The sequence below is a fragment of the Streptomyces sp. NPDC050439 genome (assembly GCF_040655335.1).
Classification (GTDB): domain Bacteria; phylum Actinomycetota; class Actinomycetes; order Streptomycetales; family Streptomycetaceae; genus Streptomyces.
In genome coordinates this window covers 293,778-334,694 of sequence record NZ_JBFAJT010000002.1, presented here as the reverse complement: position 1 = coordinate 334,694, position 40,917 = coordinate 293,778, and the positions used below count along the sequence as shown (strand labels likewise).

Annotated in this window: 32 protein-coding genes and 1 pseudogene; 10 read left to right on the top strand and 23 right to left on the bottom strand. The window is 69.7% G+C overall.

Annotated features, from left to right (window positions below; translation table 11 throughout):
- Nucleotides 1-255: 255 nt before the first annotated feature.
- Nucleotides 256-1,098 (bottom strand): SigB/SigF/SigG family RNA polymerase sigma factor, encoded by an 843-nt coding sequence (locus tag AB0I66_RS08565; protein WP_363207012.1) that lies wholly within the window; start codon nucleotides 1,096-1,098, stop codon nucleotides 256-258.
- A 376-nt stretch (nucleotides 1,099-1,474) separates the two neighbouring features.
- On the opposite strand from AB0I66_RS08565, the gene AB0I66_RS08560 reads away from it, so the two are divergent.
- Entirely contained in the window at nucleotides 1,475-1,681 is a 207-nt protein-coding gene (locus tag AB0I66_RS08560) for a hypothetical protein (protein ID WP_363207011.1), read from the top strand.
- A gap of 42 nt (nucleotides 1,682-1,723) precedes the next feature.
- Here the strand turns inward: AB0I66_RS08560 and AB0I66_RS08555 are convergent, their stop codons facing one another.
- Together AB0I66_RS08555 and AB0I66_RS08550 are read right to left on the bottom strand one after the other, a co-directional pair.
- The gene (locus tag AB0I66_RS08555; RefSeq protein ID WP_363207010.1) at nucleotides 1,724-1,963 is read right to left on the bottom strand and encodes a DUF5133 domain-containing protein; all 240 of its coding nucleotides are present in this window, start codon (nucleotides 1,961-1,963) and stop codon (nucleotides 1,724-1,726) included.
- Nucleotides 1,964-2,413: 450 nt separating this feature from the next.
- A complete protein-coding gene (locus AB0I66_RS08550; protein WP_363207009.1) occupies nucleotides 2,414-3,322 on the bottom strand; it encodes an RNA polymerase sigma factor SigF in 909 nt (302 codons plus the stop codon).
- A gap of 307 nt (nucleotides 3,323-3,629) precedes the next feature.
- On the opposite strand from AB0I66_RS08550, the gene AB0I66_RS08545 reads away from it, so the two are divergent.
- Nucleotides 3,630-4,796, top strand: coding sequence for a PP2C family protein-serine/threonine phosphatase (locus tag AB0I66_RS08545; protein WP_363207008.1), 1,167 nt, complete (start codon nucleotides 3,630-3,632; stop codon nucleotides 4,794-4,796).
- 41 nt (nucleotides 4,797-4,837) lie between these two features.
- On the opposite strand, the gene AB0I66_RS08540 is transcribed toward AB0I66_RS08545, so the two are convergent.
- The 13 genes from AB0I66_RS08540 to AB0I66_RS08480 all read right to left on the bottom strand — a co-directional run bounded on the left by AB0I66_RS08540 (nucleotide 4,838) and on the right by AB0I66_RS08480 (nucleotide 25,514).
- Nucleotides 4,838-5,335: a MarR family transcriptional regulator gene (locus AB0I66_RS08540; protein WP_363207007.1), complete on the bottom strand. Its 498-nt coding sequence runs from the start codon at nucleotides 5,333-5,335 to the stop codon at nucleotides 4,838-4,840.
- Between the two features lie 253 nt (nucleotides 5,336-5,588).
- Nucleotides 5,589-6,476 (bottom strand): lysophospholipid acyltransferase family protein, encoded by an 888-nt coding sequence (locus AB0I66_RS08535; RefSeq protein WP_363207006.1) that lies wholly within the window; start codon nucleotides 6,474-6,476, stop codon nucleotides 5,589-5,591.
- A 77-nt stretch (nucleotides 6,477-6,553) separates the two neighbouring features.
- Entirely contained in the window at nucleotides 6,554-7,234 is a 681-nt protein-coding gene (locus AB0I66_RS08530; protein WP_363207005.1) for a DUF1295 domain-containing protein, read from the bottom strand.
- A 28-nt stretch (nucleotides 7,235-7,262) separates the two neighbouring features.
- Nucleotides 7,263-8,396 carry an aromatic ring-hydroxylating dioxygenase subunit alpha gene (locus AB0I66_RS08525; RefSeq protein ID WP_363207004.1) on the bottom strand — a complete coding sequence of 378 codons (1,134 nt, stop codon included), beginning with the start codon at nucleotides 8,394-8,396 and terminating at the stop codon, nucleotides 7,263-7,265.
- A 13-nt stretch (nucleotides 8,397-8,409) separates the two neighbouring features.
- A complete protein-coding gene (locus AB0I66_RS08520; RefSeq protein ID WP_363207003.1) occupies nucleotides 8,410-11,103 on the bottom strand; it encodes a PEP/pyruvate-binding domain-containing protein in 2,694 nt (897 codons plus the stop codon).
- A 23-nt stretch (nucleotides 11,104-11,126) separates the two neighbouring features.
- Entirely contained in the window at nucleotides 11,127-12,215 is a 1,089-nt protein-coding gene (locus tag AB0I66_RS08515; protein WP_363207002.1) for a class I SAM-dependent methyltransferase, read from the bottom strand.
- An 11-nt stretch (nucleotides 12,216-12,226) separates the two neighbouring features.
- Nucleotides 12,227-13,054, bottom strand: a complete 828-nt coding sequence (locus AB0I66_RS08510) for an alpha/beta fold hydrolase (protein ID WP_363207001.1) — start codon at nucleotides 13,052-13,054, stop codon at nucleotides 12,227-12,229.
- A complete protein-coding gene (locus tag AB0I66_RS08505; protein ID WP_363207000.1) occupies nucleotides 13,041-14,111 on the bottom strand; it encodes an NAD-dependent epimerase/dehydratase family protein in 1,071 nt (356 codons plus the stop codon). The genes AB0I66_RS08510 and AB0I66_RS08505 overlap by 14 nt, the downstream gene beginning before the upstream one ends.
- 3 nt (nucleotides 14,112-14,114) lie before the next feature.
- Entirely contained in the window at nucleotides 14,115-20,669 is a 6,555-nt protein-coding gene (locus AB0I66_RS08500) for an aminotransferase class I/II-fold pyridoxal phosphate-dependent enzyme (protein WP_363206999.1), read from the bottom strand.
- A gap of 16 nt (nucleotides 20,670-20,685) precedes the next feature.
- Nucleotides 20,686-22,320, bottom strand: a complete 1,635-nt coding sequence (locus AB0I66_RS08495; RefSeq protein WP_363206998.1) for an amino acid adenylation domain-containing protein — start codon at nucleotides 22,318-22,320, stop codon at nucleotides 20,686-20,688.
- Nucleotides 22,317-24,203: an aminotransferase class I/II-fold pyridoxal phosphate-dependent enzyme gene (locus tag AB0I66_RS08490; protein WP_363206997.1), complete on the bottom strand. Its 1,887-nt coding sequence runs from the start codon at nucleotides 24,201-24,203 to the stop codon at nucleotides 22,317-22,319. Before AB0I66_RS08490 ends, AB0I66_RS08495 begins: the two co-directional genes overlap by 4 nt.
- Nucleotides 24,200-24,463, bottom strand: a complete 264-nt coding sequence (locus tag AB0I66_RS08485) for an acyl carrier protein (RefSeq protein WP_363206996.1) — start codon at nucleotides 24,461-24,463, stop codon at nucleotides 24,200-24,202. Before AB0I66_RS08485 ends, AB0I66_RS08490 begins: the two co-directional genes overlap by 4 nt.
- Before the next feature lie 67 nt (nucleotides 24,464-24,530).
- Nucleotides 24,531-25,514 carry a beta-ketoacyl-ACP synthase III gene (locus tag AB0I66_RS08480; RefSeq protein WP_363206995.1) on the bottom strand — a complete coding sequence of 328 codons (984 nt, stop codon included), beginning with the start codon at nucleotides 25,512-25,514 and terminating at the stop codon, nucleotides 24,531-24,533.
- A 335-nt stretch (nucleotides 25,515-25,849) separates the two neighbouring features.
- Between AB0I66_RS08480 and AB0I66_RS08475 the strand changes: the two genes are divergently transcribed.
- The 7 genes from AB0I66_RS08475 to AB0I66_RS08445 all read left to right on the top strand — a co-directional run bounded on the left by AB0I66_RS08475 (nucleotide 25,850) and on the right by AB0I66_RS08445 (nucleotide 31,582).
- Nucleotides 25,850-26,095, top strand: a complete 246-nt coding sequence (locus AB0I66_RS08475; protein ID WP_363206994.1) for a phosphopantetheine-binding protein — start codon at nucleotides 25,850-25,852, stop codon at nucleotides 26,093-26,095.
- On the top strand, nucleotides 26,092-27,318 hold the full coding sequence (locus tag AB0I66_RS08470) for a beta-ketoacyl-[acyl-carrier-protein] synthase family protein (protein WP_363206993.1): 1,227 nt from the start codon (nucleotides 26,092-26,094) through the stop codon (nucleotides 27,316-27,318). The genes AB0I66_RS08475 and AB0I66_RS08470 overlap by 4 nt, the downstream gene beginning before the upstream one ends.
- A 70-nt stretch (nucleotides 27,319-27,388) precedes the next feature.
- Entirely contained in the window at nucleotides 27,389-27,817 is a 429-nt protein-coding gene (locus AB0I66_RS08465; protein WP_363206992.1) for a DUF6041 domain-containing protein, read from the top strand.
- Between the two features lie 25 nt (nucleotides 27,818-27,842).
- Nucleotides 27,843-28,733 (top strand): DUF6206 family protein, encoded by an 891-nt coding sequence (locus AB0I66_RS08460; RefSeq protein ID WP_363206991.1) that lies wholly within the window; start codon nucleotides 27,843-27,845, stop codon nucleotides 28,731-28,733.
- 41 nt (nucleotides 28,734-28,774) lie between these two features.
- Entirely contained in the window at nucleotides 28,775-29,509 is a 735-nt protein-coding gene (locus AB0I66_RS08455; RefSeq protein WP_363206990.1) for a 4'-phosphopantetheinyl transferase superfamily protein, read from the top strand.
- Between the two features lie 12 nt (nucleotides 29,510-29,521).
- Nucleotides 29,522-30,688 carry a RedV protein gene (locus tag AB0I66_RS08450; RefSeq protein WP_363206989.1) on the top strand — a complete coding sequence of 389 codons (1,167 nt, stop codon included), beginning with the start codon at nucleotides 29,522-29,524 and terminating at the stop codon, nucleotides 30,686-30,688.
- A gap of 270 nt (nucleotides 30,689-30,958) precedes the next feature.
- Nucleotides 30,959-31,582 carry a response regulator transcription factor gene (locus tag AB0I66_RS08445; RefSeq protein ID WP_363206988.1) on the top strand — a complete coding sequence of 208 codons (624 nt, stop codon included), beginning with the start codon at nucleotides 30,959-30,961 and terminating at the stop codon, nucleotides 31,580-31,582.
- Here the strand turns inward: AB0I66_RS08445 and AB0I66_RS08440 are convergent.
- From AB0I66_RS08440 to AB0I66_RS08420, 5 genes are all read right to left on the bottom strand, one after another.
- Entirely contained in the window at nucleotides 31,538-31,915 is a 378-nt protein-coding gene (locus tag AB0I66_RS08440) for a RedY protein (RefSeq protein ID WP_363206987.1), read from the bottom strand. The two genes, AB0I66_RS08445 and AB0I66_RS08440, sit on opposite strands and share 45 nt — an antisense overlap.
- A 33-nt stretch (nucleotides 31,916-31,948) precedes the next feature.
- Complete coding sequence (redW, locus tag AB0I66_RS08435; RefSeq protein WP_363206986.1) at nucleotides 31,949-33,106, bottom strand: L-prolyl-[peptidyl-carrier protein] dehydrogenase; 1,158 nt, start codon at nucleotides 33,104-33,106, stop codon at nucleotides 31,949-31,951.
- Nucleotides 33,103-35,955, bottom strand: a complete 2,853-nt coding sequence (locus AB0I66_RS08430; protein WP_363206985.1) for a polyketide synthase — start codon at nucleotides 35,953-35,955, stop codon at nucleotides 33,103-33,105. The genes redW and AB0I66_RS08430 overlap by 4 nt, the downstream gene beginning before the upstream one ends.
- Nucleotides 35,955-36,692, bottom strand: coding sequence for an AfsR/SARP family transcriptional regulator (locus AB0I66_RS08425; protein ID WP_363206984.1), 738 nt, complete (start codon nucleotides 36,690-36,692; stop codon nucleotides 35,955-35,957). The genes AB0I66_RS08430 and AB0I66_RS08425 overlap by 1 nt, the downstream gene beginning before the upstream one ends.
- Before the next feature lie 296 nt (nucleotides 36,693-36,988).
- A complete protein-coding gene (locus tag AB0I66_RS08420; protein ID WP_363206983.1) occupies nucleotides 36,989-38,299 on the bottom strand; it encodes a histidine kinase in 1,311 nt (436 codons plus the stop codon).
- Nucleotides 38,300-38,744: 445 nt separating this feature from the next.
- Here AB0I66_RS08420 and AB0I66_RS08415 point away from each other — a divergent pair, with 445 nt between their 5' ends.
- The gene (locus tag AB0I66_RS08415) at nucleotides 38,745-39,146 is read left to right on the top strand and encodes a hypothetical protein (protein WP_363206982.1); all 402 of its coding nucleotides are present in this window, start codon (nucleotides 38,745-38,747) and stop codon (nucleotides 39,144-39,146) included.
- 5 nt (nucleotides 39,147-39,151) lie between these two features.
- Here the strand turns inward: AB0I66_RS08415 and AB0I66_RS08410 are convergent, their stop codons facing one another.
- A complete protein-coding gene (locus tag AB0I66_RS08410) occupies nucleotides 39,152-40,771 on the bottom strand; it encodes a VWA domain-containing protein (RefSeq protein ID WP_363206981.1) in 1,620 nt (539 codons plus the stop codon).
- 17 nt (nucleotides 40,772-40,788) lie between these two features.
- Nucleotides 40,789-40,917, bottom strand: a pseudogene (locus AB0I66_RS08405) (ATPase); the annotation flags it as partial.

Genomic DNA, 40,917 nt, shown 5'->3' with positions numbered 1-40,917 from the left:
GCTGGGCTCGGTCGGGGGGCGGGGTGGTCTGGGGCAGGTTGCCGCTGAGTTTGTCGGTGGCAGGTCTCGGTCCGATTGGCCGGGACGGGGCCTGCCGCTTGGTCTCGGGTGGTTCCGGACGGGGTGTCCTTGAAGGAGGGGCGGGCGGGGTGTCCGTGAAGGCGGGCTTGGCCTCAGCCGGGTTGCTGAGGCCCTGGGGCGGCCCTGGCGCCCCAGGGGCTCGGCGCGGGCAGCGTGTGGTGCACGCGCCCGCGGTCAGGCGGCCTGAGCGTGTCCGGCGCCGTTTTCTCCACGGACGGCTTCCGCGCGCACACGGGCGCAGCTGGTGGTGATGAGGCGGGAGACGTGCATCTGGGAGATGCCGAGCTCCTCGGCGATTTTGCTCTGCGTCATGTCCTCGAAGAACCGCAGGTACAAGATGGTCCGTTCACGCTCCGGCAGCCGGCGCAGGCCCGTCTTGGCGGCCTCCCGGTCGGTGATGCAGTCGTAGGCCGGATCGGTGGCCCCGAGGGTGTCCGCCAGGCTGAAGCCATCGGGGTCGAAGGACATCTCGGCGTCCAGCGACAGGGCGCTGTAACTCGTCATGGCCTCCATCCCCTCACGGACCTCACCCTCGGTCAGCCCCGCCTGCGCGGCGACGTCCGCAGAGTTGGGCTCGGTGTCACTGCCGGGCCGGTCCATGAGGTCACGGCGCGCGACCCGGACCTTGTTGCGCAACTCCTGGACGCGACGGGGCACCCGTACGTCCCACATGCGGTCGCGGAAGTGCCGACGCAGCTCACCGGTGATGGTGGGCACGGCATAGCTCTCGAAGGCGCCGCGCTCCGGCTCGTACCGGTTCACCGCCTTGATCAGGCCCATCGCGGCGACCTGCCGCAGATCTTCGAGGTTCTCCCCCTTGTTGCGGAAGCGGCTGGCCAGCCGGTGCGCCATCGGCAGCCAGGCCGTCACGATCTCCTCGCAGAGCAGGTCGTACTCGGGTCCGCCGTCGAGAGTGGCGAGATGCGCGAAGGCCGCCGCGGTGTCGGGAGCGTCCTCGTGGAGGTGCCGGGGACCTTGACGGCGACGGGCGGCGGGTGCGTTGAGATCGGTAAGCATCGTGGATCGCTCCTAAGCGGCGTGCGGGCAGGTGACCGCGGAGGAACGGAGTGGCCCGGAGTCGGGGCATCCGACGGGAGAAGACATACCGCTCCCCGCGAATGCGCCTCCGGTCCGAAGCACGAAGTCCGCCTGCCCCTGGACTTGGAGGGGAAACAAATCGCAGCTGAGGACATGCGCACAGAAGCATCCGTGAACGGCCGACGAGCCAGGTGGGGGAGCGCGCGTGCGCAGATGTGCAGATCTTGCGACCGGCCTTCGGTCGGGTATCGACACGGTGGGCGCCGGGGACGCCGGGGCGAGAAACTCATGGTGCAGGAGGCCGAGTTCGCCTCGTGCTACGGAAGGCCGGTCATCAAGGCGCCGTCCTGCCGACGTGGCGACGGTGCGGGCGGCCGAGGAGCGGCTCGGCATGGTCGCCGAGACCTACCGGCAGGGCTGTGCGGGGCAGTTGATGCGGTGTGCCCGGTGGCTCACGGTGGCGGGGGCCACCGGGGCGGTGGTGTGGGGCGGTCGCAGCGTCGCCTCGGCGCAGGACCCGAAGTACACGGTGGTCCCGCAGCGGTCGCGCGAGGCTGCGTGACAGGGGTGCCGACCGCCGGGTGGGCGGCACCCCTGTCACGCGTCACAGAAGGGCTTCGCCCGACAGGAGGGAGTCGTCGGTGAGGCGGGCGCCGGGCAGTTGATGGCTGGCGGCCACCAGCGCGGCGTCGATGTCGCTGGTGCCGGTGGCCAGGCACAGGCTGTAGGCGACGTCTGCGTACTCCTGGCGGCTTTCGGGGCTTCCATGGTCGGCCCGCAGTACGGCGAGGGCCTTGTAACGTTCCACCAGATCCGCCAAAACCACGGGGTGTGCCAGCAGCATGAGCATCCTCTCTCGGGGGCGCGGCGCGGCGCGTCCGTCGCCTCGCCCGTGTGCCCGTCGAAGATCGGATCAATCTGAGTGCAGGTGAGGCGAGGCTCACTTCGCGGAGGGGTCTGTTGACGCGCCTGAGTGGGCGGCGGCCGCCTCATCCAGAGCGTGCAGCGCGGCCGTCAGCAGAGGGTGGGAAGCGCTGCCGCGTCGTACGGCTGTCAAAAAGCGCCGCGCGGGAACGGGCGTGCCCAGCAACGGGACCCGAGTGACCGCTTACCACTCCTGGACCTGATGCGCCGGCGAGCGCGGGCACAGCAAGGGCCCCGGAGCGCTGATGGCGCCCCGAGGCCCGCAGGTGGTGCCGTGTCGTGTCAGTAAGTCTGTCTGTGATGAGGGGTGTCTGACGACGGTGTTTTGTGAGGGGTGTCTGGCGAAAAAGAGTGCTGATCGGCGGTGGCGTCAGGCCAGCATGCCCCTGCGGAGCTTGTTGAGGGTGCCGGTCAGCAGGCGGGAGATGTGCATCTGGGAGACGCCGAGCTCGGAGCCGATCTGCGACTGCGTCATCTCCTGGCCGAAGCGCAGTTCGAGGATGCGGCGCTCCCGCTCGTCCAGCTCGTCGAGGAGCGGTGCCAGGGTGTGCAGATTCTCCACCGCTTCCATGGCCGGGTCGGGCCCGCCCATCACATCCGCCAGGGTGCGCGTCGGCGTGGCCGCGCTCTCACCGCCGTCGGTGGGCGCCTCCAGGGAGCCCGCGGTGTAGCCGTTCGAGGCGACGAGGCCGTCGATGACCTCCTGTTCGGTCAGGTCCAGGTATTCGGCGAGCTCCTTGACGGTGGGGTCGTGGTCAAGATGCGCGGAGAGTTCCTCCTTGGCCTTGGCGAGCTCCACCCGCAACTCCTGGAGGCGGCGCGGCACATGCACGGCCCAGGTGGTGTCGCGGAAGAACCGCTTGATCTCGCCGAGGATGTAGGGCACGGCGAACGTGGCGAACTCGACCTCACGGCTGAGGTCGAACCGGTCGATCGCCTTGATCAGGCCGATGGTGCCGACCTGGATGATCTCCTCCATGTCGCCGTTGCCGCGATTGCGGAACCGGCGGGCCGCGAACTGCACCAGCGTCAGGTTCATCTCGATAAGGGTGTTGCGTGCGTACTGGTACTCGTGCGTGCCTTCTTCCAAGGTCTGCAGCCGGTCGAAGAACATCTTCGACAGCGCCCGGGCGTCCTTGGGGGCGACCTTGTCCGTGTCCTCGATCCACGGCAGATCACCCTCGATGGCGGACGCCTCGTTCGAGGCATGCGTATCGAGCGCGGCTGACGCCTCGTCCGCACGTGCGGTCTCGGCGGCCTGTTCAGAGATCAGTGACATGTCTCTACCTCCCTTGGTCTACGAAGCTTCCTCGTACCGCCCCTGCCCCGGCTTAAGGCAGGCATGTGCGTTGACCCAAATTTTCTTGCTGTGAGGAAATAGTTGTCTCCGTGCATCGTACGATGTGGGAGGTTGCCCGGCTTCGGCCTGGCATTCGCCCACACCTGACAGACCCAGCCACCGGAGTGACTCTTCGGGCGGGCCGTGTTGCACTGAGTGCATGTCCCCAAACGTCGAAGGCCGACGGAGCGGGGGTGCTGTCGGCCGGGCCCCCAATTCGGCTTGGCTAAACGAGAAGCAGGATCACGTGGACAGATTCGCTGCCGTCGAGCGGGCGCTGCGCAGCGCGGCGCCCCATTTGCTGCTCGATGTCGTGACGGGGGCGTTGCGCGAGGAGTACGGCGCCGACAGGGTGGAACTTCGGCTCGCCGACTACGGCTTGACCACCCTCCAGATGGTGGAGGAAGTGCCCTACGCCACTGAGCCGGTGCCGATCCATGACAGTCCGCAGGGCAGGGCCTTCGGTGCCCAGGAGCCTCGCGTCGAGTCAAAGGGCGGCGAGGGCGCGGCGACGATACATCTGCCGGTGACGGTCCGAGGGGACCGCATGGGCGTATTGACGGTCACCATTCCCGAGACGCGCTTCGAGCTGGCGCACCTGCCGGAGATCCAGCGCATCTGTGAGGCGCTGGGCCACGAGATCCTGGTCGCCGGGCGCGACACCGACCTGTACCTCCTCGCGCGCAGGGCCGTCCGCCTCACGCTCGCCGCCGAGATGCAGTGGCATCTGCTGCCCGGCCACTCGGTGTCGCGTCCGGAGTTCCAGCTGGGCGCCCACCTCGAGCCCGCGTACGCGATCTTCGGCGACAACTTCGACTGGTCGGTCTCCGCGCACCACCTGACGCTCACCGTGACCAACGGCATGGGTCAGGGGATGGAGGCGGCGCTCCTCACCAACCTCGTGGTGAGCGCGCTGCGCAATGCCCGCCGCGCGGGACTCGACCTCGCCGGTCAGGCCAGCCTCGCCGACCAGGCCGTCTACGCGCAGTACCGTGGCGAGCTGCACGCCTCCGTCCTGCTGCTGCGCTTCGACCTCGCCACCGGCGAGGTGGAGGTCGTCGACGCCGGATCGCCCCGCATGTGGAGGTACCGCGACCGGACCGTCGAGGCCGTCGACTTCGACGCGCAGCTCCCCCTCGGCATGTTCGAGGAGACGGCCTACGTCGCGCAGCGTCTGCGGCTGGAGCCGGGTGACCGCATTCTGGTGAGCAGTGACGGGGTCTACGAGAGCGTCTCGCAGGCGGGGGAGCGGTACGGGGAGCGGGCGCTGGCGCGGTCCCTGTCGGCGCACCGCCTGCTGCCCGCGGCGCAGGTGCCGCAGGCGGTGCTGCGTGATCTCGGGGAGTACCGGGGCACGCTGCCCCTGGAGGACGACGCTCTGGTGGTCTGCCTCGACTGGTTCGGGCGGCAGTAGGGGGTCGAGGACGAGCCGGCCTGAGCGCTCAGCGGTGTGGTCTACCCGACCGAGCGCCAGGTTCTGGCCCCCTCGTCGTCCTTGTCGGATGCCGTCGCCACCTCACGGAAACCCCTGAGTCCTTCGAGCAGGGCGCGGCGCGCCTTGGCCGGCATGGCCTCGATGGTGGCCATCAGGATGCTCTCGCGCCGCTTTCGCAGGTCGGTGAGGTAGGCCCTGCCGTGGCCGGTGAGGCGAAGCTCCAGTTCCCGTCTGCTGACCGGACTGGGCGTGCGCTCGATCAGTCCCGTGGCCTGCAGGCGGTCGCACAGGCGGCTCACCGAGGGGGGAGCCGAGCCAAGGGCCTCGGAAAGCATCCGCAGGTTGATGCCCTCCTCGCGGTCCAGTGCGTACAGCACGCGCAACTGGGACGGAGACACCGGTCCCGTCGGGACGGCCTCACGTCCCTGTTCCCACATGACTTCGAGCAGTTCGATGAACTCGGAACCCGCTTGGGCCGCATCCCGGGACCAGCGATCGGGTTCGGGACTCAGACCCATGTCCATGACACTCCGATCGGCGTTGTCTCACTTGTACTAGTTGCCACCGGGGCACGTTCCACACCCCGGAACCGAATAGGCCTACAAGGACACGCAGGTCGCGGAGCTTCTCTCGGGCATTGGAGCACCGGATCGCATCTCGGCGCGGGCGGTTGTGCGACGAAGCATAGTGGAAACCGGTCCCGGCTTCGTTGTCGAGGGGCGGGCGTATGGTCCGCGACGGGGGACACGGGCCATACGCCCACGTAGGGAGCTACGAGAAGAGCGATCCGCGCTCTCGGAGCATTTCGTTGATGCGGTGCTGAACGGTGTCCTTCACCTCGGTCGCCAGTTTCTCCACCACCAGCGGGTCGTCCGCGGAGCCGGGCGGGAATCCATCGGTGTATACGGGCGGGTCGAAGCGGATGGTCCACTTCGTCGGGACCGGCAGGAGACCCAGGACACCGAAGAGCGGGAACGTGGGCGTGATCGGAAAGTAGGGCAGACCCAGCATTCTGGCCAGCGTGCGCGATTCACCGATCATGGGGTAGATCTCCTCCGCCCCCACGATGGAGCAGGGAATCATCGGCCGTCCGGTCTTGAGCGCCAGCGCGGCGAAGCCGCCGCGGCCGAAGCGGCGCAGCCGGTAGCGCTCCTCGAAGGACTTGCCGAGTCCGCCGTAACCTTCCGGCATCACGCCGACCAGCTGGCCCTCGCCGATCAGCCGCTCGGCGTTCTCCGGGCACGCCCGCACATGGCCGAGCTTGCGGGCCAGGTCACGCACCACCGGCAGGGAGAACGCGAGATCGGCCGCGAGCATGCGCAGGTGGCGATGGGCCGAGTGGTGATCGCGGACGGCCACCTGAAGCATCAGGGCATCCAGGGGCAGGGTGCCCGAGTGATTGGCCACCACGAGGGCGGAACCCTCCGACGGGATGTGCTCGAGCCCTTGGACCTCGACCCGGAAGTACTTCTCGTACAGCGGACGCAGGGCCGGCATCAGCAATTCGTCGACGAGATCGGGGTCGAATCCGAAGTCGTCGACCGCGTTCTCCTCGGAGGACAGGCGGCCGAAGAGGTCGACACCGGTGGCGAGGAGTTCCTGGAGCAGTTCCGTCGCGAAGGAGGGGGAACTCTCGGAGGATGTCTCTTCGTGGGGCACGCCGTTTTCTCCTCAGTTCTCGATGAAGGTGCGGTGCGACGGGCCGATGGAAGCCCGCCGCACCGCGGTCGGTCCGCTCAGTACACGAAGGGGATGAACTTGGCCGTCTTGGCCGCGTACTCCTGGAACGCCGCTCCGTACCGTTCGGCGAGGTACTTGTCGAGCATGGGGATGTTCAGGAAGATGAACATGCATGCCATGATCGCCGGAATGACGAAGGCCCAGAAGGTGCCGGTGACCAGTGCGAAACCGGAGAAGAGTACGGCGTCACCGAAGTAGTTGATGTGCATCGAGTACTTGAAAAGGCCCTCGGTATAGAGCTTGCCCTTGTTCTCCGGATGCCGCTTCCACAACTTGCGCTGGTACTCCGAGCCGGTGTTCAGGTACGAGCCGATGACATAGAGGGCCACGCCCACCCACGTCGCGACTCCGACCGGCGCCGTATTGGTCCCGCCGAGATAAGCCATCGTCCAGTGGATGACCATGACCCAGACGCCGACCGTGAAAGTCTCCGACCACTCCATCTTCCGTTGCAGCATCACGAAGTTCGTGGCCATGAACCGCAACAGATAGATGACGGAGAGAGTGACCAGGAGCGCACGGCGGAGCGACACCGCCTCGTCGAACTCTGTCCCGAACCAGTCGGCCACCGTGTCCGCCCCTCCGAGGAGGAACCAGGCCGCGCCGGCCACGGCGATCGTGTTGCACGCCGTGACCAGTGTCTTGGGACCGGTCGACGGATCGTATCCGCCGTACATGTCTCACCTTCGCTTTCGATGCAGAGATTTACCGCTGTGCGTGGGCGCCGGACCAGTCCTCGACTTCCTTGCTGACCGGCACGATCGCCGCGGGCTTGTTGTTTTTGCTGGTACGCGCCTTGGCGTTGCCTTGCGCCGCCTCCTGGATCAGGTGGGCGCGCATCGCGAGGTACTTGGCGTTCACCTCGTCGACCGGGATGAACTTGTTGATGCCACCAGCGCTGATCTTCGGCTCCTGGTGCTCCATGATCCGCGCGTCCTGCGGGTCCTGGACCCATTTCTCCATGTACAGAGATGCCCAGGGCAGCAGCCGGCGCAGCTTCTCGGAGCGGAGGATCGGCTTGACCTTCTCGTACTCGTACCACCGCATGATGTGCTCGGTGTGCGTGTCGTCGATGGGCACGAGCCACGAAGTCGACTCGAACTGCTCGGTCACCACATGCACCATGCACGGGAAGGTGAACGTGATGACGTAGTGCGTGGAGTTGGTCGGATCGGCTTCTTCGCAGTGGTCGAACGAGTAGCGGATGGTCTGCCCCTCGGTCTCCACGTGATGATTGGCGATCTTCGTGGCGGCGAGATAGCGCTCCTTGCCGTCGAGCCCGAACTTGCTCGGCGTCCCGTACAGGAGCAGGTAGTCGATGTAGTTGAACCAGTGATCCCGGTGCACGTAGGTCACGTGGTAGAACTCGAGCAGGCTCTCGATGTAGCGCGTGTAGTGCACCGGCCGGGTCCACCGCTGCGTGGAGTGGAGCTTCCCGTTCTCGGTGATCTCGCGCGGGGCCTGGATGTCGGGCAGATCGGCCTCGGCGCGGTCGTCGCCCCACCACATCCACACGAGCCCGAATTTCTCGCGCACGGGATAGGTGGGCACCTTGAGCGATCCGGGAATGCGCGCGTTCGAGCCCATCGCGGGTATTGCCTTGCAGGCGCCGTCCGATCCGAACCGGAATCCGTGGTAAGGGCATTCCACGGAATTGCCCTTCATGCGCCCATGGGCCAGATTGGCGCCCTTGTGCGGACACCGAGCACCCTGGCAGACCAGGTTGCCGTCGATGTCACGCCAGAGCACGAGCTCTTCACCGAGGCGGCGCGTGCCCAACGGTGCGTCGTTCTTTACTTCCTTGGCGTCGAGTATGGGATACCACTGGTTGGGTATCATCCTTTTCCTTTCCTCAGCCTTCGGCGACTTCGACCGTTCCGGCGTCGCCGTCAACGATGATCAGGTCACCGGTGTTGATGACCTGAGTCGCGTGCTTGGTGTTCACCACCGATGGCACGTTGAATTCACGGGACACGATCGAGCTGTGCGACAGCATGGATCCGATGTCCGTGACGACACCGCCCGCGATGGCGAACAGCGGTGTCCACGAGGCGTCCGTATAGCGCGTCACGAGAATCTCGCCGGCCTCGAATTCGTCGGCCTGCCAGACCAGGTCCTCGACGATGCGGGCGCGCCCCACGACCCGTCCGGGGCTCGACGCGAGGCCGCGCAGCGACGCACCGGCAGGGGCGGGCCGCGCCGCCTGGTTGATGTCGTGCTCCCCGACGAACGTGAGCGGCGGTTCCGGCAGCCGCTTGTGGTATTCGTGCAGGCGGCGCGCCTCGTCGAGTTTCTGCCGGTCGAAGGCCGCCGTCGCCTCCGCGGTGCCGGCCAGATAGGAACGGACGTCCTCGAAATCGAGGTAGGCCACCTCGTCGAGGGAGTGCAGCACGCCGTCGGCCACCAGCCGTCGGCCCACTTCGTAGACCACGTTCCGCACCAGCCATATCGAGGTGACCATGGACATGCGGGTGTTCTCACGGAGTTCGCTGCACAGCGCGTAGAGCGAGATGACCGTTTCCATGGTCTTCCGCTTCGGCAGAGAGAGCTTCTCCAGGGCGTCGCGTGAGGTGTCGTGGGCGCTGCTGGTGCGTTTGAGGATGTCCTCCATCGAGAACCCGTCGGCGGCGTAACGCCGGATCATCTGGAAGATGTACGACGGGTCGTCGATCCACCGGGGGTGGCTGATCTCCATCTCCTGGTGACCGCGGGCGCCGTTGGCCCGCAGGAAGGGCTCGATGTGGCCCTCCCAGAAGGCGCGCCCCTCGGTGTCCTCGCGCAGGGCGTCCGCGATGCCTTCCAGGGGGCGCTCGTTGATGAGCGCCAGGACGCGGGGGCGGTCCTTGGCGGCCTGCGCGACCGCCCAGATGTCCTTGGCCGACTCCACCGTCCGCAGGCTCGACATGTCCGTCTTGATGCGGTTCTGGAGATTGGTTCCCTCGTCGCCGAGCCACAGCGAACACAGCTCGCTCAGCACTCCGTAGAAGCCGAACGCGTTGATGTAGTAAGGCATGTAGCCCACGTGCATGTCGTGGAAGTAGCCGAGGTGACGCCGTAGCTCGGTGTGCAGTTCGTGGCGGCTCATCCTGGACAGGTCCAGCTGCCGGGCGCGGTCGAACTCGTAGAGCCGGGAAGTCGACATCTCCTGCGACCGGGTCTTCATCCGGGCCATCTCGTTGACGGTGCTGCGCAGCCAGAAGGCTGTCGACAGAGCGTCCTCCCACCCGTCGGGGAACGTGCCGAACGGGTTGCTGTAGCCGTCGAGGTTCGCCTCCTCGCTGACGAAGCGCGCCGTGAAGCGCCGCTGGTCACGGGTGGGGAGGCACTGGCCCAGCATGTAGGAGGTGAAGGAGATGTTCAGGTAGATGTGGCCCTGCAGATACCCCATGTGATGCTCTGCCGCGCCGGTGTCGCGTACGCCGACGGCGGCTGCGGTGTCCCGGTGCACGTGCTCCTGGTAGTACCTGGTGAAACTCAGGCCCAGCGGGGTCATCAGGCCCACGAAGATCTCACCGATGTCCATGCGGGACCAGAGCGTGCCGGTGCGGATCTCGTCGGTCTGCGGGCTGACGTACGGCGTCCGGGCCGTGCTCGTCGTCGCGGTGGGGCCCGCGGGCGGCAAGGTGGTGATCGGGCGCGTCTGGAACAGGTGGAGGCGGCCGTCGAGCATGCCCCACTCGATGTCCTGCTCGGCGCCGTAGTGTTCACGGATCCGCACCGCGAGGCCCGTCAGCTCCCCCAGCTGCTCGTGGCTCAGGCACGGCACGTTGCGCGCGGCCGCGGCCACCTTGGTCATGCCGATCCGGCCGGGCTCCAGCGGCGCGCACTTGGTGACCTTGTGCCGTACCTGCTCCTCGACGACGTCCAGCGTGCGGTCGTCGACGACGAAGAAGTCACTGGAGACACGCCCGGACACCAGTCCCTCGCCCAGCCCCTGGCACGCCTCGACGACCACGCGGTGCGGCCGGGCGCTCACCGGGTCGACGGTGAACAGGACACCGCTGACATCGGCGTGGATCATCTCCTGCACCACGACGGCGATCGAGCCGTGCGGCGCGTCGTCGGTGCGGTAGACCGTCGCCCGGTCCGACCACAGAGAAGCCCAGCACCGCCGCACGGCGGTCAGCAGATCCTCGTCGCCCGAGACATCCAGGACGGTGTCGTGCTGGCCTGCGAACGACTGCGCGACGGAGTCCTCCCGGGGCGCGGACGAGCGCACGGCGACCCGGGGGCGTCCGAGCCGCTCGTAGGCGTCGAGGATGGATTCCGCGAGCGGTCGCGGGATCTCCGTGGCCAGGACCTGCTCGCGGACCGTACGGCTGTCCGTGCCGCGCACCTTCTCCGCCAGACCGGTGTCGCACAGGAACGCGTCGAACAGCTCGGTGGTGAGACAGAAGGCCGGGGGCACCGGCAGCCCTGCCTCCGTCATGTCCGCGAGGCGGGTGGCCTTGCCGCCGAGGATGGCGGGGTCGGCCCGCTGGGTGCCGTCGAGAACGACGATGTGCGGGGACGGCGGTGTCGGGGCCGCGGCATCAGTGCTTGTCATGAGTGGTTCGTCTCCTGGGACGGTCAGGACTGCGCGGGTTGGGGGTTGCCTGCCGTGAAGGCACGGAACTGCTCTCCCGGAACGAGCTGATCGGCACGCACATCGATGAAGCCGGCCTGCTTCAGCTGTGCCACGAGCTCTTGCTCGCGTGGCAGCGCGCCGCCGAAGTCGGAGTAGGAGAACCAGAGGTTGAGTGCTTCCAGACCGATGTTGCCGCCCTGGCAGGGGCTGGTGAGCAGCAGCTTGCCCCCGGGGGCGAGGCAGGCCCGGGCCCGCTTCAGGGCATCCACACGCTCGTTCTCGGGGAAGTAGTAGATGCTGTTGTGCAGGGTGACGAGGTCGAACTGCGGCTGGAGTTCGAGCGTGCGCAGGTCCGCCCGGCGGGTCTCGACACGGTCGGCGATCCCCCACTCCGCCATGTTCTGGGCGGCTTGGTCGGCGACCTCCTGCTGCATGTCGACCGCGACGGCGGTGAGCCGGGGGTTCAGCTGGGCCGCGTGGCGCACGTAGATGCCGCTGCCGCAGCCGATCTCCAGGAGCTGCTGTGGCGTGTCGCGGACGAGCGTGCGCGAGATGGCCTCCTCCACCAGCGGCTGCACGACCCGGGTGGAGCGGGCGATGACCGAGCCGTCCTGGTCGCTGAGAGAGAAGCGCCGCCCCTCTCTCAGCATCCTCGGTCCGTCGAGAAGCGCGGGCAGATGGAAGCGCATGACCTCTTCGAGGGCGGCGGCCATCGCGTCGTTGCCGGGCTGCGCGAACGCCTTGGCCGGCAAGCTCTTGAGCCGGTAGCAGCCCTCGCTCTTGCCGAGGTCGCCGAGGCGCACCCCCATGTCGAGCCAGGCCCGCAGCCGCGGCTTGTCCTCGGCGGGCACCTGCAGCTTGTCCGCGAGCGTGTCCAGATCGCAGGGCCGTACGGAGAGCCAGCGGAGCATGCCGGAGCCCGCAGCGGAGGAGAGGAAGGCGGCCCGGTACATCGGTTCCACGAAACCCTTGGACAGGGCCAGGAGTACCGGCATGCGCGGGTTGCCGAGCACACGGGCAGCGGTGAGGACGTCGGTGAGGGGTGCTTCGACGCGGCGGGTGACGGTCTTGGTGAGACTCAGTATGTCCACGGTGCGTTCCTTCAGGTCATGGCGGTCTTGGGAGCGGAATGCCGAACGGCTTCCGGCCGGCTCAGCTCGTCGCGTATGTCACGCAGGAGTCGGGTCCTCTGCGGCTCCTCGTTCAGGAAGAAGTGACCGCCCGGGTGGTGACGGCGCAGGAAGGAACTTCCGGTGTAGGCACGCCATGCCTCCATCTGGGGCACCGAGGCGATCGGGTCCCCGGTCGCGGAGAAGGCCGTCATCGGGCAGTTCAGCGGAGGACGGGGCCGCCACTGATAGGTGTCGCAGACGCGCAGGTCGGCCCTGAGCACCGGAAGCCGGCGTTCGAAGTAGGCGGTGCCGACGGTTCCCGCCACGTCGAGGCCGCCCAGGTCGCGGACGAAATCCCGCAGTTGCGTGTCGGTCAGTGCGTGGTCGGAGCGATCACCGTGCAGATGAGGCGCTCGGCTGGCCGAGACGAACAGATGCCGCGGCTCCGGCATGCCGCGCTCCCGCAGTTCGCAGGCCAGCTCGTACGCGAGGAGCGCACCCATGCTGTGGCCGAAGAACGCGTAATCGTCGATGAGCCCGTGCTCGACGAGCACCGTGGCGAGGTCCGCTATGAGTGGCGCGGCTTCGGAGTACGGCTCCTCGTCGAGCCGCGTGCCGCGACCGGGCAGCTGCGGGGCCACGACTGCCGTCGTCTCGCCCAGTGCCTCCTGCCAGCCGCGGTAGGCCGAGGCTGTGCCACCCGCGAAGGGAAGGCAGATCAGGCGCAGGACGTCGGGGCGCGGGTCCGGCCGTACGACGTGACGTTCGGTGGGCGGGAACCACGCTGCTGACGGCCGGATGGTCTCAGCGGGCGACATGGGCACGTCCTTCGGCGGAGTCCAGCCATGCGAGCGTGCGGCGCAGGCCCTCGGGGAAGTCGATCTCGCTCTTGAAGCCGAAGTCCCCTTGTGCGCGATCGATCGCGTAGGACTGGTCACGGTCGAAGAGGTGGACCGCGTGCCGGGTGAGCACCGGTCGGGCCTTGATGCCCAGCGTGCGGTAGAGCCCCTCGGACACGGTGGCCACGGTGGTGGCGACGGGGGTCGGCAGACTCATGCGGGGCGGCTTGAGGCCCATCCCCTCGGCGAGTGCTCCGATGTACTCGCGCCAGGTCGTCAGCTCCGGGTCGCGCAGGTTGTAGACCTTGCCGGCCGTCTGGTCCGACGTGGCGGCGTTGATCATCGCCTCGATCAGGTTGTCGACGTAGATGAGGCCCGCCGGTACCTCGCCCTTGCGGATGTAGACCATTTGCCCCTGCCGCAGCAGGTTGCCGATCTCGATCACGAAGTCCTTGCTGCCGGGGCCGTACACGGAGACCGGGCGGACGACGGTGACGGGCACGCCGGTGCGGTCGGCGGCCAGGCGGACGGCGCGCTCGCCGAGCAGCTTGCTGCGGTTGTAGGGCAGACCGATGTCGGTCGGCTCGGTGCTCTCGTCGCAAGGGCGGCGAGGGTAGCCGTAGACGTCCGTGGTGCTGACGTGGAGGACGCGCCGGACGGTGCCGGCCGCGTGCGCGGCCTCGACGACGTTCTTCGCGCCGTCGACGTTGGCCTGCCGGAAGTCCTCCCACGGGCCCCAGTCGGCGGACATCCCGGCGCAGTTGTAGACGTGGGTCACCCCTGCTGTGGCGCGGCGGAGGCTGCCCACGTCGTCCAGGGCGCCGACCACGACGTCGGCGGCCGCTTCCGCGCAGCCCGTGCGGTCGCTGCCGGACCGGACGAGCACCCGGACACGGTGTCCGCGCTCGGCCAGGCGGCGGGTCAGATGCCCGCCGACGAAGCCGCTCGCCCCGGTGACCAGCACGTCGGGCCGGCCGTCGGGGGCAGCGGGTGCGGGCGTGGCAGCAGGAGTCGGTTCAGTGCTGTTCTGATCCATGAGTCACACCAGAAGGTCGAGGGAGTGTTCGAGGTCGGCTTCGCTGTGGTCGACGTTGATGAAGAAGCGGAGTCGGCACGCGTCGCGGGCGACGGCCGGATAGCCGATCGGCATGACGTTCACGCCCTGTGCGAGCAGGGAGTTGGACAGTGCCATGGTCTTCTCCCAGTCACCGGTGATGACGGGGATGACGGCGGAGGCCCGGGAGACCCCGATGTCGAGACCCCGGGCGCGGGCGCCGGTGCGGAAGTACTCGGACAGCTCCTGCACCCTGGCCACCCGCTGCGGCTCGTCCCGGATGACCCGGAAGGCTTCGAGCGCGGCTGCCGTGTTGGCCGGCGAGATGCCCGTGCTGAAGATGTGCAGGGGCGCCGTGTACTTGAGGTACTCGATGACCGGACCGCGCGCCGCGATGTATCCGCCCAGGCTGCCGATGCCCTTGCTGAGCGTCCCCATCCACAGGTCCACGTCCGCTGGATCGGTCCCGAAGTGCTCGCCGACACCGCGGCCGGTGCGGCCGAGTACGCCGATGGAATGCGCCTCGTCGATCATCAGCATCGCGCCGTGCCGCTGCTTGACCTCGATGAACCGCGGCAGATCGGGGATGTCGCCGTCCTGGCTGTAGGCGCCCTCGATGACCACGAGCGCACGGCGGTGCCGGGAGCGGGCGGCCCTCAGGATCCTGTCGAGCGCCTCCCAGTCGTTGTGGGGGAAGGGACGGCGGCGGGCCCCGGAGAGCATCGTGCCGCGCACGGTGCTGTCGTGGATCCATTCGTCGTGGACCACGAGGTCTTCCGGTCCGAACAGGTGGCCCACCGTGGCGACGTTCGTGGCGTGGCCGCCGGCGAACACGACGGCGCCCTCGGTGCCGACGAAGGAGGCGATCTCCGTGTCCAGCTCGTGGTGCAGGGGGGTCTCCCCGAACAGCAGCGGGGTCGCCGAACTGGACGTGCCGTAGCGGTCGATGGCGTCCTTCGCGGCCTGGCGCACCCTCGGGTGGTTGGACAGGGCGAGATAGTTGAAGGACGCAAAGTTGATGACGTCCTGACCGGCGACCGTGGCACGCCCCGAGTTGAACCCCTCGTGCGTGCGGCCGTAGGGGTTCGAGCCGCTGGAGCCGATCTGCCGCAGGCGGTCCTTGTGCACCGCGTACTCGGCCCACTCCTCGATCGTGTGCTCCTGCTTGACCGGGGCCACCGGTTCCATCGGCGCGGCGGCGGGTGCCGGTTCGAGGGAGGGGGTGGCCGCGCCTGCTTCGTGCAGGCGGTCGATCAGGTCCTGCACGGTGGGGTCCTCCGGCAATCCCTCCTTCAACTGTTCGGCCTCCTGGGGGAAGTACACGGCGATACGCCGCTGGAGATCGGTGCGCATCAGTGAGTCCAGGCCGAGATCCATGCCGATCCTGGCGTGCGCGGCTATCTCCTCGGCCGGGAAACCGCAGACCTGGGAGACGCCGGTGACGACGACCCCGCGTACGTCCGCTGCGACGGGGCCGGGTCCGGCCGCCGGCCGCGGCCGGGCAGCGGGTATGTCGGTGGCGGTGTCCTCCCGGGGTGGTGCGGACACCGGCCGGGCGGTGGTGGTGAGCCAGTAGCGTTCGCGTTCGAAGACGCTGTGCGGCACGGGGACGCGGCGCGCGGAACTGCCGCGGTCCACCGCCGCCCAGTCCACGTCGCCGCCCGCGCAGTGCAGGCGTGCCAGCGACCGGGACAGTGTCTCCCAGTCGCCGTTGCCGCGCCGGAGCGAGGGCAGCCACAGGGAGGCGGGGCCGTCCTGCGGCGCGTTGTCGGTCCCGGAGGCGACCATGGAGCGCCCCAGATTGACGAGGGTGGGGTGCGGCCCGATCTCGACGAACGCGGTGCAGCCCATGCGCCGCAGCTCGGCGAACCCGTCGGCGAAGCGCACCGTGCCGAGCATGTGTTCCACCCAGTAGTCGGCGTCGACGCGCTCGACCGGCTGCCCGGTGGCATCCGAGATCCACGCAATGCCCGGCTCCCGGAACGTGATGTCGCCCGCGGCGGCGAGGAGCGGCGGGGCCGCGCCGGCCATCAGCTTCGAGTGGAAGGCGTGTGACACCGCGAGCGGCCGGACGGTGATGCCTGCCGCCTCCAGGCCGGGACTGAGATCGGCGATCTCCTCGGCGTCCCCGGACAGGACCAGATGGTCAGGCGTGTTGATCGCGGCGATCGTCACCGAGGCGAATCCGTCGGCGGCCGTACGGACCGCCTCGGGGTCGCCCACACAGGAGATCATCGCGCCCTTGCCGGGTTGCTCCTCCATGTGGCGGCCCCGCTCGGCGGCGAGCAGCAGCGCGTCGTCGAGGGAGAGCACACCGGCCACGCATGCCGCGCCGAACGCGCCGACGCTGTGCCCGAGCACCGCCGCGGGGCGCACGCCGAGTGACATCCACAGCTGGGCGAGGGCGGTCTCCACCGCCACCAGGGCGGGCTGGCAGTAGCGGGTGCGTCGGAGCCGCTCGGCGTGCGCCGTGTCGAAGAGCAGGTCGAGCAGCGGCACGTCCAGGAAAGGCCGCAGTATCTCGTCCGCGCGGTCCAGCGTGGCGGCGAACATGGGATGTGCCGCGTACAGCTCCTTGGCCATGCCGGCGTACTGCGTGCCCTGTCCGCTGAAGAGGAAGGCCACCTTCGGCCGGTGCGGGCCGGTCACCTGGCCGCGTGCGACCACGGTCGACGGTTCGTTCCGCGCCAGGTCCTCCAGGGCCGCGTCGAGTTGGGCAGGGGTGGACACGGTGAGGGCCGCGCGGTGGGAGAGGTGGGACCTCCCGGTGTTGGCCGAGTGGCACAGGTCGGCCAGCGGTGTGTCCTGATGCGCGGCCAGATGCGTGCGGTACTGCCGGGCGAGTGTGGCGAGCGCGGTCGGCGTGTGGGCCGACAGGCACAAGGTGTGCGCGGGGCGGGGTGAGGTCATGGGCGGCTCTTCTGCTGTCGTGGGGGCGACGGCCTCGACGATCACGTGGGCGTTCGTTCCGCCGAACCCGAAGGAACTGACGCCGGCGCGTGCGGTGCCCTGTTCGCCCAGGGGCAGCTCCTGGAGGCGCGTGGGCACCGCAAGGCCCGACCCCGGCAGCGCCATCCGGTGGTTGAGGGTCTTCAGGTGCAGCAGGGGCGGCACCTGACGGTGGCGCACGACCAGGGCCGCCTTGATGAGGCCGGCGACACCGGCCGCCGCTTCGAGATGGCCGATGTTGGTCTTCGCCGAACCGACGAGGCAGGGGGCTTCCTCGGGCCGCCCACGGCCGTACAGTGCGGCGAGGGCTTCCCACTCGACCGGGTCGCCCAGGCGGGTGCCGGTCCCATGGGCCTCGACGTAGCCGACGTCATGGGCGGACAGGCCCGCCTGCGCCAGCGCTCTGGTCATCACGGCGCGCTGGGCTGTCCCCCTGGGCGCCGTGAGGCCGTTGCTCCGGCCGCCGTGTCCCACGGCCGTGCCCTTGATCACGGCATGGATCCGGTCGCCGTCGGCGAGGGCGGCGGAGAGCGGTTTGAGGCAGATGAGGCCTGCCCCTTCACCGCGTACGTAGCCGTCGGCCGCGTCGTCGAAAGTGCGGCACCGGCCGCTGGGGGCGAGCATCTGCCCGTCCGCGAAGGCCACCGAGAGCCCCGGTGTGAGCATCAGGTTCACGCCGCCCGCGAGTGCCGCGTCGCATTCGCCGTCGCGGATGCTCTTGCACGCCATGTGCACGGAGACCAGCGACGAGGAGCACGCCGTGTCGACGGCGAGGCTGGGGCCGTGCAGATCGAAGAAGTACGACAGCCGGTTGGCGGCGACCGACTGGGCGCTGCCCGTCGCGGAGTAGACGTCGACGGCCCGGGGGTCGGGCAGTTGCAGCTCCGCGTAGTCGTGGCTGCTGATGCCGACGAAGACGCCGATGTTGCTGCCGGCGACCTGGGACGGAGCGATGCCCGCGTCCTCGAAGGTCTGCCAGGCGGTCTCCAGGAGCAGCCGCTGCTGCGGGTCCATTCGGCGGGCCTCACGGGCCGAGACCCCGAAGAAGCGGGCGTCGAACTCGTCGACGCGGTCGAGGAATCCGCCGTGCTCCGGAGCGGCGACCGTGCGGTGGTCCCACCGGTCGGGCGGCACCTCCGTCACCGCGTCGCGGCCGTCGAGCAGGAGACGCCAGTAGCTGTCGACATCGGGGGCCCCGGGGAAGTGACAGCCCATGCCGACGACGGCGATCGGCTCGTCGGGCGAGGCGGCCGGCGCCCGAACTGCTGCCGAAGTGACGGCAGTTGTCGTTGCCGAGGGGATGCCGAGGTGGTCGGCCACCTCTCTGATGGTCGGATGGTCGAAGACCACTCCGGTGGCGAGGTCGCGTCCCAGCCACGACCCGAGCTCGGCCATCAGCTCCACGGCCTGCTTGGAGCCCAGCCCCAGCGAGACGAAGGGCGTGGTGGTGTCGAGGGAGGCCGCGGGCAGACCGAGCCGGTTCGCGACCCGCGCGGTCAGCCAGGCCTCGATCTCCTCGCCGCTGAACCGGGCGGCGGGGGAGTGCTCGGCGGGCAGCTCGTCCAGGCAGAGCTCGATGAGCGTGCCGACGTAGGGGCGTACGAGCAGGGCGCCGAGGGGGATCTGGACGCCGAGCCGCTGCTCCACCGTTCGTACGACGTCGAGCAGAGCGAGGTAGTCGATGCCCAGCAGGTTGAACGAGCGCTCGTCGTCTGCCCGTACGTCGCCGGCACCGGACCGTTCGGTGACGGCGTGGAGCACCGTATCGCCGGCGCGGCTGCGGCGCTCCGCGACCGTCGACTCCGCGGCAGGCGGCGCCTCGTCGTCATGTGTGATGCTCCCGGCGACCACGGTGAGGGTCAGGTCGAGCAGGCCGTCTCGGGTGGCCCGGCGCTGGATCTTGCCGCTGGTGGTCACCGGAATCGTGGACGGCTTGAGCAACAGGACGGCGTGCGGAGCCACCTCGTGTTCCTCGGCGATGCGTGCGCGGAGTCGGGCCAGGACCTCGGTGGGCTCATCCGTCCGCCGGGCGCTGATCTCGCAGGCCAGGACCAGTTGTTCGCCCGAGGGTGTGGGGATGCCGAAGGCGGCGCAGTTGCCCGGACGGACGGCGTCGGTCGCTTCCTCGGCCGTGCGCTCGATGTCGTGCGGGTAGAGGTTGCGGCCCTGCACGATGATGACGTCCTTGATCCGGCCCGCGACGAAGAGTTCGCCGTCGCGCAGGAAGCCCAGGTCGCCCGTGCGCAGCCAGGCCGTTGTGGGTTCGTCGTGCAGACGGGCCTCGAACGTCTCGGCGGTCGCCTCCGGATTCCTCCAGTAGCCGTGCCCGACGGAGGGCCCGGCCACCCAGATCTCTCCCATGCGGCCGTCCGCGGCGCGACGGTGGGTGTCGGTGTCGACGACGGCCACCGCGACGCTGTCGACGGGTGTCCCACACCCCACCACCCGGGAGATCCGGGTGCTCTGCGGCCCGGCGGGATCGGCGACGCCGGATTCCAGTGCGGACGCGTCGAAACCGTCGACGCTGAGCGTGTCGCCCTGGCCGACGCCGCTCACCAGGAGCGTCGCCTCGGCCAGGCCGTAACAGGGCATCAGGGCGTCACGGTGGAAGCCGCAGGACGCGAAGGCCGCCGCGAAGCGGTCGAGTGTGTCTGCCTGTACCGGCTCGGCTCCGTTGACCGCCACTCGCCAGCGGCTCAGGTCCAGGCCGGCACGCTGCTCGGGCGGGATCCGCCGCAGGCACTGCTCGAAGCCGAAGTTGGGTGCGATGCTGGTCGACGCGCCGGTACGGGAGAGGGTCTCCAGCCAGGTCAGCGGCCGTTGCACAAAGGTCAGCGGCGACATGAGGTGGGCGGGGATGCCGCTGTAGAGGGGCGTGAGGATGCCGCCGATGAGACCCATGTCGTGGTAGGGCGGCAGCCATGAGACCAGCGCCGAGTCCTCGTCGTGGCCGAGCCGCAGATGGATGGAGCGCAGGTTGCGCACGAGGTTTCCGTTGCCGACCATCACGCCTTTGGGCGTCGACGTGGAGCCGGACGTGTACTGCAGGAAGGCGAGGGAGTCGGCGGTGCTGCCGGGGTCTTGCCACCGGTGCGCCTGTGCGGTGTCCAGCTCCTCGCTCACCAGCCAGCACAGATCGTCGAGGCCGGCGGGGGCGGACGTGGCCAGCAGGCCGAGCGCGGTCTCCCGCACCGCACGGGTGGTCAGGGCGTGGGTGGCGCCCGAGTCCTGGGCGACGGCGGCCAGGCGCGTCAGCGTCTGCCCGGAACGTGCGCGGTTCGGCGGGTAGGCGGGGACGGCGAGGGCTCCCGCGTACAGGCACCCGAAGAACGCGGCGATGTAGTCGAGTCCCGGCGGGTGCAGGAGCAGGACCGGCTTGCCGCCCAGGTTCTCGCGTTGGAGGGCCACCGCCACGGCACGGGCCCGCAGATCGAGTTCGCGATAGGTCCAGGTCTCGCCGGCGTCGTCGGCAGAGGTCAGAAAACGGTAGGCGGGGGCGTCCGGCATCAGTTCAAGGCGTCGTCGCAACAGCGCCGCGACGGTGGCCGGTTCCTCTCCCTGCCAGTGCGTCTCGATGGGGCTTGGACTCACGGTCGTCTCCGTCGCGTTACCGAGCGGAGCCCGAGGGCTCCGCGATGGACTGGGCGGGTTCCTGGCTCAAACGGCGGTAGTCGGTCTTGCCGTTGGCGTTGCGGGGCAGCTCCTCCAGGCATGTCGCCGAGTGCGGCAGCATGTAGACGGGGAGGCGCTGGGCGCAGTACTTCTTGATCTGCAGCAGATTCGTCCGGGCGGCCCCCGCCCGGAGGGCGTAGAAGAGTTCGAGGCGGGCCCGTGTGCCGTCCCGGCGTACCGTGACGGCCGCGTCGGTGATGTCGGGGTGCGTGAGCACGGCGGCCTCGATCTCGCCGAGCTCGATCCGGTAGCCGGCCAGCTTGACCATGCGGTCGCGTCGTCCCCGGTAGACGAGCAGCCCTTCCTCGTCGTAGCTGACGAGGTCGCCGGTCGGGTGTCTGCCACGGCAGTGGTCCGCCGCTGCCGGCTCCTCGTCCCGTCGCCAGTAGCCCGGGGTCACGCAGTCGCCCTCGACGATCAGTTCGCCGAGGGTGCCGGGGGTCCGCACCACGCGGCCCTCATGGTCGACGACGGTCAGCCGGGCCCCGCTGACGGGCCGGCCGATGGGCAGCGGAAGGTCCCGCGCGAGGTCCTCGGGCCGGACCCGGTGGTACGTGCAGACGTTTGTCTCGGTCGGCCCGTAGAGGTTGTACAGGGCAGTGCCCTCGCCGAGCCGCGCGGCGACTGCGCGCAGTTGGGGCAGCGGGAACTCCTCCCCGGCGAAGAGGACGTACCGCAGGGTTCGGGTGGTGGCCTCGGTGAGCACGTCGGCGGAGGCCAGGAGGTGGAGGATGGAGGGGACCGAGTACCAGACGGTGACGCCGTGGGCGCGGACGCCTTCGGTCAGGGCGGTGACGTCGCGTGCCTGATCGTCGCCGACGATCCACACCGCGGCGCCCACCGTCAGTGCCACGAAGAGGTCGAAGGTGCTCAGGTCGAAGTTGAACGAGGCGTGATTGGCGAAGACGTCGTCGGGGCCGACGTCGAACTCCTCGCGTGCCCACCCCACGAACTCGGCGATGTTGCGGTGGGTGAGCCGGACGCCCTTGGGTGTGCCGGTGGACCCGGACGTGTAGAGGAGAGCGGCGAGATCGTCGGGGCGCATGGCGGGGAGCAGGGCCACCCGTCCGGACGCGGCGCGCACGAAGTACGTCCACCGGAACACCGGGACCCCGCCCACGGTCCGGGGCAGCCCGGGTGATTCGGCCGGCTCGGCCGCCGCCGGGACTTCGGGCGCGTGCACGATGATGACCTTGAGGCTGCGGGGGAGCTCGTACCCGGCGAGCGCCTCCAGGCGGTGTGCGTCCGTGCACAGCACGGTGGGTTCCGAGTCGGTGAGGATGGTGGCGACCCGGTGGGCGGGCTGGCCCCCGTACAGGGGCACGTAGGCGCAGCCGGCATGCAGGGCCGCGAAGATCGCCTCGGCGTAACGGGGCTGCTTGTCCATCCAGATCGCGACGCGGTCGCCGGCCTGCACGTCCATGTCCAGCAGGCGAGCGGTGAGAGCGTCGACGCGCTCGGACAACGCGGCGTAGCTGAGGGGCTCTTGGCCCACGAGCGCGGGCCGGCCCGCGTGTGCCCGCACGAGGTCGGGTGACAGCCGGATGACGGAAGGACGAGAGGGGTTCATATGCCTCCCTCCCCGCCGCCCGACGCGGTCAAGGAGGGCAGTACGCCGGTCTCACGGGCAGCGTCGACGAAGATCTCCGCCGCCTGCTCCAGGTCGGCCGGCGTGTGTTCGCAGGTCACACTCACCCGCAGGCGCGCGTCACCGATCGGTACACCGGGGTAGACGACCGTCTGGCAGAACAGGCCGCGGGCGCGCACCGCCCGGCCCATCTCCATCGTCCGGCGCTCGTCGCCGATGACGACGGGAAGGATCGCGCTCTCGGTGTGCTCCAGGTCGAACCCGGCCTCCTGAAGCCGGTCGCGCAGCATCCGGATGTTGGTCCACAGCTGGGTGAGGCGCTCGGGCTCCCGCTCGATGACGTCGATGGAGGCGATGAGCCCCGCCGCGACGCCCGCGGGGATGTTCGCGGCGAAGACGTAGGAGTGGGAGTAGTAACGGAGGTACTCGATGACGTCTTCGTCGCCCACGACGAATCCGCCCATCCCGGCGAGGGCCTTGCTCATCGTGCCCAGCTCCAGGTCGACCTCGCCCTTGAGGCCGAAGTGCTCGGCCGTTCCGGAGCCGCGGGTGCCGAGGACCCCGGTGGCGTGCGCGTCGTCGATCATCACGCGGGCGTCGTACTGCTTGGCCAGACGCACGATCTCCGGCAGGTCGCAGACGTCGCCGTGCATGCTGAACACGCCGTCCGCGACGATGAGCGTGCCGCCCCTGCCCTGTCCGGCACCGTGTTCCAGCGTGCGCTCCAGGTCCGCCATGTCGTTGTGCCGGTAGATGCGGCGGGTGGCGCCCGCGAGCCGGGCGCCGTCGGTGATGCTCATGTGGTTGAGCTTGTCGACCACGAGCGTGTCGTAGCTCTTGACCAGCGCCGAGATGGCGCCGAGGTTGGCCGCGTAGCCGCCGGGATAGACGATGCAGGCGGGACGCTGCTTGAAGGCGGCCAGACGGCGCTCGAGCTCCTTGTGCAGCATGTTCGTGCCGCCGATGAAGCGGGATCCGGTGTGCGTGGCGCCGAAGGTGCGGGTGGCGTCGCACACGGCCTCGACGACCTCGGGGTGGTTGGCCAGACCGAGGTAGTTGTTGGACGCGAACATGAGGAACTCGCGCTTGCGTCCGGCAAGTTCGTCGAAGATGACGGCCCGGTTGGAGCAGCGGGAGTGCAGGGGCATCCCGTACCAGTAGAGCTCTGCGCTCTGGCGTCCGCGCAGGTAGGTGCCGAAACTCCGGGTCTTGGCGAACAGGTCGCTGCTGCGCTCCTCGACGAAGTCCTTCATCGAGCGGCTGTCCCAGCCCTGGTCGTGCACCCTGGACGCGGCGGGGAGGTGTTCCGACGCGCTCGGGCCCGCGGCGGTCGCGGACGCGGTCCGCAGCTGGGCGGCGAGCGTACGCAGTGTCGTGGCGCCGTCCGCCGCCCCGACGTCCGAGGGCAGACCGAGCGCCTGCGCGGCCTCGGTGACGACGGCGGTGAGAAGCACCGAGTCGATGCCCAGATCGCGCTCGAAGTCGGCGTCCAGGGCGAGCTGTTGACGTGGGTACTGGGTCTGGTGCATCGCGGCCTGCAGCACGGCCCGCAGCGCCGGGTCGGCGCCGTCCTCCGGCACGGGGGTGAGCGGAGCCGGACGGCCGGTGCCGACGGTGTCGGTGACCACGGACACCAGTTCCCTGATGGTGGTGAGGTCGCGGGGCAGCGGTCCTTCGATGCCGAAGTGCTCGCCCACCGAGGCGAGGATCGACTCCAACGTGACCGAGTCGATGCCGAGTTCGCCCTCGAAGTGGCTGTCCGGCAACAGGTAGGACTCGTCGTAGAGGGTCCGGGCCGCGACGATCTCCACCACCTGCCGGCTGATGTGTGCAGCCCCCTGCCCGGAGTCCATGAGGTCCGTCATGCCGCGCTGCCTCCCTTGTCCTCCCGCAGCCGCTCGACCAGGGCGCAGATGGAGTTGATGGACCGGAAGTTCTTCAGGGAGACGTCGCTCACCGGAACGGTGATCCGGAACTCGTCCTGAAGATGGTGGACGAGGTCGAAGATGCCGACCGAGTCGATGATGTTGAGCTCGGTGATAGGTGTCTCCGGTTCGATTCCTTCGGCGTCGCCGTCCATCCAGACGTCGACGATGTAGTCCGTGATCAGCTTCTGAGGGGTCATGGCGTCCTCGGCTCGGTTCTCTGCGTGTACGTGCCGGCCCTGCGGTTCGCGGGAGAGGGATGGTGGGTCACCGGGGGAGGTCGGGCCAGGTGAGCACCGTCGCCCCCCAGGTCAGCCCACCGCCGAACGCGGTGAGCAGGAGCCGGTCGCCCGTCGTGAAGGTGCCCTTGCTGTGCGCCTGGTCGAGTGCCAGCGGGATCGACGCCCCGGCGGTGTTGCCCACGTCGGCGATGTTGCTGACGCCGCGTTCCTGAGGAATGCCGATCTCGTCGGCGAGTCGTAGGGTGATGCGCTGGTTGGCCTGGTGGCTCACGAGGTGATCGACGTCCGCCGTGTCCCATCCGGCCTGCCCCAGCACGTTCTGGGCGCACTCGCCCATGCGCTGCACCGCGAGCCAGAAGACCCGCTTGCCCTGCATGGTGAAGTAGGAGCCCTCGTCCCCGGCCGCCGAGGTCGGGCCCGGGGGCGGGACGGTGATGAGGTCCCGGCCCTCGCCGTCGCTGCCCAGCACACAGGGGCCGAGGGCGCCGGGCTCGTCCGGGTGTCCGCCGCGCAGGACCACGGCGCCCGCTCCGTCCCCGAAGATCACGGAAGTGGTGCGGTCGGTGGGGTCGACGATGCGGGAGAAGGTCTCCGCGCCGATGACCAGGGCCCGTCGGGAGACTCCCGACGCGATGAGCCCGGCGGCGCTGGCGAGCGCGTAGAGGAAGCCGGTGCACACGGCCGAGATGTCGTAGGCCGCCGCATGGCCCAGTCCCAGCTTGGCGGCCACGGTGGGGGCGGTGCCGGGGCAGGTGCGGTCGGGCGTGGTGGTGGCCACGATGACGGTGTCCACGTGCGCTTCGCCCGAGGACTTCAGGGCACGGGCGCCCGCGCCGACGGCCAGATCGGAGGTGGCCATGCCCTCGGGGGCGATGTACCGGCGGCGGACACCGGTCCGCGACCGGATCCACGCGTCGGTGGTGTCGAGCCGGGCCTCCAGCTGCTCGTTGGTGACCAGTTGGGGCGGCAGCCAGCTGCCGATCCCGGCCAGTACGGCTGCGGGGGTCACCGGGCACCGCTCGGCCGGCGGTGTCCGGGCCGGGTCTCCGGGCAGGGCGTGCTGCTGCGACGGCAGGAAACCACGAACGCTCCTCGCTTGTTGCTGGCCGGGTAGTGCTGGCGCCGGGCTCATCCGGCCCGGCCGAGTCTGTCTCCGGATGCTGACCGTCGGCTGACGAGTGGCTGACCCCGCCCAGGTCAGCCACTCGTCAGCCAGCGGTCAGCACGGGTGCGCAGACTCGGTCGGGACGTGTCGCTTCACTCACCCGGTGGCGGTGAGCGCCCAGACGGTGTCTGGACGGCCGTGCGGTGACCCGGCTCGACCTCCCGAAAGGCAGAACAGGCATGAGTGCTACGTACGACCAACTCGTCGATCTGCTCGTCGAACGCTTCGCGGTGGACCGGACGAAGATCCGGCCCGAAGTCACCTTCGAGGAGCTGGAGATGGACTCGCTCTTCCTCGTCGAACTGCTGCTGGTGATGCAGTCCGAGTTCGACGTCAAGATCAGTGATGACGCCGCGTCCCCGACGGACACCATCAGCCATGCGGTGGGTCTTGTCGAGGGCCGGCCGTCCGCCACGACGTCGTGAAGCAGGGCCCCGCGATAGCCGTCACCGGTCTGGGGCTGGTCACCGCGGCCGGGATCGGCGTCGACGCCTCGTGGCGCGGGGTGTGCATGGGCGAGTCGACCGCCGCGAGGGACCCGCGGCTCGCGGGTCTGCCGGTCGACATCTCGTGCACGGTGCCCGACTTCGTCCCGGCCCGGCACGTCGGCCCGCGCAGCCCGCTGATGCACGACCGCTTCGTCCAGCTCGCCGTGGTGGCCGCCAGGGAGGCGGTCCTCGACAGTGGCCTCGACCCGGAGAGCTGGGACGGTGCCCGCGTCGGCGTCGTCATGGGGTGCGGGGTCGGCGGCGTGACCACCATGGAGACCCAGCACGGCAGGCTTCTGGAGAAGGGCCCGGCAGCCGTGTCGGCCCTGACGGTGCCCATGCTGGTGCCCAACATGGTCGCGGGCAATCTGGCGATGGACCTGCGGGCCACCGGACCCAACCTCGTCACGGCCACGGCCTGCGCCTCGGGTGCCACGGCGATCGGCACGGCGGCGCAGCTGCTGCGCGAGGGCGCGTGCGACATCGTGATCACCGGTGGCAGCGAGGCCGCCGTGAGCCGCACCTTGGTGACCGGCTTCGCGCAGATGGGGGCACTGTCCCGGCGCACCGGTGAACCGGCGGCCGCCTCGCGGCCGTTCGACCGTGACCGCGACGGTTTCGTCATCGGCGAGGGCAGCGGTGTCCTCGTGCTGGAGCGGGAAGCCGATGCCCGTGCCCGCGGCGCCGGGGTCCGGGCCAGGATCGCCGGATACGGGGCGTCGGCCGACGGACACCACCTCACTGCTCCCGACCCCGAGGGCACGGCCGTCCTGCGCGCCGTCCACACCGCCATGGAGCAGGCAGGAGTCGGGCCCAGCGAGATCACTCACGTGAACGCGCACGGCACATCGACGCCGCTCAACGACGCGGTGGAGGCGCGAATGCTGCGTCGTCTCCTCGGTGATGGCGCGGCGGTCACTTCCACCAAGGGCGTGCTGGGACACACACTGGGCGCGGCCGGCGCGATCGAGGCAGTCATGACCGTGCTGGCCATCGAGCGGGCCACGATCCCTCCGACGGCGAACCACGCGCAGCAGGACCCGGCCCACGAGCTGGACCTGGTCACGGTGGCTCCCCGTGAGGAGAAGGTCGAGGCCGCCATGAGCAACTCGTTCGGCTTCGGGGGCCAGAACGCGGTACTGATCCTCACCGCGGCCTGACCGGCGTCACCTCGACGCGCTGCCCGACGCCCAGCGTGCACCCCGTCACTCCACCGGAAGAAGACGTCAAGTGAGCGGACGAGCCCTCCTGTTGCAGCGCATCGTCGGCTGCCTCTACATCGTCGCGGGCATAGCGAAGTTCTTCCCGCAGATCGAGTCGGTCGAGACGCGCCTGGACAACGCCTCCGAGTCCAACACGGGCACCTTCATGGAAGGCTTCACCGATTGGCTCGCCAGGCATCCGACCGGCGTGATGTGGTTCGTCGCGATCGCCATGGTCGCGGCGGGCGCGGCCATGCTCTGGAACCAACGGGCCCTGGTGATCGCGGCGTTGTACGGCCAGCTGCTGATGCTGGTGTGTTTCGTCGCCGTCCTGGTGTCGAGCGAGCCGCAGATCCTCGTGCTGGATGCCGCGTTCTTCGTGGCGGCCGTCTACCTCATCTACCGCTACCACGCGCGCCGGCCGGAGCCGGTCGTCGCCGGGCGGACGACTTCGTGATCCAGGAAGCAGGCGACACCCACCCATGACGTTCACCGTCCCCGGCCGCGAGCTCGCGGCACTCGAGGCGCAGGTGCAGACAGCGCTGCGCACGGCCGACGGCAGCGCCCTGACCGTACTCGGCTATGGCGAGGTGACTCTCGTCCTGCGCCTCGAGACGGTCACAGGTCCCTTCGCCTGTAAACGACTTCCGGTCTTTCCGACACATGAACGTTTCGAGCGCTACGAACGCACCCTCGCCGAATACCTCGAACGACTGGACAAGGGGGGTGTACGGGTCGCGCCGACCGAACTGTGGAGCATGCCGCTGGCCTCGGGCCGAGTCGTCGCCTACTGCGTGCAGGAGGCCCTGCCGTCGGAGCGGCTGTGCTCCAGCCTGCTGCACACCGAGGGCCATGTGTGGGCCAAGGACTTCTTCGCCCGCTTCCTTGATGTGGCGGACGGTGTCGTCGGCCCGTCCCTGGGGCTGGACGCCCAGGCCTCGAACTGGGTCGACCTGGACGGTGAACTGATCTATCTCGACGTCACCACACCCATGATGCGCGACGCGAGGGGACACGAACGGCTCGACGTCAAGCTGTTCTTCACCTCGCTGCCGTGGATGCTGCGCGACGCGGTCCGGGTGTCCATGACCAAGTCCATCTTCGACAAGTTCTACTCGACGCGTGGCGTGGTGCTCGACTTCCTGGGGAACTTGCACAAGGAGCGCATGGAAAAGCTGATCCCGGAGTTCGTCGAGGACAGCGCTCCGCTCCTCGACGACCCGTTGACCGTCGACGAGGTCGCCGCGTACTACAGGGACGACGCCCGCATGTGGGAGCTGATCCAGCGGCTGCGGAAGGCGGATCGCTTCTGGCACCGGTCCATCCGGCGCCGCCCCTATCCCTTCCTGTTGCCGCCACACGTCGAGCGGTGACGGGCCCCTGGGCCGGCGTGACCGGCTCCGGTGGACCACCCGTGACCCTCGATCTGGCACGTCCGCTCGCCGTGCGCCACCTGACCGAGCGTCTCACCCTCGCGGTGGTGTCGATCGCCTGGCTTCGGGCACAGGGTGACACCGCACGGACCAGGACAGAGGAACGCCATCTGTCCGCACGCGAAGCGGCACAGGCGCGGCTCCTGCCCTCGCCCCGGCGGCGTTATGAATGGCTGGCGGGGCGCCTGGCCCTCAAGCACGCCGTGAGCGCCTATCAGCATCGATGCCTTGGCAGGTCGCGATCGCCCCGCACCATCGAGGTCAGTGCGCTGCGCGACGGCCCGCGGGCCGGCAAACCGGTGGTCGACGTGCCCGCCGAAGTCGGGCTCTCGCACTCGGGCGACTTCGCTCTCGCTGTCTGCGGACCACACGCCGTGGGTGTCGATCTGGAACATCGGCGTGAACTGCCGCCCATGGTCGCGGAGTTGCTCAAGAGCGACGGCGACCCGCGCTCCGCGTGCGCCGACACCAGGCTGTTGGTCTCGATGCCGCTCGCGCTGCGGTGGGCCTGCAAGGAAGCGGTGCTCAAGTACTACGGCTTCGGTTTGCGCATCGACACCCGGGAGGTCGAGCTCACGGGCTGGGATCAGGACGGACGCTTTCGCTGGAACGCCGGGCCGGCCCTGCTCCGCCGGGCTCCCGCATCCGGCAGTGGCCGTCTGGAGAGCTGGGCCGGCGAGACGAACGGGTACTCGCTGGCACTCGTGTGGACATAGTGGAGGACACGCATGAACGGCGCCGACGCACGGCAGGCCCACTTCGAGGAGGTTCTCGACGAAGCCACGGGCATCGCCGCTCTCAGCCCCTCGTCGCACAACTGCCAGCCTTGGGCCCTGGCCCGGCTGGCGGGCGGGGCGCGCGAAGCGGCGCGGGCCCATCTCGGTGTCGAGGACGGCGGCACACACGAGTACTTGGTGCTCGCGCTCGACCGGCGGCGCGCGCTGGGGTCCCTGGCCGCGCATGCCGTGGAGATGCACGTGAGCTGCGGCGCCTACTGGCGCATGCTGTGCCGTGCGCTGGCGGCGCGCGGCTGGGCCTCCACGCACACCCGGATCCTCGTCGAGGGCAACGGCCCGGACCTGGGCGCGGATTGGCCTTCGACCTGGTCGCCGCTGTGTGTCATGGCGGTGGATCAGGCGCCGCCTTCCGGCGAATCACTGGACGGCCTGCGGACCGCAGCCCGCGATCGGCGCACGAACCGCGGGCCCTACCGGCCCGAACCGATCGGTCCCGCGCTCCTGCGCGAGCTGGCCCGGCCGCCCGCGGGCGCTGACGCGGGGCGGGTCGCCGTGCGCCATGTGACCACCGAGGCCGAGCGGAAGACGTTCGCCTCTTTCGTCGCCCGGCATGCTGGGCGTGACTTCAAAGACGCCCGGGCCTGGCGTGAGACGCATTCGTTTCTGCGGTTCGACGCCGGTGAAGTGCAGGCGCGCGGGGACGGGTTCACCCTCACTCAGCTGTTCGGGCCGATGTCCCGGCTGCGGCACTCGGCCATGCGTCTCGCTCTTTCGCCGGCCGTCATGCGCCTGCTGTGCCGAGTGGGGTTCCACCGGCTCCTCGCGGTGGGCCTGGCCGCGATGGTGCGTCGTGGCCCGGCCTTGGTGGCCATGAGCTTCACGGCCGAAGCGCCGGGTCTCGCCGATGAGTTGCGGGGCGGTGCCAGGCTGGCGGACTACTGGCTTGCTGCCGACCGAGCGGGACTCGGCCTGCATCCGGTGAGTGTCGTGCTGCAGCACGACGACCTGAGAGGCCAGGTGCAGAGGCGTCTTGGTCTGGATGGGCGCCCGTTCTTCTTGAGCAGGCTCGGCCGGCCTCTTGCTCAGGCCCAGCCCTCCGTCCGCCGCAGTGAGACTTCGGGGTATAGCACGGTCGGGGATTCACGGCACGACCACTGATGGTGCACGGCCTTGGATGGTGCACGATCATTAGAGGTGCAAGTTTCAAATAGCTTGCGGGGTTTGATTGATGAACCCTGCAAGCTACTTCTCTTTCGGTGTTCGTTCGCCGCCTACCTGTGCTAACGTCCCATCCAGTTCAGGACAATCGGGGGATTAACTCTTGTGTCTGCCCAGCCTTCACGGAATTCGTCAGCGGATGGGCAAAGGTGCTGTGACCGCGGCGCAGAGCAAATCTTGACAAGCCTGCGGATCTACTGCGATCGCGCGATGATGGCCGACGCCATGCGTGCACTGCTTCAACAACACGCTCCCGGCATCACGGTGGACACCTGCGTCCTCGACACCCTCACCGCTGTCTCCGGTGCTGCGCCCGACGTGCTTTTGGTGGTCGCGCCGGTACTGACCATTGATGATCCAGTGCAGTTGGGTGAGCTCGCCCGGCAAAGCAAGGTCATTCTGCTCGCCAAACCCGAGAACGCACACCGGGCGTTCGAGGCGCTGAGGGTAGGTGTCCGGGCCGTGCTGTCCATCGGGAGTGCCGGCGACGAGCTCGTGCACGTCATCCGGACCGTCGTCGAGGTGGACGCGGTGATCGCTCCCACGGTCGCCCAGAGATTCCTGCAGGTGACCGCGGGGGACCGCTTGAGAGTGCTGGAGCGGAACAGGGAAAGCAGCCTGACGCCTCGTGAAGAGCAGGTGTTATCGCTCCTCGCGGAGGGTTTCTCCAACGCCGAGATAGCGAAGAAGCTCTCCATCTCGAATGCGACTGTGCGCTCCCATGTGCATAACGTGCTGGGGAAACTGGGCGCCCGGTCGCGCTCGCAGGCCGTGGCCATTGCCTATGAGTCACGCTTCATCGGTGACATGCGCGGAAATGCGCTCGGTTCTTGACGGTGGATCGAATAGCGGGCCGGCGGTGTAGCCGGGTTCTATACGGGTTCCGCTCACCTCGCCCACGACAGAGGCCATGGTGTCGAACGTGGCAGCCAGTTTCTGGAATGTCGTCGTCCGCATGTCGCTTCGGAATTCTTCGCCACTGGTCACCGAGATCACCTCGAAGTAGTGGCAGGGTGCGGCGGGTTCCGTCGACACCCGCTGGACGCTGAAGGCCAGAACACTGGGCAACTCGCGGCAGGCCGCGTAGTCGTGCTCTTTCACCCATGCCTCGAAGCGGGCGGGGGCGGTGTCCTCGTGGAGCCGGATCTGATGCGCGAAGATGTCCATGTCGGTCCTCGGGTTCCGTTCCTGCGCCGCCGGTCAGCGGCGCGCGGCCGTACGGGCTCCCAGTCCCAGGGCGCGCGCGACGTTGTTCTTCTGGATCTCGTTGGTGCCGGAGAAGATGCGCGAGGGCACGGCGTCCCGCAGCAGGGTCTCGGCCTCGCCGTCGAGCACACCCAGCGCACCCCGCAGCTGCACGGCGTCGAGGCCGAGCTGTACCGCGGCCTCACTCACCGCGATCTTGGCCAGCGCGGGGCCGATCGTGTCCTCGGACCCGCGGTCCAGGCCGTGGGCCGCCTTGTAGAGCATCAGCCGTGCCGCCTCGTGCCGGGCCAGCATGTCCACGACCCGATGACTCACGGCCTGGAAGCCGCCGATGGGCGTTCCGAACTGCTCGCGCTCCTTGACATGGGCCACGGTCGATTCGAGAACGCGCTTCATCGCGCCGAGGTAAATGGCGAACAGACAGGTGCGTTCCCATTTCATCGAGGCGGAGAACACGCTTGCTCCCGAGCCTTCCGCGGCGAGAACGGCGTCGGCGCTCACGGGACAGTCGTCGAAGTACACGTCCGCCATCGGTGAACCGCGCAGCCCGACCTTGTCGTAGCGCTGCCCGACGCTGAGCCCCGGGGTGCCCGCGCGTACCAGGAACGTGGTCAACCCGAAGTAGCCGCCGCCGGGTTCGGTGGCGGCCTGCACGACGAACACGTCGGCCACGGGAGCGTTCGTGGTGAAGCACTTGGAGCCGTTCAGCAGATACCGGCTGCCGTCGAAGGTGGCGCGGGTGCGCAGATGGAGTGCGTCGGAACCGGCTTCCGGCTCGGTGATGCAGTGGGCCGCGATCTGCTCGCCGGAGCACAGCGCCGGAAGCCAGGTGCGCTTCTGTTCCTCGCTGCCGAACTCGACGATCGGCATCACGGCCGCGAACAGGTGGGCAGCGACGGAGAACGCGAAGCCCGTGTCACGGGATCCGTGACCGAGCGCCTCCATGGTCGCCGCCGCGGTGACGGCGTCCAGGCCGCTGCCGCCGTAGTCGCCGGGCACAGTGGCGCCGACGAGCCCCTGTTTGCCGGCGAGATGCCAGCGGCGCCGGAAGGCGTCGGCGTCGAACTCCGCCGGCGGGATCAGTTCCCGCGCCGCGAAGCGCTCGACCGCCTCGCACATCTCGTGGGTGTCTTCGGGCAGGTCGAAATTCATCGCGGTCCGTCCATGTGTTCCTCGACGAGGAGGTGGTAGTTGATGCCGCCGGTGCCGAAGGAGCTGACGGCCGCGCGGCGTGGCTGCCCGTCCCGCGCCTCCCAGGCACCGGCTTCGGTGGAGACGCGCGCGGGTATGCGGGCGAGGGCCAGCTCGGGATTGAGCGTGCGCAGATTGGTGTTGCCCGGGATGGTCCGCGTGCGCAGCGCCTGCAGGGCACGCAGCAGCCCGGCCCCGCCGGCTGCGGCGAAGGTGTGGCCGATGAACGACTTCGCCGAGCCGATTTCGAGCGGGTGCTGCCGCAGGGGACTGGAGTAGACGTCCGCGGTCGCCTCGGTCTCTGTACGGTCGCCGACACGGGTTCCGGTGCCGTGCGCCTCCAGATAGCCGACGGCCGAAGGCCCGTAGTCGACCTGCGCGAAGGCCTGCCGCATCGCTCGGGCCTGCCCCGCGGCGTCCGGTGCGATGAGCGACCTCGCGTCGTTGGAGGCGCCCACGGCGCGCACGATTCCGAGGACCGGTTCGCCGTCCCGGCACGCGTCCTCGTAGCGCCTGAGGAGGAAGAGCGCGCATCCGTCACCGGGAGTGAAGCCGTCCGCCGCCGTGTCGAACGGGGTGATGCGATCGCGGGACAGCAGGCCCAGCGATGAGCACAACACCAAGTCCCGCGGGTTGCAGGGCAGTTCGACGCCGCCGGCGATCGCGTAGTCGGCGGCGCCCGAGCGGAGGCGGGTCACCGCCAGGTCGAGCGCCGCCAGTGAGGACGCGCAGGCCGCCTCCACCGCGACCGGGACCGCGGACAGGCCGAACTCGTTCGCGATCAACGCCGGCACCCCGCCGGCCAGCGCGCCGTCCAGCATCGACAGCGGATCCGCGGTCCCGGGATCGCCGCAGCGCTCTCGTACGAGCTTCAGCAGGCCGTCGATCTCGTCCGGGCCGAGTGTGGCGAGGCCGGGCACGCCGCGGGCCACGGCCTCCAGTTCGTCCAGGCACAGGCCGGCGTTCAACTGCCGTTCCCTGGTGAGGCCGAGGTTGGTACCCACGGCGACGACACCCTGCCCCCTGAGTGTGCCGGGGCCTTGTCCGCGGCGCGCGAAGACCTCCGCCGTCACGCTCAGCGCCAGGCGCTGAGCCGCGTCGAGTGCGGCATAGCGGCGGGGCGGGATGCTCAGTCCCGCAGGGGGTGCCTGGGGTGGCCTTACCGGAGCGCCCGCGTCCAGGTAACTGCGGTCCAGGCTCATCCTGCCGGGGGCGTGATACAGGTCGCGATCGAACAGCGACACGGGCAGGGGCGCGATCCGGTCCCGCCCCGAGCACATCGTGGCCCAGTAGGCGTCCGCGTCGGGGGAATCCGCGAAGCAGCCGCCGAATCCGACGACGGCGATCGGCTCGCGGATCTCCGTGCCGAACTGTGCGCCGCGCCTGACGGGCCGTGGTGCGGTGGTGTCCGGGCGGTGCTCCTCCAGGATGAGGTGGCAGAGCGTTCCGGTCAGGGACGAGCCGCTGACCGCTGCCCGACGGGGTATACCGCCCGGGGGATCCTGCCACTGCTCGCCGGCCGCCAGCAGCCGGAAGGGCGTGTGCCTCAGGTCCGGTCGCACCTCGCCGTCCACGGTGTGCTGGGGCGGCAGGCGGCGGTGGTGGAGCGCGAGCGCGACCTTGCTGACGCCGGCCAAGCCCGCGTTGGCGAACGTGTGGCCCAGCCGGTCCCGCACGCTGCCGATGGCGATGGCGGGGTGACGCGGGGCAGTGGTCGAGTCGGCTACGGGGTGCGCGAACACGGCGGCGAGGGCGTCGAGTTCGCTGCGGGTCTCCGGTGCGATCCCTGAAGCGGCGCTCTCCACGTACTGGACCGAGGCGGCGGGCACTCCGGACCGCCGGTAGGCCGCGGCGGCCGTCCCGACGCGCTGGTCGTGCGAGGTGGAATAGCGGAAGACACCGGAGCGCGCGTCGTGCCGCAGCGAGCAGTCCAGGATCGATGCGTAGACGCGGTCGTCGTCCCGGACCGCGCTCGACAGCCGCTTGAGCAGGACACCCCCCACGCCTTCCCCTATCGCGAATCCGTCACCGTCCGCGGCGAAGGAGCGGGTCCGTCCGGCGGTGAGTCCTTTGGCTGCCAGCGCGTGTTCCGGAAAGGGCCCTTCCACGCGCTGGCCGGTCAGGACCAGTACGGCGTCCGACAGCCCGGCCCGCAGGTTGTCGAGGGCGTGGGAGATCGCCAGGTACGACGTGGCGTCCGCGGACTCCAGGGCCAGGGTGCGGCCCCGGAGCCCGTGGACGGCGGCGATGCGCGCCGGGATGGTGCTGGCCATCTCGCCGACCCGGTCGTGCGGCGAGGCACCGAGCCGGGTGCGCAGCGCGGCACGGAACTCCTCGGTGGTGCGGGACGCGTCGGAAGAATCTGTGGCATCCGTGCAGGCGGCGGCTTCTCCCAGGTGGCGGCCGTAGTGAGCGCCTTCGACGCGCAGCGCGTTGGCGTACTGCCTGTCGAGGCCGAAGCATGTCCCGACCACGACGTCCGTACGATCGGCCGGCAGTCGTGACCGGTCGCCGGCGTCGTCGAGGCACTGCCGCGCCGCCTCCAGCATCAGGAGTTGCATGCGTGCCACCGAGCGGGCCTGGGCCGGTGGGATACGGAACCGTGCGACGTCGAGCTCGATGTCGGCGAGCGTGGCTGCGGCTCGGGCAGGGTCCTGCTCCCGGTCGCCGCCCAAAGCGGCAGGCGGATCGGTCGGCGGACCGGTGGCGGTGAGCAGGTTCCAGTAGTCCGTGACGCCGCGTGCTTCGGGATAGAGCGCCGAGATCCCCACGATGGCGACGGGTTCGGGGTGCGCGGCCTCGTGCCCCATCAGGCGGTGAGCAGTTCGTCGTGGTCCGGGTCGGGGCAACTGGTGCTCGGCACGTGGCGACGTGCCAGGGACGGGTCCTGGCAGAGGATCTGATGGTGCCTTTTCTGCAGACCGCTGCCCGGCTTGATGCCGAGTTCCTCGTCGAGTCGCTGCTGGGTGGCACGGAACAGACGCAGCGCGTCGCCCTGCCTGCCCTGCCGGTAGAGGGCGATCATGAGCAGTTCACAGAACCTCTCGTTGAGCGGATTCTGGGCGACGAGCTGCTGCAACTCTGCGACGGCACGGGACTCCTCGCCGAGCGCGAGAAGGGCCCGGGCCAGGTGTTCCCACACCGTCAGCCGCCGTTCCTCGTAGAGCGCGGCGGCGCTGTGGCAGCGCAGCCCGTCACCGGCGTCCAGCAGCGCGGGGCCCCGCCAGAGCCCCAGGGCTGCCTCCAGCAGCTCCCGGGCACGGCGCGGCTCGTCGGCCAGCGCCGCGGCGCCTTCCGAGGCCAGGCTGAGGAACCGATGCGCGTCGACCGACTCGGGCGGCAGGGCGAGGAGATAGCCGCCGGGCACCGAGCGGATCACGGATGTGCCGCGTGCCGCGCTGGGCTCGTCGAGCAGCTTGCGTACGCGAGTGGCCTGCGCCTGAAGGGCGTTGCTGGTGTTTCCCACCTCTTCCCCTGCCCACAGTTCGTCGGCCAGTTCCCGGCAGCCGATCACCCGGTCTGCCTTCAGGGCCAGGGTGGCGAGCATGGTGCGCACCTTCGCGGCGCGAACTTCACGTGTGCGGCCGCCAGTTGTCACGGCTATGGGACCCAGTATCGCGATCTGCATTGAGATTCCCCCATGGTTGCGCTCGGACTGACGACTCACCGGTACGCAGGTCTTTGGAGCGCGGTGCCAGTCCGTGAAGCAGTCAGTCTCGTCACCACCCCCCGCCGTGTCATCGGCCGAGTCGTGGGTTACCCGCTCAACACATGGCGGGTCGCGCCGTCGGCATCTCCACAAATGGTTGAGACGCGCAAGCGGTGCGGGGGAAAGCGCTCAGGTCACCCACCGAGAGGGAGAAGAGCGCGGACCGCGAAGCCCGCACCGTCGCTGCTCGGCTCGGCGGTGAGGGTGCCCCCCACGCTGCGGGCGCGCTCACGCATTCCCGTCAGGCCGAATCCGGCTGCCGCGCCGGTGGTGCCGGCTGCCGGGCGTTGCGGGTCGCTGTCGTTGAGGACGACGACCCGGAGCGCCTTGCCGTCCGCGGTCTGTTCGACGGTCACCCATACGTGGACGCCGTGTCCGGCATGCCGGACGGCGTTGGTCAGCGCCTCCTGGACGATGCGGTACGTGGCGGCTTCCACGGCAGCGGGCACCGGCTCGGCGGGGATGGTGGCCGCCTGGGGCACCGCCGCGTCCCGCACGTCGAGCACGACGTGGGCGCCGGTCGTCCGTGCCGTGCGCACCAGGCCAGCAAGCCCCGCGATGTGGGGCAGCCGCGGCCGGTCGAGGGTTTGCGTGGTGGCTCCCCCCGCGGTCCCGCCCCCCGGGACGGGGTGGGCGGGGTCGCCCGTCCGCAGCGTCCCGAGGGTGGTCCGGAGCTCACCGCGTGCGCTGCGGCACGTCTCGGCGATGCCCTCCAGTGCCTCGGCGACGGACACATGATCGAGCCGGGTGGGGTCCTCGGTGAGCAGATGCGCTGCCACCGAGGTTTGCACACCGATCAGCGTGATGCTCTGGGCGAGCAGATCGTGCAGGTCGCGGGCGACCCGCAGACGCTCCTCGGCGACCCGCCGGGCGGCCTCCTCCTCGCGGGTGTGCTCGGCGTGCTCGGCGCGGTCGATGAGGGCGTCGACGTAGCGGCGGTGAATGCGCAGGGCCTCGCCGATCAACGCGACGGCGACCAGCCAGCCGGCGTCCCGCAGCATGCCGGGCACGGCGTGTGCCTGTCCCAGCGCGAGCGCGGCGGCGGTCATGAGCACCAAGGCGCCGCTGAGGGTGAGCAGCGTCCGGATCGGGGGACCGGCCACGGCGAGGTGGAACAGGACGACGACACCCACCGGCAGCGCAGCGGTGTGCGTGTAGTCGAGGAGGTGATACGGGGCGTTGAGCAGGAGGACGGTGATGGCCGCGATCCACACCGCGTGCCTGCGCAGGAGCAGCATCAGCGGCATGGCGCTCAACAGGACCCAGCCCCACAGATCGAGGGATCGCCCGTTCTGGGTGGCGGGCAGCACGGCGAGGAGAGTCTGGAGGAGCAGCAGCGAGGCGACCACCGCCACATCCCGTGCGGCGGCATGGGGCACCGCGGTCCGCCGGGGCAGGAGCGTGTGCGCGATGGCCTTGGCGATCGGGTCCTCGATGGTGCTCACGACACCATCCTGAATGACGTCCCTGTTCCCCGAAGCAACTCCTCTGTCGCATGGCGTGATTTGGCGCCCCATCCGCGCCCCTTCTCACGACTGGTCGGCCGGTGCTCGTCCAGACTCCCGTGGACGCGGGGGCGGGCCATCGGCCGCCGGGTGGAGATGCGCCGTACTGCCGCAGGGGGGTGCCGGGCCGCTTTACTCCCCAGGGAGTACGCCCGTTCCGTTCTCGAGCCGGGCCGCCGGGTTTTCTGCGCCCGGCATCAACATCGCGTAAAGACTGCCGGGTTACGGCAATGCGTGGGAGCCGCCCACGGGACCAGGATGACGAAGGCAGGAACGGGGGGCGAGGCCCGGTGCCGGATCGCGGAAACGGGATCCGGCACCGGGACCCGAGCTGCTGCGAGCGAGCGGGCCGGCGCGAGTGCGCCGGTGCGAAGGGGGCGAAGCGATGGGGGAGTTTATGCGGGCCGTGGCCGGCTTTCCGGGCATTCTCTTCAGCGCCGCGCTCCCGGTCGTCCTGTGCTTCTGGCTGCTCGTGGCGCTCGGTGGCGCCGATGCCGAGAGCTTCGACTCCGACGCCGATGCCCGCGCGGTGGGCCTCGGCGGTGTGCCGGTGGCCGTGGCGGCTTCCTCGGTGACCGTGGTGGGCTGGTTCACCAGTCTCATCGGGTCGGTCCTGCTCGGCCGGACCGCTCTCACCGGCCTTGCGCACGCCACGGCGGACATCGCCCTGCTCCTCCTCTCCCTTTTGATCGCCTGGCACGTGACACGCCGTCTCGTGCGCTCGTTGGCCAAGCTGCGCCGTGCGAAGGAGCGGGCGCCGACGCTCGGTGACACCGCCGCCAGGTGAGGCGGTCAGATCACGCGGAACAGATCGGCGGCCGCGTGGACATCGGTGAGGTCCTCGATGGAGCGGAGGTTGTCGCACAGGGCATCGAGGACCGAGCCGGCCTCGGCGGCGGGCGGGGCGCCCACCGCCACCCCGAAGACACGGAATCCAAGGCGGTGCCTGGCGCCGTTCCAGCCGCGCATCCACTCCTCGGTGACACCGCACTCGTCGTCGGTGAGCATCACGATGTCGCCGCGCGAACGGGCGGCGGCGTCGAACTCCTCCTCCAGAAGTCCGACGGCCTCCGACAGCGGCCGCTGGTAGCTGGTCCCGCCGCCGAGAAAGGTCTCCGCGAAGTCGAGCACGCGGGCGATGTCGGCACCCTCCCCGGCCGGGAAGCGGAACACCTGCAGCTTGTCGGCGGCGGCGAACAGGATGCCGACGAAGTCCCGTTTGGCGTGGCGGGCCTGATCGAGGAGGGCCAGGGCGCACCCCTTGGCCCACGCCTCCCGGGTGACCCCGCCCGGCCCCTCCACGTACATGGAGTGCGAGGTGTCCACGCACGCGATGACGGCGCCCTTGCCGGTGCTCTGCTCGCCCTGGCTGTCGTAGAGCATCAGTTCCCCGGCGGCGTAGCGCGCGGCGAACACCGCCCGCAGCCCGGGCAGGCCCAGGTCGGCGAGTTCGGAGGGGATCACCCGGGAGAGGTCGTCGCCGAGCGTGACGCCGATCAGTTCACCGGTGGCGTTCTCCACCTTGCGGGCGCGCTCGCCGTCGGCCATCTGCCGGAAGCGGCCGATCAGTTCGGCCCACTGCGCGAGGCGGCTGCTGCGCAGCCGCTCGGCGAGCCGCGCCCGTTGCTCGTACGGCAGCCGCTCCAACTCCCCGGGGCCGACACCCCAGGCCCGCATCATGGCGCCCTCGTCCCGCACGGCCCGGGCTGCGCTCGCCGCGGCGCCTCGCGTGGCGACACGCACACCGGGAGCCGCCGCCCCGAGAGCCTGCCCGGCATCCCGGGACGCCTCGCGCGCGGCTGCTTCGGCGGACTCGGCGGCTGTGATCGCCAGTCGCAGGGCGTCCGCGGCAGGGGCGGGTACGGTGCCTTCCTCATCGGCCCCCTCTGCGGCCCGCTGGAGGGCCTCGCCCACGGCGGCCGCCGCGTCCCCGGCGCCCTGCTCGGCCTCGTCCGCCCGCTCGGCTCGCTCCTGCGCGTCGCGGGAGTGGTCGAGGAGCCGGCGCAGCGCGGGGGCCTGGGCGAGTACGGCCATGGCGGCGGCGTAAGGGTCGCCGGTCGTCTCCCGGTGCAGCTCGGCGAACTCCGGTGACTCCATCAGAGAGGCGATGACCTGGTGGTTGACCAGCCGCGACGGGGCCATCCGCGCACGCTCGCGAAGGCGCGGCCCTGCCTTGTACGCGGCCAGGAACACGTCGGTCAGGAGGTCCGTGGCGTGGTCGTGCCGCCGGCTCAGCTCTTCGGCGAGCTCGCGCAGTCCGGCCGACTGGTCGAGGGTGTCGCGCCACGCAATCTGTTCGAACCGGTCCGCGACCACGGCCGCGGTGTGCCGCACGGGACAGGCGGTCGCCGTACCGAGCCATCCCCCGGCCCGGTGCGTCAGCTCGTCGAGTCTGCTCGGTGTCTCGTCCATGCGTCCGCTCCTGATGTTCAGAGCTGGGCCTGCACCATGTTCGCGTCCATGCCGAGTGCCTCGGTGAGGACGCGGGTGCGGTCGGCGCGCTGGCGGTCGGTGATCCGGTTGATGGCTGCGGTGTGTCGCTCGGGGCCGGCGGTCGC

Bases quoted from the DNA above. Each gene is read 5' to 3' on its own strand.
- AB0I66_RS08565 (WP_363207012.1), bottom strand. From the start codon at position 1,098: ATGCTTACCGATCTCAACGCACCCGCCGCCCGTCGCCGTCAAGGTCCC.
- AB0I66_RS08555 (WP_363207010.1), bottom strand. From the start codon at position 1,963: ATGCTGCTGGCACACCCCGTGGTTTTGGCGGATCTGGTGGAACGTTAC.
- AB0I66_RS08550 (WP_363207009.1), bottom strand. From the start codon at position 3,322: ATGTCACTGATCTCTGAACAGGCCGCCGAGACCGCACGTGCGGACGAG.
- AB0I66_RS08540 (WP_363207007.1), bottom strand. From the start codon at position 5,335: ATGGGTCTGAGTCCCGAACCCGATCGCTGGTCCCGGGATGCGGCCCAA.
- AB0I66_RS08530 (WP_363207005.1), bottom strand. From the start codon at position 7,234: ATGTACGGCGGATACGATCCGTCGACCGGTCCCAAGACACTGGTCACG.
- AB0I66_RS08525 (WP_363207004.1), bottom strand. From the start codon at position 8,396: ATGATACCCAACCAGTGGTATCCCATACTCGACGCCAAGGAAGTAAAG.
- AB0I66_RS08520 (WP_363207003.1), bottom strand. From the start codon at position 11,103: ATGACAAGCACTGATGCCGCGGCCCCGACACCGCCGTCCCCGCACATC.
- AB0I66_RS08510 (WP_363207001.1), bottom strand. From the start codon at position 13,054: ATGTCGCCCGCTGAGACCATCCGGCCGTCAGCAGCGTGGTTCCCGCCC.
- AB0I66_RS08505 (WP_363207000.1), bottom strand. From the start codon at position 14,111: ATGGATCAGAACAGCACTGAACCGACTCCTGCTGCCACGCCCGCACCC.
- AB0I66_RS08495 (WP_363206998.1), bottom strand. From the start codon at position 22,320: ATGAACCCCTCTCGTCCTTCCGTCATCCGGCTGTCACCCGACCTCGTG.
- AB0I66_RS08490 (WP_363206997.1), bottom strand. From the start codon at position 24,203: ATGACGGACCTCATGGACTCCGGGCAGGGGGCTGCACACATCAGCCGG.
- AB0I66_RS08485 (WP_363206996.1), bottom strand. From the start codon at position 24,463: ATGACCCCTCAGAAGCTGATCACGGACTACATCGTCGACGTCTGGATG.
- AB0I66_RS08475 (WP_363206994.1), top strand. From the start codon at position 25,850: ATGAGTGCTACGTACGACCAACTCGTCGATCTGCTCGTCGAACGCTTC.
- AB0I66_RS08460 (WP_363206991.1), top strand. From the start codon at position 27,843: ATGACGTTCACCGTCCCCGGCCGCGAGCTCGCGGCACTCGAGGCGCAG.
- AB0I66_RS08450 (WP_363206989.1), top strand. From the start codon at position 29,522: ATGAACGGCGCCGACGCACGGCAGGCCCACTTCGAGGAGGTTCTCGAC.
- AB0I66_RS08445 (WP_363206988.1), top strand. From the start codon at position 30,959: ATGATGGCCGACGCCATGCGTGCACTGCTTCAACAACACGCTCCCGGC.
- AB0I66_RS08440 (WP_363206987.1), bottom strand. From the start codon at position 31,915: ATGGACATCTTCGCGCATCAGATCCGGCTCCACGAGGACACCGCCCCC.
- redW (WP_363206986.1), bottom strand. From the start codon at position 33,106: ATGAATTTCGACCTGCCCGAAGACACCCACGAGATGTGCGAGGCGGTC.
- AB0I66_RS08430 (WP_363206985.1), bottom strand. From the start codon at position 35,955: ATGGGGCACGAGGCCGCGCACCCCGAACCCGTCGCCATCGTGGGGATC.
- AB0I66_RS08425 (WP_363206984.1), bottom strand. From the start codon at position 36,692: ATGCTCGCCACCCTGGCCCTGAAGGCAGACCGGGTGATCGGCTGCCGG.
- AB0I66_RS08415 (WP_363206982.1), top strand. From the start codon at position 38,745: ATGGGGGAGTTTATGCGGGCCGTGGCCGGCTTTCCGGGCATTCTCTTC.
- AB0I66_RS08410 (WP_363206981.1), bottom strand. From the start codon at position 40,771: ATGGACGAGACACCGAGCAGACTCGACGAGCTGACGCACCGGGCCGGG.